Below are 56,681 nucleotides of genomic sequence, written 5' to 3'. Positions count from 1 at the left end.
CCAGCAGCACCTTCCACTCCTGGGCCGTGACCGCCCTGCCGCCCGGCACCGGGCACGCCACGGCTGCGGCGGCCCTGTCGGTCACCGCAGGTGTCGCAGCCACCTTCATCACCGCGAGGAAACTCCCGTGACCCTCTCCTTCACCGACTGCACCTATCGCTACAAGCGTCGCAACCGGCCCGTACTGGACCGCTTCACCTACCGTCTGCACGAAGGTGTGACGATCCTCCTCGGTCCCAACGGCGCGGGGAAGTCCACCACCCTCCAGCTCGCCGCCTCCGTCCTCACCCCCCAGGCCGGTCGTGTCACCTTCGACGACCTCGACTCCCGGCGGCGCGCTTATCGCCGGCATGTCTCCTGGATGCCGCAGCACATCACCGCGGCCCCCGGCCTCACCTGCCGCGAACAGGTCGCCTACACCGGCTGGCTGAAGGGCATGAACCGCACCGACGCCTGGACACAGGCCCAGGAGGCACTCGCCTCGGTGAACATGACCGAGCACGCCGGGCAGAAGGCCGCCAAGCTGTCCGGCGGACAGCTCCGCCGCCTCGGTGTCGCCGCGGCCCTCGTCCACGACTGCCGCGTCCTGCTCCTGGACGAACCCACCGCCGGCATGGACCCCACCCAGCGGCGCGTCTTCCGCGACGTCATCGCCGCTGCCGCCGGCACCCGGCGGATGCGGGTCCTGATGTCCACCCACGACGTCGCCGACCTCGCCGAGGACGCCGACCGCGTCACCGTGCTCGCCGACGGCCGGATCCAGTACGACGGCGACGCCGCCGGCTTCCTCGCCCGGGCACCGCACGGCACCCCTGCCGGGCGTCTCGCGGAAGCCGCGTACACCCACTTCGTCCACTCCGCCTGAAGCGGCGTACCGGGTAAACCTGAAGCCGCGCCCCGGTACGCCTGAAGCGGCGTCCGGGGACACGGCACCGGTCCCTCCGGGATTCCCCTCGGCGTCAGATGACGCCCTGGGCCAGCATCGCGTCGGCGACGCGCTCGAAGCCGGCGATGTTGGCACCGGTCACGTAGTCGCCGGGGGCGCCGTAGCGCTCGGCGGTCTCGTGGCAGGTGGTGTGGATGTCGTTCATGATGTGCGTCAGCTCGTCCTCGACGCGCTCCGCCGACCACGACGTACGGGCGTGGTTCTGGGCCATCTCCAGGGCGCTGACGGCGACGCCGCCCGCGTTCGCCGCCTTGCCGGGGCCGAAGGCGACGCCCGCGCGCTGGAGGAGGTGGACGGCCTCGGGGGTCGTCGGCATGTTGGCGCCCTCGGACACCGCCTTGACGCCGTTGCGGATCAGGGTGGCGGCGTCGTTCTCGTCCAGTTCGTTCTGGGTGGCCGACGGCAGCGCGATGTCGGCCGGGACCTCCCAGACCCGTCCGCCGGGCACGAAGCGCGCGGAGGCGCCCCGGCGCTCGGCGTACGTGTCGACGCGGCCGCGCTCGACCTCCTTGACCTGCTTGAGCAGCTCCAGGTCGATGCCCTTCTCGTCGATCACGTAGCCGGACGAATCCGAGCAGGTGATGGCGTTGGCGCCGAGGGCGGCCAGCTTCTCGATGGTGTAGATCGCGACGTTGCCGGAGCCGGAGACGACGGCCGTCTGGCCCTCCAGGTCCTCGCCGCGCTCACGGAGCATGGCCGCCGTGAAGAGGACGTTGCCGTAGCCGGTGGCCTCGGGGCGGATCAGCGAGCCGCCCCAGCCGGCGCCCTTGCCGGTGAGGACGCCGGCCTCCCAGCGGTTGGTGATCCGGCGGTACTGGCCGAAGAGGTAGCCGATCTCCCGGCCGCCGACGCCGATGTCACCCGCGGGGACGTCCGTGTGCTCGCCGATGTGCCGGTACAGCTCCGTCATGAACGACTGGCAGAACCGCATGACCTCCGCGTCGCTGCGCCCGTGCGGGTCGAAGTCGCTGCCGCCCTTGCCGCCGCCGATGCCGAGGCCGGTGAGGGCGTTCTTGAAGATCTGCTCGAAGCCCAGGAACTTGATGACGCCGAGGTTCACGGAGGAGTGGAAGCGCAGGCCGCCCTTGTAGGGGCCGAGGGCGCTGTTGAACTCGACGCGGAAGCCGCGGTTGACGTGGGTGCGTCCCTGGTCGTCCTGCCACGGCACCCGGAAGATGATCTGCCGCTCGGGCTCGACCAGACGCTCGATGAGGCCCGGCTCGGCGTACTCGGGGCGGGCGGCCACCACCGGTGCGAGCGTCTCCAGCACCTCGTGGACGGCCTGGTGGAACTCCGGCTGGGCCGGGTTGCGGTGCTCGATCTCGGTGAGCAGGTGGTCGAGCGTGGTCTTCGACTCGGATGGCGTCGTCACGGAAGCCCTTTCTGGCACGGCTGGCACCGGGAACCGGCAGGGGCGGGTGCGGCTCGCTCCGCTCCGCTCCGGTCCAGTTGCGAGCGCTCGGCGCCGTTGCCGCGCGCGGGACAGCGGCCGTTCTCACGTGGTGCGGGGACCCTCGGGCGAAAACGGCCGACTCTCCAGTGTTACTCCTGTGTAAACGGCAAGGCCAGACGCCGGGCCCATTTCGTCCACCATGTGAGACCTGCGTCGCTCGCCCGTGCGGAGTCACGGGGAGGCCGGTCACTCTCCGTCACCGGCGTCCGGCGGGGCGGGGCCGCGGTCGAAGGTTGTGATCGCGGTGCGCAAAGCGCGTAGCGATTCCGTGTGTGGCCGCGATGGACCAGGTGACTCCCAAAAGCCCAGGTGAGCGTTGTGCCAGGCTGAGGGAATGACGGATTTCGGGGGTGGCGCTGGGGCGCCGGTACGGCGCTCCCGGCTCGCCGACTACGCAGAGACGACCCGACGGCCCGGCCGACCGGAGACGGCTCCCCGGCTGCCCGGCCCCGGGGCCGCTGGGGGACCGCCGCGCACACCGGGCCGCCGGGACGGGGTGCGTCCGGGCTTCGATCCCTCCGCGGAGGAAGCGAGGGAAGCGGAGGAAGCGGCGGCGCGGCGCAGGGAGTTCGCCGCGCTGCTGGAGACCTTCCGGGACACCGCGGTACTGGTCCCGTTGCGGGACGACGGCTGGCTGACCGCCGACTTCGGCGGGGTGCGCTGGATCCTGGCCTTCTCCGACGAATCGGCGCTGGCCCGCTACGCGCTCGCCCGCGACGAGGCGCACCTGGAGTGGCCGTACCGGACGGTGCTCGGGGCGAAGCTGCTGGACGCGGCCGTGCCCCGGGCGGGTGTGCCGTGCGGGGTGGCGCTGGACGCGGCCGACGGCGCCGAGCACGCGGTGCTGCTGCCGCCGGTCGTGGGCGTGGTGCCGGACGCGTACGCCGTGGACCGGGCGGCGGCCGGGGGTGCCTCGTGGTGACCGGGGGCGGCGACGGCAAGGACCTGGCGGCGATCGGCCTCGACGACATCGCCAAGGGGCTGACGCTCGCCCTGGGCGAGCTGAAGGAACTCGGCATGGTCGGGGAGGCCGGCGCGGGCCGGGGCTTCGGCGACGTCGCCCTGTCCGGTCTCGACCTGGGCGCCGAGGGCCTCGCCGGCACCTTCGGCTCCTTCTGCGAGCGGTGGGAGTGGGGCGTGCGTTCGCTGATCTACGAGGGCAACGGCTTCGCGATCAGGACCGGGCTGGCCGCCGGGACGTACTACGAGACCGACCAGTACGTGGAAGGCGCCCTGAAGGTCGGCGTGAACTCCCTGATGGGCAATCCGCACGCCTCGGAGGAGGAGATCACCGGCAAGGACTGGGGCGAGGTCCTGTCGGACAACCCGTTCACCCAGGTCAGGGACGCCGACTACAGCAAGGAGTCCTTCGAGCGGGCGTGGGAGAACAGCGCCCAGGGCTGGCGGGACGCGGGCCGGGACGTGATGACCTCCGAGAGTCTCGGCCTGCCGGGCGTGGGCCCGCAGTCGGTGCGCGAATCGCTCGGGGTGACGGACGCCCAGTACGAGCAGATGCTCGACTCCGCCTTCGGCCCCTCGCCCGAGGAGCGCGCCCGTGCCCAGGGCGGGGGTGAGGGCTGATGGGCGTCCTCGACGACCTCGGCAACGGCCTCAGCAGCGGCTTCGGCAAGCTGAAGGACGGCGTCAACCACGGTCTGACGATCGTCGAGGACGGTGTCGACGCCGGCAAGAAGGTCCTCGGCGAGGGCATCGACTGGGGTACCGACCGGCTCGGCGACGGCCTCGACAAGGTCGGTCTGGAGGACGCCGCGGACGCGGTGGAGGACTGGGGCGACGAGGTCGCCTCCGACCTCGGCGCCACGCCCGGTGAGCAGCAGCTCGGCCAGACCGAGGAGGCGAACGAGCTCGTCCACGGCAACCCGGAGAAGATCCGGGCGAGCGCGAAGCACCTGCGGGACTTCTCGACCGCGTTCGACAAGGTCGGCTCGGGCATGAGGAAGGTGGACTCCGCCGGCTGGCGCGGCGAGGGCGGCGACACCTTCCGCGAGAAGTTCGGCGTCCACCCCGCGAAGTGGCTGCACGCCGCCGACGCCTGCGAGACGGCGGCGACGGCACTGGAGACCTACGCGGGCACTGTCACATGGGCGCAGCAGCAGGCGCGGGAAGCGATCGAGCTGTACCGGCGGGGCAAGGAGGCCTCCGAGAAGGCCGTCGGGGAGTACAACGAGCAGGTCGACGCGTACAACGCCAGGATCAGGGCGGACCAGGACCCGGGCCCGGTCCCCCCGCCCTTCCACGACCCCGGCAGGGAAACGATCCGGCAGGCCCGCGAGAAACTCGCCGAGGCGCGCAAGCAGCGCAACACCGCCGCCGCCGACGCCGAGGCCGGTATCAGGAAGGCCCTGGCGCACGCCCCCGCCGAGCCGCCGCCGCTGGAGCGCATCGGCAACAACGTCGTCGACGGCTTCGTCGCGACCGGCGTCGAGCTCAACCACTTCGCGGGCGGCGTGATCAAGGGCACGGCCGGTCTGGTCACTTTCGCCCGGGGCCTCAACCCGGTGGACCCGTACAACCTGACCCACCCGGCCGAGTACCTGCAGAACGTCTCGTTGACGCTGTCCGGTCTGGTCTCCACGGCGGCCCACCCCGAACGGGCCCTGAACGCCGCGGTCGAGGGCTTCAAGAAGGACCCCTCGGAGTTCCTCGGCCGCCTCGTCCCCGAACTGATCGGCACCAAGGGCGCGGGGCTGCTCCGCGGCGGGGTGCGGATGGCGGCGCGGGAGGGGCTGGAGACCGGTGCCGGGAGCGCTCTGAGGGAGGGCGCCGAGGTGGCGGGGCGCTCCCGTTCCCCCTTCGGCGAGAGCGCCCTGCACTCCGGCTCCATGGACGCCCGGTCCGCCCGGGAGTTCCTCGACGAGCAGTACGGCGGTCTGGGCCGGCCGGAATCACCGGGCAGCGGCTTCTCCTACCAGCCGCACGTCCCGGACGACGTGTGGAGCGGGCTGAGCACCGAGCAGCGTCATCAGGTGGCGGCCGCGGAGCTGGAAAGAGGCGCGCGCTCCTTCGCGGACCCCGACGCCGCCATCTCCTACGGCCGGGACAACTGGAACCGCTACGTGGAGGAACTGCCGCCGGAGTCGCGCCAGGCGCTCCGGGACTACACCGGCGAGCCGCCCTACAAGGGCGCCCCGGGTTATGCGACGTACCAGGAGATGAACGGCTTCCTCCGGGGTGAGGCGGAGCTGGGCACCCCCGAGGTGCTCGACAACATCCGCGAGGTCGACAGGGCACTGGCCGGGAACCCGATTCCCGAGGACGTCATGGTCGTGCGTGGCAGCGGCGTCGGCCACCTCGACTTCGAACTGCCGGAGGACCTGGTCGGGCGGACGATCACCGATCCCGGCTACACATCGTCCTCACTGGGCAACCACCCGGTTCCGAGCTTCGAGGGCAAAGACGCGATCCTGCGTCTGCGCGTCCCGGAGGGCACGCACGCCGCGTGGGTGGAGAAGGTCAGCGACTTCGGCGTCACGGAGCGGGAACTGCTGCTCGGACGTGGCACGAGCTACAAGGTGACGCGTGCCTTCACGGACGAGAACGGACAGATCCAGATCTACGGCGAGGTTCTGCCCCGTGATTGACTGCCCGCCGTACGACCGGCCCGAGTCGTCCGCACCGAGCAACCCGCCGCACCAGCCGATCAGGAAAGACACCAGCAGCATGAGCTCCGAACACTCCGACCGCCGGTCCAACCCGCGCTTCGCCGAGAGCGTCGGCGGTCACATCGTGCCGGGAGGGCCGCCGCGCTACACGGGGCACACCGGCCGTCCCGTGCAGCACGTGGCGTTCGCGAACGCCGAGGGGGAGGTGCTCGGCTACGTGTGGGCGAACGACGACGACGACGCCGCAGGCGTGAAGGTCCGCGGCGCGGCCGGTCATGTCGCGGCCGGCGCGGCCGGCGCCTGGGCGCTGCGTCTGCATGCGGCCAAGGAGCGGGGTCTCGCCCCGACCCGGGCCCTGGCCGAGATGCTGGCCCAGCCGTCCTCCGCCGGAGGGTCCCACATCGTGACGGACTCCCTCGCCCGTGCCGAGAGCCTCGCCGTGCTCGACGACCTCACCGGACGGACGTGGCGCAGGGACACCGTCAAGAGCGGAGCGACGGCGACGGTCTTCGGTCTCGCCATCGGTGACGCCCTGGGATATCCGGCCGAGTTCCTGGACATCGCCCAGCTCACCAGCCGGTACGGCTCCTGGCGGCGTCTCGAGCTGCCCGTCCGTGCCGGCGTCGCCCGCGTCTCGGACGACACGCAGATGACCCTGGCGGTGGCGGGGGCGCTGGCGGACGTCACGGCACGAGCCGACTCCACGCTGACGGCCGCGACGTTCGAGCCCGCCCTCCGTGCCCGTTTCGTGGCCTGGCTCCGGTCACCGGACAACGACCGCGCTCCCGGGCGGACCTGCCTGGACGCATGCGCGGCCCTGGAGAGCGGGGTTCCCTGGCCGGAGGCCACCGTGCCGGCGTCCAAGGGGTGCGGGGCGAACATGCGGGTGGCGCCGGTCGGCCTGGTGCCCGGGCTGACGGCGGAGCAGCGCGCCGGAGCGGCCCAACTGCAGGCCGCGCTGACCCACGGCCACCCCACCGCGCTCGCGGCCAGCGACCTCACCGCACACGCCGTGTGGCTGCTGACGCACAACTGTCATCCCTCCGAACTGCTTCCGCGGCTGCGTCACTACGCCCGGGCCGCACGGCGGACGTACCACGGCGACTGGCTCGGCGACCTGGCCCTCCGGGCGGGTGCAGCCGATCCCGCCGCCTTCATCGCGCACGGCTGGGACGAAACCCTCGCGTGTCTGGACACGGTCGCCCACGCCCTCGCCCACCCGGACCCGGAGCGCGATCCCTGCGAGGTGGCCGGTGCCGGCTGGGTGGCCGAAGAGGCTCTGGCCGTCGCCCTGTACTGCTTCCTGCTCTTCCCCGACGAGCCCGTGGCGGTCGTCCGGCGTGCCGCGTTCTCCTCCGGTGACTCGGACTCCGTGGCCGCGCTGGCCGGAGCCTTCGCAGGCGCGTGGAAGGGCGGCGCGGCCTGGCCCGGGGACTGGGTGCGCGTCCTCGAGTACCACGACCGGGTCCGCCCCCTCGTCGCGCCCTGGGACTCGGGCAGTCCTCGAAGCCACCGCGGTACGCCGGGACGCGGGGCGTGAGCCGCCCCGCGCAGCTGGCCGCCGACTGGCTGTGCCGGACCTACAACGGCCTCGTCGAGCTGGCGTCCCCCGATGTCGTGCACGAGACCTCCGCGGCCTGGCTCCTCGGCTGCCGGTCCGTGGCACAGCCCGGTTTCCCGCGCACCCCCATGCTCGCGGCGTCGGTCGTCGTACCGAAGTACGGCTGTCTGCCGTACCACCCGGCACCCCACGCGCCTCTGGCCGATCTGGAGCCCGCCCCGAATTGGCAGTACACCGACCGACTGGTGTCCCAGCCGCGCAGACTCAACGTCCGCGGCCGGGTCACCGCACTGCACCACCGCGTCGACCGGATCACCGTGTCCCCCCTGCCGTGGGCGCCCGGCCACGAAGCCCCGGGATGGTGGGGCAGGCTGGCCAGGCGCTACTTCCCGCGGTTCGAGGAGACGGCGGTCGGCGACTGGGACGACGTCATCGGCGCCATCGCCGGCACGGGGCCGGATTCCCGGGGACTGGTCTGGATCCGTCGTGAGATGAGCGGTCAGGAGATCACGGGGCATCTCGTCTACGTCCACAACAACGGCGGCCAGGTCGTCTTCCTCGACGCGATGACCGCGTCCCTGGCCAGGCTGGAGACCGAAGGCGTCCGCGAGCTCCGTCTGCTGCGCTCGCCGCCGGGAGCCCCGGAGCGACCGGACCCCGGCCTCCGGAGCCGGCCCGGCTTGTCCGGGGGCGGCTGAACCGGAGCGGCCGGTCCGCGGGGCGCTGTCGTACGGGTGGTCTAGGCTTCCCGGCCGTGACCACCACCTTGATGACATATGCCGGTCCGGTCGACGACCACGCGCCGGTGACACGCACCGGCGGGGTGCCGCTGGTGCCGGCCGGGTTCGACTGGCCGCGGTGCGCGGCGTGCTCGGGGCCGATGCAGTTCCTCGCGCAGCTGCCGGCGGGCGTCCCCGCCGCCGCGGGGGACGAGGCGGACGAGTACGTCCTGTCCGTCTTCATGTGCCAGAACGATCCAGGGCTGTGCGACGAGTGGGACCCGGCCGAGGGCGGCAACCGGGCGCTGCTGTTCCCCCGCGCCGGACTCGTGCCCGCCCCGGTGCCGGCGGAGGGCGAGACCCTGCTGCCGGAGACCTGCGGCATCGACCGCACGACGCTCGACGCGGTTCCCTACTCCGAGGCACGCGAGGACTGGGCACAGGCTCACGGCCGTCCCCTGCGGGACGTCCTCGGCCAGCTGGGCGGCGTTCCGTCGTGGCTGCAGCACGACGAGACGCCGGAATGCCCGTCGTGCGCGCGGCCGATGGCTTTCACGGCCCAGCTCGAGGAGGGACGCGACCATCGGACGGCGATGAACTTCGGTGGCGGTGGCTGCGGTTACGCCTTCGCCTGCGCGCCGTGCGGGGAAGGCGCGTTCCTGTGGCAGTGCTGACCGGCCGCCCGCCGGGACGCCGGTAGCGCTGAGGCGCCGGGTCCGCTGAGGCGCCGGGTCCGCTGAGGCGCCTCAGCGGACAATGGTCCGGACCACCCCCTTGCCCCCGCCTCCCTCTCGCCGCAAGCTCCCCTCATGGAGCTGGAGTTGCGGCATCTCAGGACGGTCCGGGCCATCGCCGACGCCGGCAGTCTCACCAGGGCGGCGACGGCGCTCGGGCTCGCGCAGCCCGCGTTGAGCGCGCAGCTCAAGCGGATCGAACGGGCCCTGGGCGGTGCGCTGTTCGAGCGGAGCAGGCACGGGGTGCGGGCCACGGCGCTGGGGGAACTGGTGCTGGAACGGAGCCGGATCGTGCTGCCCGCGGTGACCGAGCTGCAGCAGGAGGCGGCGCGGTTCGCGCGGGCCCCGCGCACCGCACGGCACCTGCGGCTGGGCGGGACGCACGGGCCCCTGCTGGGCGCCCTGGTGGACCGGCTGGCGGACGTGGCGCCGGACGCCCGGATGACGACCTGCACATCGTGGTCGGAACGGGAGCTGGCCGGGCAGCTGGCGGACGGGCGACTGGACTTCGCGCTCGCGGGGACCTGCGGTTCCGCCGCTCCGCCGGGGACGGCGGAACTGGTGTGGCGGGAGGTCGCCGTCGACCCGGTGTTCGTGATGGTGCCCGCGGGGCATCCGGCCGCCCGGCGGGCCGAGGTGGACCTGACCGAGCTGGCGGACGAGGAGTGGGCCTGCGTGCCCGGTGACGGCTGCTTCGGCGACTGCTTCACCGCGTCCTGCACCCGCGCCGGGTTCACCCCGCGCCGCATGTACGAGACGGACACCGCGTCCCTGGTGCACCTCGTGCAGGTGGGGCGGGCGGTGGGCCTGTGCCGGGCGACCTTCCCGACGACGCCCGGCATCGTCACCCGGCCGCTCACCGGCACGCCGCTGGCCTGGCGGCACCTGCTGGGATGGCACGCGGTGACGGGGCGGCCGGACATCGCCGCGACCGTGCTGGCGCAGGCCCGCATGGCGCACGCGGAGGTGGCGGCGGGCAGCGACAGCTACACGGAGTGGATGGCGTCCCACCGGGTGCCCTGACCCGCCCGCGCCCGTTCCATAACGCCGGGGAGAGGGCCGGCCGACGTCTTACGGCGGCCGGCCGGCCCTCCCTACGGTTTCGGCACCTCTCCACCGAGACCGAGGAGATCCCCCATGCCCCACCGTCACCGACACACCAGAGCCGTGGGCGCCGCCGTCGCCGCGACGGCCGCCCTGCTCGTGGCCGGGCTCAGCGGCTCCGCGAGCGCCGGCCCGGCACCCGGTGCGCCCTCCCCCACCGCCCCCACCGCCGCGCAGACCCTGCGCACCGACGCCGCCCCGCCCGCCCTGCTCGACGCCATGCAGCGCGACCTCGGCCTGGACCGGCGGCAGGCCGAACGCCGCCTCGCCAACGAGGCCGACGCGGGCGCCGTCGCGGGCCGGCTGCGGGCCGCGCTCGGCGGCGACTTCGCGGGCGCCTGGGTGCGGGGTGCCGAGTCCGGCACGCTGACCGTGGCGACGACCGACGCGGCCGACGTCGCGGCGATCGAGGCGCAGGGCGCCGCGGCGAAGGTCGTACGGCACTCGCTCGCCGAACTGGACGCGGCCAGGGCGCGCCTGGACCGGGCCGCCGCACAGCGGGGCAGGGACGCCGCCGACGCGCCGGTGCGGTACGTCGACGTACGGACGAACACGGTCACCGTGCAGGCCCTGCGGCCGTCCGCGGCCCGCGCCCTCCTCGAAGCCGCCGGTGTCGACGCCGGGCTCGTGCGCGTCGAGAGGACGGCCGAGAAGCCCCTCCCCCTGTACGACCTGCGGGGCGGCGAGGCGTACTACATCAACAACAGCGGGCGCTGCTCGATCGGTTTCCCCGTCACCAAGGGCGCCCAGCAGGGCTTCGCCACCGCCGGCCACTGCGGACGGACCGGGGCGAGCACCACCGGGTACAACCGCGTGGCGCAGGGCACCTTCCAGGGTTCGACCTTCCCGGGCCGTGACATGGCCTGGGTGGCCGTCAACTCCCAGTGGACCGCGACCCCGTACGTCAGCGGCGTCGGCGGGCAGAACGTCCAGGTCACCGGGTCCACCCAGGCGCCGGTCGGGGCTTCCGTGTGCCGTTCCGGCTCCACCACCGGCTGGCACTGCGGCACGATCCAGCAGCACAACACCAGCGTGACCTACCCCGAGGGCACCATCTCCGGCGTCACCCGCACCACGGTGTGCGCCGAGCCCGGCGACTCGGGCGGCTCGTACATCTCCGGCAGCCAGGCGCAGGGCGTCACCTCGGGCGGCTCCGGCGACTGCCGCAGCGGCGGCACGACGTTCTTCCAGCCGATCAACCCGCTGCTGCAGAACTACGGCCTCACCCTGAGGACGTCCGGTGACGGCGGCGGCCCCGAGGAGCCGCCGCCGGGCGGCACCTGGGCGGCCGGCACCGTCTACCAGCCGGGCGACACGGTGACGTACGGCGGCGCCACCTACCGCTGTCTCCAGGGCCACCAGGCCCACGCGGGCTGGGAGCCGCCGAACGTCCCGGCGCTGTGGCAGCGCGTGTGAACGGCTGAGCGACCCACGGGGGACGACGGGGGACGGGCCCGGGTGCGCGCGAGGGCGAGCACCCGGGCCCGGTCACGCCGCTGGCCCGGTCACGCCCGTGACCCGCTCACGCCCGCAGGAACGCCAGCACCGCCAGCACCCTGCGGTGCGTGTCGTCGGCCGGGGGCAGGTCGAGCTTGGTGAGGATGCTGCCGATGTGCTTGCCCACGGCCGCCTCGGAGACGACGAGCCGGCGGGCGATGGCGCCGTTCGACCTGCCCTCCGCCATCAGCGCCAGCACCTCCCGCTCGCGCGGGCTGAGCCGCTCCAGCGGGTCCCGGCGGCGGCGCAGCAACTGGCGTACCACCTCCGGGTCGACGACCGTGCCGCCGCCGGCCACCTCGGCCAGCGCGTCGACGAACTCCTCGACCTGGCCGACCCGGTCCTTGAGCAGGTAGCCGACGCCCGTGCCGTCACCGGAGTCCAGCAGGTCGGCGGCGTAGGACCGCTGGACGTACTGGCTGAGGACGAGGACGGGCAGGGTGGGGCTCTGCTCCCTCAGCCGCACCGCCGCGCGCAGCCCTTCGTCCTGGAAGCCGGGCGGCATGCGGACGTCGGTGACGACGATGTCCGGGGCGTGTTCCTCCACGGCCGCGACGAGCGCCTCCCCGTCCCCCACGGCCGCCACGACCTGATGGCCGAAGCGGCCGAGCAGCCCGGTCAGGCCGTCCCTCAGCAGGACGCTGTCCTCGGCCAGCACTACGCGAAACGTTCGCTCCACTCGCAAGGAATCTCCACGCGCAACAGGGTCCCTCCGCCCGGCGGGCTGGACAGGGAGAGTCTGCCATCCAGGACCGACACCCGGTCGGCGAGCCCGGTGAGCCCGCTGCCCGCCCCGGCCTCGGCGCCACCCCGGCCGTCGTCGCGGATCTCCAGGCGCAGCCGTCCGTCGCGGTGTCCGCCGGTCACCTCGGCGCGGCCGGCGCCGCTGTGCCTGGCGACGTTGGCGAGGGCCTCGCAGACCACGAAGTAGGCGGCGGCCTCGACCGCCTGGGGCAGCCGTCCGGGCAGTTCCAGGCGTACGTCCACGGGGACGGCGGAGCGGTCGGCGGCGTCCTCGACGGCCGCCGCCAGGCCGTGGTCGGCGAGCACCTTGGGGTGGACGCCGCGGATCAGCTCGCGCAGCTCCTCCAGTGCCCTGCCCGCCTCCTCGTGGGCCCTGGCCAGCTGGTCGGCGAGCGGCCCGGGCGGGGCGTCGAGGCGGGCCAGGCCGAGGGTCATCGTCAGGGCGACCAGGCGCTGTTGGGCGCCGTCGTGCAGGTCGCGTTCGATACGTCGGCGCTCGGCCTCGAAGGCGTCCACCAACCGGACGCGGGAACGGGTGAGTTCGACGACGCGGGCGTCCAGGTCGGCCTCGCGCGGGGAGCCGAGGAGGACGCGGGTGAGGGCGGCACGCGCGCCGGCCGCCAGGCCCAGCGCGTAGCCGCCCAGGGCGAGCAGGAGCAGTCCGAGCGCCGCCGCGCCGAACGCCCCCGGCCAGGTGGTGACCGTCCACTGCTTGAGGACCTTCGCCTCCTCGCCGCCGCCGACGGTGGCCATCAGCAGCGGTGTGGCGACGGTGGCGAGCGGCAGGGCCAGGGCGGTGGTGACGACCAGGGCGTCCACCGGCCACAGCACACAGGCGTGCAGCAGGGCGTGGCCGAGCTCCCGCCAGGTCGCCCGTTCCCGCAGCCGGGTGACCAGCCAGGGCCAGGGGCCGGTGGCGGGGGGCTGCCGCCGGTGCCGTACCGGCACGGGGTCGCGGTCGACCAGGCGCAGCCGGTGGCGTTCCGCCCGGGCCACGGGGATGCCCACGAGGGCGGTGAGCACCAGGAGCGGCAGCCCCACCACGACGACGGCGAGGACGCTGCCGAGAGCGACCGCGGCCACGAGGACCACCAGGGTCACGGCACCGGCGAGCGCGCCCGTCACCAGGTAGGCGACCGCGCGCCAGGGCCACGCCGACAGCAGGTAGCCGGGGCCGGACACGGCCTGCCACACATTCCGGGGATGCATGCGGTTCACCGTAGAACTCCCGTACGGGGCACGGCCATCGGCCCAGGACGACCGTCGGGGGTATGGCCTGCCCCACCCCACGTCTCGCCCCTGCCGCACTGCGCCGGGGTGCCCGTCGGCGGTTGGGTGGAGCCACCGACGAGAAGCCGCCCCGCCCCGGACGCGGGAGGCCCGACGAGGAGTGGGGACACATGGACGACGACGCGATCCGGTTGCGGTCCGTCAGCAGACGGTACGGCGCGGGCGGCAGCGCCGTGACGGCTCTCGACGAGGTCTCCCTCGCCTTCCGCCGGGGCACCTTCACCGCCGTGATGGGCCCCTCCGGCTCGGGCAAGTCGACGCTCCTGCAGTGCGCCGCCGGCCTGGACCGGCCCACGTCGGGTTCGGTCGCCGTCGGCGGCACCGAACTGACCGGGCTGAGCGAGAGGAAGCTGACCCTGCTGCGCCGTGAGCGCATCGGCTTCGTCTTCCAGGCGTTCAACCTGCTGCCGTCGCTGACCGCCGCGCAGAACGTGGCCCTCCCCCTGCGCCTGGCCGGCCGCCGCCCCTCCCGGACCCGGGTGCGCGAGGCGCTGGCCCGGGTCGGTCTCGCCGACCGCGCCGGGCACCGGCCCAGCGAGCTGTCGGGCGGCCAGCAGCAGCGCGTCGCCCTGGCCCGTGCCCTGATCACCCGCCCCGAGGTGCTGTTCGGCGACGAGCCGACCGGCGCCCTGGACTCCCGCACCGGCCGGGAGGTGCTGGCCCTGCTGCGCGGCATGGTCGACCGCGAGGGCCAGACCGTCGTCATGGTCACCCACGACCCGGTCGCCGCGTCCTGCGCCGACCGCGTGCTCTTCCTCGTCGACGGCCGGGTGGACGGCGAACTGACCGGCGCCGGCGCCGACGCCATCGCCACCCGCATGACCCGGCTGGAGGCCGCCCCGTGCTGACCGTCGCCCTCCACTCCCTGCGCACCCGCTGGACCACCTTCACCGGCAGTTTCGTCGCCCTGTCCCTGGGGGTCGCGCTGCTCACGGTGACGGGACTGGCGCTCGCCTCCTCGCTGGACGCGCCCGACCGCGCCCCGGAGCGGTTCGCCGCCGCGCCGGTCGTGGTCCGGGGCCAGGACACCCTGCGGGTGTCCACGCCGATCGGCGACCGTACGCAGCGGCTCGCCCGGCCCCGTGCCGTGCCCGTCGAGGCCGTCGCCGAGCTGCGGCGCCTCGGCCGGGTCGTCGAGGACCGGTCCTTCCCGGTGCGCGCCGAGGGTGCCCCCGCCGGCCTGGTGGGCCACCCGTGGTCCACCGCCGCCTTCGCCCCGTACGCCATCGACGCGGGCCGCGCGCCCCGGGCGGCCGGCGAGGTCGTCGTCACCGGCGGCTGGGCGGCGCCCGGTGAGCGGCTCCGCACGGACCGGGGCGTCGTCGAGGTCGTGGGCACCGTGCCCGGCCGCGGCTTCGAGAACGCCGTCTTCTACACCGACGCCCAGGCCGCCCGCCTCTCCCCCGTCAGCCTCCAGCTCGTCGTCGACGCCGATCCGTGGGCGGTGCGGGACGCGGTGCGCGACAGCGCGGGCGTGCGGGTGCTGACCGGCGACGACCGCCGCTACGCCGACGCCGATCCCGACCGGGACGACGAGGCGCTGACCGCGATGAACTCCCTGTTCGGCACGGCCGGCGGGGTCACCGCCTTCGTGTCGGTGTTCGTCGTGGCGTCCACCTTCGCCTTCGCGGTGGCGCAGCGGCGACGGGAGTTCGGGCTGCTGCGCTCCGCCGGGGCGACTCCCGGGCAGGTCCGCCGGCTGGTGCTGGCCGAGGCGCTCGCGGTGGGCGTGCTCGCCGCGGCGGCCGGCTGCGCGCTCGGCTCGTACGGCGCCCCGCACCTGGCCGAGTGGGTGGCCGGCGAGGATCTGGCACCGGCCTGGTTCCGGATCGGCGACCACACGTGGCCGTACCACCTGGCCTTCTGGACGGGGCTGCTCGTCGCCCTGGGCGGCGCGGCCGCGGCGTCCTGGCGGGCGGGGCGGACCGCTCCCGCGCAGGCGCTGCGCGAGGCGGCCGTGGACGCCGGGGCGATGACGCGGGGACGGTGGCTGTTCGGCGGGGGCCTGCTGCTGACCGCCGTGGTGACGCTCGTCCTCCTCCTCACCGGCGACCCCGGGGAGCTGCTGCACCGCAAGACGTACGTGGTCCGGCCGATGCTGCTGATCACCGCGGTCGCGCTGCTCGCCCCCGTCGTGGTGCGCCCGCTGACCCGGCTGCTGGCCTGGCTGCCGGCCCGTCTGCCGGGCGCGACGGGCATGCTGGTGCGGGAGAACGCCTCCGCCGGGGTGCGCCGCACGGCCGCGGTCGCGGCACCCGTACTGGTGACGGTCGCCCTCGCGGGCTCACTGCTCGGTGCCACCGCGACGCTGAACGCGGCCGGCGCCGCCGAGACACGCGACCGGACCACCGCCGGCTTCGTGGTCACGGCACCGGACGACGGCGGCTTCGACGCGGCGACCGTGGACCGGCTGCGCGCGGTGCCGGGGACGGCGGCCGTCTCCCCGGCCGCCTCGACCGCCGTCCACGTCCTGGAGGAGGGCGTGGCGCTGATCAGGTCCGACGCCCGTGCCGTCGCCGACGCAGCGGCCCTGGCGGCCACCACCCGGCTGCCGCTCGCGGCGGGGAGGGCCACCGACCTCGACGACGACTCGATCATCGTCAACGAGGAGTGGGAACGGCACACCGTCGGCGAGCGCGTGCGGGTGTGGCTCGGCGACGGCACCGAGCGGACGCTGCGCATCGCCGCCGTGATGACCACCGGCACCGGCGACAACGGCGCCTACGTCACCTCCGCCAACGCCCCCGGCGCCGCGGTCGACCGGGTGGACGTCACCGTCGCGGCCGACGCGGACGCCGGTGCGGTGGCGGACGGGCTGCGCGACGCGGTGGGGCCGTCCGGCGGTCAGGTGTCGAGCAGGGACGAGTGGGTCGCGGCCACCTACCCGCAGACCAACGGCACGACCCGGGCGGGCCTCCTCCTGGTCCTCGGCATCGCCCTGCTCTACACCGTGATCTCCCTGGTCAACACCATGGTGATGGCCACCTCCGACCGAGTGCGCGACCTGGCCGTACTGCGGCTGGCGGGGGCGACCAGGCGGCAGATGCTGAGGCTGGTGGGCGCGGAGTCGCTGACGGCGGTCCTGGTCGGCGCGGTCCTGGGGCTGGTCGTGGCCGGACTCAACCTCGCCGGGATGTGGGGGGCGCTGCGCCTGCTGTCGGTGCACAGCAGCCCCGACCTGCCTTGGACCGCCCTCGCCGGGGTCGTCGGGACTTGCGCGGTACTGGCCGTCACCGCATCGGTGATACCGGCGGGCCTGGCCCTGAGGCGCCGCGCGGTGGAATTTGCGGGAGTACCGGAGTGACCCCTGGCCCTGCGCAGGAGTTCAGGCTTCCTCGGGCTCGAACACCTCGGCCGCCGACGAGGCCGTGATCGCCCGCGTGAGCCAGACGTCCAACACGCCCATGTCACTGCACCCCGCGATGCGCGCCCGCTCCTCCTCGGAAACCTCGACACCACGACGGTCCAACAGCAGAAGCAGGGCACCAGCACGACCCTCCGCCCTGAGGCTCTGCGCAGTCTCCGACTGGAAGAAGGAAAGGTCGGCGGCCATGATCTGCCTCCAGAGGTCTGCGGCCGGCGTCTTGCCGAGGCCTTGTTCCGTGAGCTCGATGAAGATGCTTGCCGTGTTCTCGTCGTCGGCCGACAGGCCCTTCAGTGCCGATGCCAGCGCTTTCAGTATGGCATCGGCGTCCGGATCCCGGCGGTGCAGCGCCGCGGACAGGACGGTCAGCGGGATGTCGCGCGCCGCCTCGTCGGGGCTGTCGATCACGGGCAGCTGGTCCGGCCCGAGGACCAGTGGCCGCACGGTGAGCGAGGGCCACTGCGGTGGGCCGATGTCGACCTGCCGGGCCGCCCAGGCCGCGGTACGCCGGTCGGCGCAGACGACCAGCAGGACCGGCGGAAGCCGGTATTTGGCGTGCAGGTGCGACAAGTAGTACGCCCAGCTCGCGGGCTTGTCGCGGTCCTGCTTGCCCTGTGATTCGACGGCGAGCAGGAAGCTGCCGTTGTCGCCGGTCTCCATGCGCAGCAGCGTGTCCACGCGTCGCTCCACCGGGCGGTTCTCGGTGAGGTCGGTGGTGAGCGGTACCGCGGAGACCGGTTCGGCGAAGGAGACGCCGAGCACCTTGACGGCACGGGCGAAGAGCGCCGGGTCCTCCTGGAAGATCCGGTGCAACGCCTCGTGGGATGAACTGACCATGCGGCGAAGGTAGGAGAGCGACGGACCTTGCCAGGCACATATGCCGAGACTGCCCGCGATCGAGTGACACTTCCGGCCTTTCCTTGACGCATGAGCCGCAGCACCCCCCATCCCGCCCCACCCCCTGCAACGCGGAAGGGGCCCGTACGACCGAAGTCGTACGGGCCCCTTCTCAGGCATCAGCCCATGTCAGGTCTGGGACCGACAAGCAAGCGGAACTTACTTGTTGATCTTGGTGACCTGGCCGGCGCCGACCGTCCGGCCACCCTCGCGGATGGCGAACTTCAGGCCCTCTTCCATGGCGACGGGCTGGATGAGCTCCACCTTCATCTCGGTGTTGTCACCCGGCATGACCATCTCGGTGCCCTCGGGGAGGGTCACCACGCCGGTCACGTCCGTCGTGCGGAAGTAGAACTGCGGACGGTAGTTGTTGAAGAACGGCGTGTGGCGGCCACCCTCGTCCTTGGACAGGATGTAGGCCTGCGCCTCGAACTCGGTGTGCGGGGTGACCGAGCCCGGCTTGATGATGACCTGGCCGCGCTCGACGTCCTCGCGCTTGATGCCGCGGAGCAGCAGACCGACGTTCTCACCGGCCTGGCCCTCGTCGAGCAGCTTGCGGAACATCTCGATGCCGGTGACCGTGGTGGTGGTCTTCTCCGGCTTGATGCCGATGATGTCGACGGTCTCGTTGACCTTGAGGACACCACGCTCGATGCGGCCGGTGACGACCGTACCGCGACCGGTGATGGTGAAGACGTCCTCGATCGGCATCAGGAACGGCTTGTCGACGTCACGCTCGGGCTCCGGGATGGCCTCGTCCACGGCCTTCATCAGGTCGAGGACGGACTGGCCCCACTCCTTGTCGCCCTCGAGGGCCTTCAGAGCGGAGACCTTGACGACGGGGACGTCGTCGCCCGGGAACTCGTACTCGGAGAGGAGCTCACGCACCTCGAGCTCGACGAGCTCCAGGATCTCCTCGTCGTCCACCATGTCGGCCTTGTTCAGGGCGACGACGATGTACGGAACGCCGACCTGGCGGGCCAGGAGCACGTGCTCCTTGGTCTGCGGCATCGGGCCGTCGGTGGCGGCGACCACGAGGATGGCGCCGTCCATCTGCGCCGCACCCGTGATCATGTTCTTGATGTAGTCCGCGTGACCGGGGCAGTCGACGTGGGCGTAGTGACGGGTCTCCGTCTGGTACTCGACGTGCGCGATGGAGATGGTGATACCGCGCTGGCGCTCTTCGGGAGCCTTGTCGATCTGGTCGAAGGCCGAGGCCTCGTTCAGGTCCGGGTACGCGTCGTGCAGCACCTTGGTAATGGCGGCCGTGAGGGTCGTCTTACCGTGGTCGATGTGACCGATGGTGCCGATGTTGACGTGCGGCTTAGTCCGCTCGAACTTCGCCTTCGCCACTGGGGTCCTCCTGTGGAGTGGTTCTGGTACGCCTTACTTCATCGGCGCCAGGTGATCTTTGCTGGGAAACCCGGGCCAGGGGGCATTCCACCGAGGTTGGTGGCGGAATGCCCCTTGCAGGCTCCGGGGTCAAGCCTAAAGCGTGTTCGGGGGGTCCGTTAAACGGAGTCCCTTACTCGCCCTTGGCCTTCGCGATGATCTCCTCGGCGACGTTCCGGGGAACCTCGGCGTAGGAGTGGAACTGCATCGAGTAGCTTGCGCGACCCGACGTCTTGCTGCGGAGGTCGCCGACGTAGCCGAACATCTCCGACAGGGGCACGAGGCCCTTCACGACGCGAGCACCCGCCCGCTCCTCCATGGCCTGGATCTGGCCACGGCGGGAGTTGATGTCGCCGATGACCTCACCCATGTAGTCCTCGGGCGTGGTGACCTCGACGGCCATCATCGGCTCCAGGAGCACGGGCGAAGCCTTGCGCGCGGCCTCCTTGAAGGCCTGCGAACCGGCGATCTTGAACGCGAGTTCGGAGGAGTCGACCTCGTGGTAGCCACCGTCGATGAGCGTGACGCGGACGCCCGTCATCTCGTAGCCGGCCAGGATGCCGAACTGCATGGCCTCCTGCGCACCGGCGTCCACCGAAGGGATGTACTCCTTCGGGATGCGGCCACCGGTGACCTTGTTCACGAACTCGTACGAGGCGTCGCCGCCCTCGATCGGCTCGATCGCGATCTGCACCTTGGCGAACTGACCGGTACCACCGGTCTGCTTCTTGTGGGTGTAGTCCACGCGCTCGACAGCCTTGCGGATCGTCTCACGGTACGCGACCTGAGGCTTGCCGACGTTGGCCTCGACCTTGAACTCGCGCTTCATGCGGTCGACCAGCACCTCGAGGTGAAGCTCGCCCATGCCGCCGATGACGGTCTGGCCGGTCTCCTCGTTGGTGTGCACCTGGAAGGAGGGGTCCTCCTCCGCGAGACGCTGGATGGCGACACCCAGCTTCTCCTGGTCGCCCTTGGACTTGGGCTCGATCGCGACCTCGATGACCGGCGCCGGGAAGTCCATGGACTCCAGGATCACCGGGCTCTTCTCGTCGGACAGCGTCTCACCGGTGGTGGTCTGCTTCAGGCCCATGACGGCGACGATGTCGCCGGCGCCCACCGACTCGATCTCCTCACGCTTGTTGGCGTGCATGCGGTAGATCTTGCCGATGCGCTCCTTCTTGCCCTTGACGGAGTTCAGCACCGAGGTGCCGGACTCCAGGCGGCCCGAGTAGACCCGGACGAAGGTGAGCTTGCCCAGGTGCGGGTCGCTCATGATCTTGAACGCGAGCGCGGCGAGGGGCTCGTCCTCCGACGGCTTGCGCTTGATGACGACCTCGGGGTCCTTGACGTCCTGGCCCTCGATGGCCTCGACGTCGAGCGGGGTCGGCAGGTAGCGCACGACCGCGTCGAGCAGGGGCTGGACGCCCTTGTTCTTGAACGCGGTGCCGCAGAACACCGGGGTGACGGTGGTCGTGTCGGCCTTGCCGGAGGCGATGGTGATACGACGGATCGCGGCGTACAGCTGCTCCTCGGACGGCTCCTGGCCGTCGAGGTAGAGCTCCATGATCTCTTCGTCGTTCTCCGCGACGGCCTCGATCAGCTTGCCGCGGTACTCCTCGGCCTGGGCCTGGAGCTCGGCCGGGACGTCGACGACGTCGTACATCTCGCCCTTGGCGGCCTCGGCGGAGTAGACCAGCGCCTTCATGCGGACGAGGTCCACGACGCCCTGGAAGTCGGCCTCGGCACCGATCGGGAGCTGCATGACCAGCGGCTGGGCGCCCAGGCGGTCCGAGATCATCCCCACGCAGCGGAGGAAGTCGGCGCCGGTACGGTCCAGCTTGTTCACGAAGCAGATGCGCGGGACGCCGTAACGGTCGGCCTGACGCCACACCGTCTCGGACTGCGGCTCGACACCGGCGACACCGTCGAACACGGTCACGGCACCGTCGAGCACGCGCAGGGAACGCTCCACCTCTACGGTGAAGTCGACGTGCCCCGGGGTGTCGATGATGTTGATCGTGTAGTCGTTGTCCTCGAGCGGCCAGTGGCAGGTGGTGGCAGCGGACGTGATCGTGATGCCACGCTCCTGCTCCTGCTCCATCCAGTCCATCGTGGCGGCGCCGTCGTGGACCTCACCGATCTTGTACGACACACCCGTGTAGAACAGGATCCGCTCGGTGGTCGTCGTCTTGCCCGCGTCGATGTGGGCCATGATCCCGATGTTGCGGACCTTGGCCAGGTCAAGTGAAGTGGTAGCCATAAGGCTTCAGTCTTCTCTCGGTCTCGATGTGGGTAGCGACTACCAGCGGTAGTGCGCGAAGGCCTTGTTGGACTCGGCCATCTTGTGCGTGTCCTCGCGCTTCTTCACAGCGGCACCGAGGCCGTTGGAGGCGTCGAGGAGCTCGTTGAGCAGACGCTCGGTCATGGTCTTCTCGCGACGGGCGCGGGAGTAACCGACGAGCCAGCGCAGCGCGAGGGTGTTGGCGCGACCGGGCTTGACCTCGATCGGCACCTGGTACGTCGCACCGCCGACGCGGCGGGACTTGACCTCGAGGGTCGGCTTGATGTTCTCGAGAGCGCGCTTGAGCGTGATGACCGGGTCGTTGCCGGTCTTCTCGCGCAGACCCTCCATGGCGCCGTAGACGATGCGCTCGGCGGTGGAGCGCTTGCCGTTCAGCAGCACCTTGTTGATCAGGGAGGTCACCAGAGGAGAACCGTAGACCGGGTCGATGATGACCGGGCGCTTCGGGGCGGGGCCCTTACGAGGCATTCTTACTTCTCCTTCTTGGCGCCGTAGCGGCTGCGGGCCTGCTTGCGGTTCTTGACACCCTGGGTGTCGAGGGAGCCGCGGATGATCTTGTAGCGAACACCCGGCAGGTCCTTCACACGGCCGCCGCGCACGAGCACGATGGAGTGCTCCTGCAGGTTGTGCCCCTCACCCGGAATGTAAGCGGTGACCTCGATCCCGCTGGTCAGACGCACACGCGCGACCTTACGCAGGGCCGAGTTCGGCTTCTTCGGGGTGGTCGTGAACACACGCGTGCAGACGCCGCGACGCTGGGGCGAACCCTCGAGTGCGGGCGTCTTGTTCTTCTCGACCTTGTCCTGCCGGCCCTTGCGGACCAGCTGCTGGATCGTAGGCACTACTTCTCCGGTTTCTGTGTGCCGAATGGTGAAGCTAACCTGGAACATCGCCGACCCACGCGGTCGGGCGTGTCGAAACCACGGACTCCGGCCGCGAGGCGGAAAGAGGCGCGGATTGCGGCGGCCGTTCACGACCTCCGACGCGGTGGAAGGCACGCTCGAAGGCCAGGGCACACCCCAGGCACAAGGTCTGAGCGTACCTATCGCATTCGCTGCGGTCAAAACAAATGGGCGGGACCGGCAGGGGCACCCGGTTCGCCCCGGTGCGTCCCGATCGGCTCGCCCGGCCGTGTCCCCCTCGGCCGGGGCGTCTCAGCGCCTCGGCAGGGGCACGCGGGACTCGCCCGGTCCGGCGCCGGACGGGGCGGCGTGGGACGGGGTGGCGTCGGACGGGACGGCATCGGGCGTGGCGGTGGCGGTGGCGGCCGTGTCGTGGCGGACGAAGTACGTCGGACGGTTCTGGACGGCCGTGTAGATGCGCCCGACGTACTCGCCGAGCAGGCCGACGCAGATCAGCTGCACGCCCCCGATGAACACCACCCCGGTGAACAGCGACGTCCAGCCGGGCACCGTGTGGCCGAGGGCGTAGGCGGCCAGCGTGTAGACGAGCAGCCCCAGACAGACCAGGAAGGAGCCGGCGCCCAGCCAGGTGGCGATGCGCAGCGGCGCCGCCGAGAAGCCGGTGACGCTGTCGACCGCGAGGCGGACCATCCGGCCCAGCGGGTACTTCGTCCGGCCCGCGGCGCGCGCGGCACGCTCGTACGTCACCTCGCCGCTCGGAAAGCCCAGCCAGGGCACGAGCAGGCGGTACACCCGCTGCTGGTCGGGGAGGGCCTTCAGCGCGTCCACGGCGGCCCGGCTCAGCAGCCGGAAGTCGCCCGCCTGCGCGGGGACCGAGGGGCCCGCCAGACGCCGCATGAGGCGGTAGTAGACGCCGGCCGTCCACCGCTTGAAGCCGGTGTCGCTGCTGCGGTCGGCGCGGACGCCGTAGACGATGTCGAGGCGCTCCGTGCGGGCCAGCGCCAGCATCTCGGGGATCTTCTCCGGCGGGTCCTGCAGGTCGGCGTCCAGGCTCACCACGTAGGCGCCGGCCGCCCGGTCCAGGCCGGCGGTGAGGGCGGCCTGGTGGCCGGAGTTGCGGCGCAGCGCGATCACCCGCAGCTCGGGCCAGCCGAGCCGGAAGGCGTCGAGGAGCTCCGCCGTGCGGTCGGTGCTGCCGTCGTCCACCGCGACGACCTCGTGGGCGACGCCCAGCTCCGCCAGGACCGGCCGGACCCTGCTGACCAGCGCGGGCAGGGCCTCTTCCTCGTTGTACATGGGGATGACGAGCGACAGCACGATCGGCTCGTCCCGTTCCTCGGACACCGGCCCTCCCCTCACCCCTGACGCCGTGCACAGATGTGCGACTCTTGTGCGATCTTATGGCAGCTAGTGCCCGCTGAGGGCGGACCGAGGGGATGACAGCCATGGAGACGGCTGCCCACGACACGGCGACCGGAGCGCCGGCCGGCATACAGGCCGGGCACCCCGCCCGGCCCCGGCCCGCCTGGACCCGGCGCCTCTCCCCGCCGCCCGGCGCGCGGCCGTATCTGCCGCCGCTCGCCCTGTACGGCGTCACCAAGCTCGTCGGCCTCACGGTCTTCGCCGTCCTGCTCCAGTACGCGGGCGATCACCGGGACAAGAACCCGCGCTTCGGCGGCGGCGCCCACTGGTGGGACGTCCTGGCCACCTGGGACGGCTGGTGGTACCTCCAGGTCGCCGAGCACGGCTACCACCCCGCGCTGGTCCCCCTCGACTCGGACGGCCTGTTCACGGTCCAGCAGAACTCGGTCGCGTTCTTCCCGCTCTACCCGGCCCTGATCCGCATGGTCTCGGAGACCACGGGCCTCGGCCTGTACGGCTCCGGGATCCTCGTCTCCGTCGTCTTCTCCTTCGTCGCGGCGGCCGGCATCTTCGCCGTGATCCGTCTGGTCGCCGGTGCCCGCGCGGGCACCCTCGCCGCCGGCCTGTGGGCCGTGGCGCCCGGCGCCGGCGTCGAGTGGGCGGTGTACTCCGAGTCCCTCTTCGTCGCCATCGCCGCCTGGGCCTGCTACGCCGTGATGACCGGGCGCTGGGTGGCGGCCGGTCTGCTCGCCTTCACCGCGGGCCTGAACCGTCCCACCTCCGCGGTCCTCATAGGCGCCGTGGGCCTCGCCGCGCTGGTCACCCTCGCCCGCCCCGCCACCCGGCGCGAACACGGCGTACGCGGCCCCGTGTACGCCATGCTCGTCGCCCCCCTGGGCCTGCTCGCCTACATCGCCTGGGTCGGTCACAGCACCGGCGAGCCCAGGGCGTACTTCATCCTCCAGCGCGAGGGCTGGGCGCACTTCTTCGACTACGGCGCCCACACCTGGGACGTCCTGCGCAACCTCGCGGTGGGCCGCGGCGACTACCCCTTCGCCTTCTCCACCCCCGACCTGCTCTCCCTCCAGCTGGTCCTGGCGCTGCCCTTCCTCGTCGCCCTGATGCTGCGCAAGAAGCCCCCGCTGGTCCTCGTCGCCTACACCCTGGCCACGATCGTCACGGTCCTCGGCACCCAGCAGATGTTCGGCAACACCATGCGCTACCTGCTCCCCGCCTTCCCCCTCCTCATCGCCCCGGCCGCGGCCCTCGCCCGCCTGAGACTCCCGAGCCTCGCCGTCTTCTTCACCACCGCCGCCCTCGCCTCGGGCTGGTACGCCCATTACGTCCTCTTCGAACTGGGCGTGCCGTAGCCGGCCCCCGCACGGCAACGCCGAAGGGCGGCCACCCTCGTGGGGTGACCGCCCTTCAGGCGTTCAGGTGGCTGCCCGCCTACTGGTTGTACGGACCGTAGTCGTAGTCCTCCAGCGGAACGGCCTGGCCGGAGCCCGTGCCGAACGGCGAGTAGTCGATGTCGTCGTAGCCGACGGCCGAGTACATCGCGGCCTTGGCCTCCTCGGTCGGCTCGACCCGGATGTTGCGGTAGCGGGACAGGCCCGTACCGGCCGGGATGAGCTTACCGATGATGACGTTCTCCTTGAGGCCGATGAGGCTGTCGGACTTGGCGTTGATCGCCGCGTCCGTCAGGACTCGGGTCGTCTCCTGGAAGGAGGCGGCCGACAGCCAGGATTCCGTCGCCAGCGAGGCCTTGGTGATACCCATCAGCTGCGGACGACCGGAGGCCGGGTGACCGCCCTCCTGGACCACACGACGGTTCTCGGTCTCGAACTTCGACCGCTCGACCAGCTCGCCGGGCAGCAGCTCGGCGTCGCCGGACTCGATGATCGTCACGCGGCGCAGCATCTGCCGGATGATGATCTCGATGTGCTTGTCGTGGATCGACACGCCCTGCGAGTTGTAGACCTTCTGGACCTCGCCGACCAGGTGGACCTGGACGGCGCGCTGACCCAGGATGCGCAGCACGTCGTGCGGGTTGGTGGCACCCACGGTGAGCTTCTGGCCCACCTCGACGTGCTCGCCCTCGGAGACCAGCAGACGGGCGCGCTTCGAGATCGGGTAGGCCGTCTCGTCGCTGCCGTCGTCCGGGGTGACGACGATCTTCTTGGTCTTCTCGGTCTCCTCGATCCGCACGCGGCCGGAGGCCTCGGAGATCGGGGCGACACCCTTCGGGGTACGGGCCTCGAAGAGCTCGACGACACGCGGCAGACCCTGGGTGATGTCGTCACCGGCCACACCACCGGTGTGGAAGGTACGCATCGTCAGCTGGGTACCGGGCTCACCGATGGACTGGGCGGCGATGATGCCGACCGCCTCACCGATGTCGACCAGCTTGCCGGTGGCCAGCGAGCGGCCGTAGCACATGGCGCAGGTGCCGACCTGGGACTCGCAGGTCAGGATCGAACGGGTCTTGACCTCCTCGACACCGTGGCGCACCAGCTGGTCGATGAGCACGTCGCCGAGGTCGACGTTGGCCGGCGCGATCACCTTGCCGTCGATGACGACGTCCTCGGCGAGCATGCGGGCGTACACGCTGGTCTCGACGTCGTCCGCCTTGCGCAGGACACCGTCCTCGCCGCGCTCGGCGATCCGCAGCTTCAGACCGCGCTCGGTGCCGCAGTCCTCCTCGCGGATGATGACGTCCTGGGAGACGTCGACCAGACGACGGGTGAGGTAACCCGAGTCGGCGGTACGCAGAGCGGTGTCCGCCAGACCCTTACGGGCACCGTGCGTGGAGATGAAGTACTCCAGCACGGACAGGCCCTCGCGGAACGACGCCTTGATCGGACGCGGGATCGTCTCGTTCTTCGCGTTCGACACCAGACCACGCATACCGGCGATCTGACGCATCTGCATCATGTTGCCTCGTGCACCCGAGTTCACCATCATGAAGATCGGGTTGGTCTTCGGGAAGTTGTCGTTCATCGCCTCGGCGACCTCGTTGGTCGCCTTGGTCCAGATCGCGATGAGCTCCTGCGTGCGCTCGTCCTTGGTGATCAGACCTCGCTCGTACTGCTTCTGGACCTTCTCGTCCTGCGCCTCGTAGCCCTTGACGATCTCCTTCTTCGCCTCGGGGACGACGACGTCGGAGATGGCCACGGTGACGCCGGAACGGGTCGCCCAGTAGAAGCCGGCCGCCTTCAGGTTGTCGAGCGTCGCCGCCACGATGACCTTCGGGTAGCGCTCGGCGAGGTCGTTGACGATCTCGGAGAGCTGCTTCTTGCCGACCTCGTAGTCGACGAAGGGGTAGTCCTCGGGCAGCAGCTCGTTGAAGAGCGCGCGGCCCAGCGTGGTGCGCAGCGTGAAGGTGTCACCCTGCTGCCACTCCGGCTCGCCCTCCTCGCGCGCCGGGGGCTCCCAGCCGCGGGGCGGGATGGTGCCCACCGGGAAGCGGATGTCGACCTTCGACTGGAGCGACAGCTCGCCCGCGTCGAACGCCATGATCGCCTCGGCGGCGGAGGCGAAGGCACGGCCCTCGCCCTTGAGCTCGCGGCCCTCGCCGTCGGTGGTGAGGAAGAACAGACCGAGGACCATGTCCTGGGTCGGCATCGTCACCGGACGGCCGTCGGCCGGCTTGAGGATGTTGTTCGAGGAGAGCATCAGGATGCGCGCCTCGGCCTGCGCCTCCGCGGAGAGCGGCAGGTGGACGGCCATCTGGTCACCGTCGAAGTCCGCGTTGAACGCGGTGCAGACGAGCGGGTGGATCTGGATGGCCTTGCCCTCGACCAGCTGCGGCTCGAAGGCCTGGATGCCGAGGCGGTGCAGCGTGGGCGCGCGGTTCAGCAGAACCGGGTGCTCCGCGATGACCTCTTCCAGCACGTCGTACACGACCGTGCGGCCGCGCTCGACCATGCGCTTGGCGCTCTTGATGTTCTGCGCGTGGTTCAGGTCGACCAGGCGCTTCATCACGAACGGCTTGAACAGCTCCAGCGCCATCGCCTTCGGCAGACCGCACTGGTGCAGCTTGAGCTGCGGGCCGACGACGATCACGGAACGCGCCGAGTAGTCGACTCGCTTGCCGAGCAGGTTCTGGCGGAAACGACCCTGCTTGCCCTTGAGCATGTCGCTCAGGGACTTCAGCGGGCGGTTGCCGGGACCGGTGACCGGGCGACCGCGACGACCGTTGTCGAAGAGGGCGTCCACGGCCTCCTGGAGCATGCGCTTCTCGTTGTTCACGATGATCTCGGGCGCGCCGAGGTCGAGAAGCCGCTTCAGGCGGTTGTTGCGGTTGATGACACGGCGGTACAGGTCGTTCAGGTCGGAGGTCGCGAAGCGGCCACCGTCCAGCTGCACCATCGGACGCAGGTCCGGCGGGATGACCGGCACGCAGTCCAGCACCATGCCCTTGGGGCTGTTGCTGGTCTGCAGGAACGCGGAGACGACCTTCAGGCGCTTGAGCGCACGGGTCTTCTTCTGGCCCTTGCCGGTGCGGATGATCTCGCGGAGGCGCTCGGCCTCCTCCTCGAGGTCGAAGGACTCCAGGCGCTTCTGCAGCGCGGCGGCGCCCATCGAGCCGTCGAAGTAGGTGCCGAAGCGGTCGCGCAGCTCGCGGTAGAGCAGCTCGTCGCCCTCGAGGTCCTGGACCTTGAGGTTCTTGAACCGGTTCCACACCTCGTCGAGGCGGTCGATCTCGCGCTGCGCGCGGTCGCGCAGCTGCTTCATCTCACGCTCGGCACCCTCGCGCACCTTGCGGCGCACGTCGGCCTTGGCGCCCTCGGCCTCCAGCTCGGCGAGGTCCGTCTCGAGCTTCTTGGCGCGGGCCTCGAGGTCGGCGTCGCGGCGCTGCTCGATCTGCTGACGCTCGACGGAGACGTGGGCCTCCAGCGAGGGCAGGTCGCGGGTGCGGCGCTCCTCGTCGACGTACGTGATCATGTACGCGGCGAAGTAGATGACCTTCTCGAGGTCCTTCGGCGCCAGGTCCAGCAGGTAGCCCAGGCGCGACGGGACGCCCTTGAAGTACCAGATGTGGGTGACGGGGGCGGCGAGCTCGATGTGGCCCATCCGCTCACGGCGCACCTTGGCGCGCGTGACCTCCACGCCACAGCGCTCACAGATGATGCCCTTGAAGCGGACGCGCTTGTACTTGCCGCAGTAGCACTCCCAGTCCCGGGTCGGACCGAAGATCTTCTCGCAGAAGAGTCCGTCCTTCTCGGGCTTGAGCGTGCGGTAGTTGATCGTCTCGGGCTTCTTGACCTCGCCGTGGCTCCACTGACGGATGTCGTCAGCGGTGGCCAGACCGATCCGGAGCTCGTCGAAGAAGTTGACGTCGAGCACTATGCGTCAATCCCTCTCAGGGTTGTAAGTCTTGGGGTCTGAAACGGGGGTCCTGGGGCCGGCGGGCCTTGATCGCTCAAGGCCCGCCGGAACTCCCGTCAGACCTCTTCGACGCTGCTCGGCTCTCGCCGGGACAGGTCGATGCCGAGCTCCTCCGCTGCGCGGAAGACGTCCTCGTCGGTGTCGCGCATCTCGATGGACATGCCGTCCGAGGACAGCACCTCCACGTTGAGGCACAGGGACTGCATCTCCTTGATGAGCACCTTGAAGGACTCGGGGATGCCGGGCTCAGGGATGTTCTCGCCCTTGACGATGGCCTCGTAGACCTTCACGCGGCCGGTGACGTCGTCGGACTTGATGGTCAGCAGCTCCTGGAGGGCGTACGCGGCGCCGTAAGCCTCCAGCGCCCACACCTCCATCTCACCGAAGCGCTGGCCACCGAACTGGGCCTTACCACCCAGCGGCTGCTGGGTGATCATCGAGTACGGGCCGGTCGAGCGGGCGTGCAGCTTGTCGTCGACCAGGTGGTGCAGCTTGAGGATGTACATGTAGCCGACCGAGATCGGGTCCGGGAACGGCTCACCGCTGCGGCCGTCGAACAGCCGCGCCTTGCCGGAGGGGAGCACCATGCGCTCGCCGTCGCGGTTCGGGATGGTGTGCTGCAGCAGACCCGCGAGCTCGTCCTCGCGCGCACCGTCGAAGACCGGGGTGGCGACGTTGGTGCCGGGCTCGACCTTGTCGGCGCCGATGGCCTGGAGGCGCTGCGCCCACTCGTCGGCGAGACCGGAGACGTCCCAACCGCGGCTGGCGAGCCAGCCGAGGTGGATCTCCAGGACCTGTCCCGGGTTCATTCGGGACGGGACACCCAGCGGGTTGAGGATGATGTCGACCGGGGTGCCGTCCTCCAGGAACGGCATGTCCTCGATCGGCAGGATCTTGGAGATGACGCCCTTGTTGCCGTGACGGCCGGCGAGCTTGTCACCGTCGGTGATCTTGCGCTTCTGCGCGACGTAGACGCGCACCAGCTGGTTGACACCGGGGGGAAGCTCGTCGCCCTCCTCGCGGTCGAAGACGCGGACGCCGATGACCTTGCCGATCTCGCCGTGCGGGACCTTCAGCGAGGTGTCACGGACCTCACGGGCCTTCTCACCGAAGATCGCGCGCAGCAGACGCTCCTCCGGGGTCAGCTCGGTCTCGCCCTTGGGCGTGACCTTGCCGACGAGGATGTCGCCGGCGACGACGTCGGCGCCGATGCGGATGATGCCGCGCTCGTCGAGGTCGGCGAGGACCTCCTCGGAGACGTTCGGGATGTCCCGGGTGATCTCCTCGGGGCCGAGCTTGGTGTCACGGGCGTCGACCTCGTGCTCCTCGATGTGGATCGAGGAGAGGACGTCGTCCTGCACGAGGCGCTGCGACAGGATGATCGCGTCCTCGTAGTTGTGACCCTCCCACGGCATGAAGGCGACCAGCAGGTTCTTGCCGAGCGCCATCTCGCCGTTCTCGGTGGCCGGGCCGTCGGCGAGGACCTGGCCCTCGACGACCCGGTCGCCCTCGGAGACGATGACCTTCTGGTTGACCGAGGTTCCCTGGTTGGACCGGGAGAACTTGGCCAGGCGGTACGTGATGTACGTGCCGTCGTCGTTGGTGGTGGTGATGTAGTCCGCGGAGACCTCCTGGACCACACCCGACTTCTCGGCCTTGACCACGTCGCCGGCGTCGACCGCGGAGCGGTACTCCATGCCGGTGCCGACGAGCGGCGCCTCGCTCTTGATGAGCGGGACGGCCTGACGCATCATGTTCGCGCCCATGAGGGCACGGTTGGCGTCGTCGTGCTCGAGGAACGGGATCATGGCGGTCGCGACCGACACCATCTGGCGCGGCGAGACGTCCATGTAGTCGACGTCGTCACCGGGGACGTAGTCGACCTCGCCGCCACGGCGGCGGACCAGGACGCGGTTCTCGGCGAAGCGGAGCTCGTCGGTCAGCGGCGCGTTGGCCTGCGCGATGACGAAGCGGTCCTCCTCGTCGGCGGTCAGGTAGTCGACGTCGTCGGTGACCCGGCCGTCGACGACCTTGCGGTACGGCGTCTCGATGAAGCCGAAGGGGTTGATCCGGCCGTACGAGGCGAGCGAGCCGATCAGACCGATGTTCGGGCCTTCCGGCGTCTCGATCGGGCACATGCGGCCGTAGTGCGAGGGGTGGACGTCACGGACCTCGAAGCCGGCCCGCTCACGGGAGAGACCACCCGGGCCGAGGGCGTTCAGACGACGCTTGTGCGTCAGCCCCGACAGCGGGTTGTTCTGGTCCATGAACTGGGACAGCTGGCTGGTGCCGAAGAACTCCTTGATGGAGGCGACGACCGGCCGGATGTTGATCAGGGTCTGCGGCGTGATCGCCTCGACGTCCTGGGTGGTCATGCGCTCGCGCACGACGCGCTCCATACGGGCGAGACCCGTACGGACCTGGTTCTGGATCAGCTCGCCGACGTTGCGGATGCGGCGGTTGCCGAAGTGGTCGATGTCGTCGGTCTCGACGATGATCGACCGGCCCGACTCGCCGATCGTCTCGGTCTCACCGGCGTGCAGCTTCACCAGGTACTTGATGGTGGCGATGATGTCGTCGGTGGTGAGCACGCCGGCGTCCAGCGGCTCGTCCGCGCCGAGCTTCTTGTTCACCTTGTAGCGGCCGACCTTGGCGAGGTCGTAGCGCTTCGGGTTGAAGTAGAGGTTCTCGAGCAGCGTCTGCGCGGCCTCGCGGGTCGGGGGCTCACCCGGACGCAGCTTGCGGTAGATGTCGAGCAGCGCGTCGTCCTGGCCCTGGGTGTGGTCCTTCTCCAGGGTGGCGCGCATGGACTCGTACTCGCCGAACTCCTCGAGGATCTGCTCGGTGGTCCAGCCGAGGGCCTTGAGGAGGACGGTCACGGACTGCTTGCGCTTGCGGTCGATGCGGACACCGACCATGTCGCGCTTGTCGATCTCCATCTCCAGCCAGGCACCCCGGGACGGGATGATCTTGGCGGAGAAGATGTCCTTGTCGGACGTCTTGTCGATGGAGGAGTCGAAGTAGACGCCCGGCGAGCGGACCAGCTGCGACACGACGACACGCTCGGTGCCGTTGATGACGAAGGTGCCCTTGTTGGTCATGAGCGGGAAGTCGCCCATGAAGACCGTCTGGGACTTGATCTCGCCGGTCTCGTTGTTGGTGAACTCGGCGGTGACGAAGAGCGGGGCCGCGTACGTGAAGTCGCGCTCCTTGCACTCGTCGATGCTGTTCTTCGGAGGCTCGAAACGGTGGTCGCGGAACGTCAGCGACATCGACCCGGAGAAGTCCTCGATCGGCGAGATCTCCTCGAAGATCTCTTCCAGACCGGACTTGGTGGGGACGTCGTGACCGGACTCCAGAGCCGACTCGACGCGAGCCTTCCACGCGTCGTTGCCGAGCAGCCAGTCGAAGCTCTCGGTCTGCAGCGCGAGAAGGTTCGGAACCTCGAGGGGCTCCTTGATCTTTGCAAAGGAGATGCGCAGCGGGGCGGTGCTGGCAGCGTTGTTCGTATTCGCGGTCGAGGCATTGCGCGAGGCGGCCAAGAGGGGGTCCTTCCGAGGGCTCGGACTCACTACGCGCGTACCGGCCCCTCTTCCTCACACGGAGACAGGGGGTGTCTGATGTGGCCGAAATGCCAGGTCAGACATGCTCTGGTCGTCAGTGCTCGGGCGAGGGTAGACCCCTGGTGACGGGCAGGGGGCAGCTAACAGGCAGCGCAAAGGGTCAGTGTAGCCACTTGGCACACTGATGTCCAGTGCGGGTTTCCCGAACCGTGTCCGCTCCTCGTTGTACTCACCACCTGCGGCAAGGCCTCGCCCTCAACGCACCGTGATACTGCCCTCTTCGCCGTGGATCCATGCCTCGGTTCTCGGATCCTTGTGGCGACGCGTCCTGAGAATTGCGCGCTGCGTGCGGTTCGTCAAGGCCCCCCTTGCCCGAACCGGCTGCCGTCCAGGGGCTCTCAGGGCCCCGGAGACGGCACGACGAAGATCACCTTACTCTTCGCCGTCACCCGTGCAAGGCGGCCGCCGCCCGTCCTCCGGAACGCCGAAGAGCGACCACCCGGATGGATGATCGCTCTTCGGCGCTTGCGCGTTACAGGTCTTGTCGGACCTGTGAGGTCTTACTTGACCTCGACCGAGGCGCCGGCGCCCTTGAGGGCCTCGGCGGCCTTGTCGGCCTGCTCCTTGTTGACCTTCTCCAGGACCGGCTTCGGGGTGCCGTCGACGAGGTCCTTGGCCTCCTTCAGACCCAGGGAGGTCAGCTCACGCACGACCTTGATGACCTGGATCTTCTTGTCGCCGGCGCCGGTGAGGATGACGTCGAACTCGTCCTTCTCCTCGGCCTGCTCGGCGGCGGCGCCACCAGCGGCACCACCGGCGACGACGACCGGCGCGGCGGCGGCGGCGGTGACGTCGAACTTCTCCTCGAAGGCCTTCACGAACTCGGAGAGCTCGATGAGGGTCATCTCCTCGAACTGGGCGAGCAGGTCTTCCTGGCTGAGCTTCGCCATGATGGCGGTCCTTCCACTAATTCGGCAGGTGCCGGATGTACGGGGTGAGGCGGGCGTACGTCGGGCCCGCATCGGCCCTCGCCTCAGGCGGCGAGAGCCGGGTAGCGAGCCGAGTTACTCGGCACCGCCCTGCTCGTCCTGCTTGGCGCGGAGCGCGTCCACGGTGCGGACGAGCTTCGACGGCAGCGCCTGGAAGACAGAGGCAGCCTGGGACTGCTTGCCCTTCATGGCACCGGCCAGCTTGGAGAGCAGAACCTCGCGGGACTCGAGGTCCGCAAGCTTCTTGATCTCGTCGGCGGACAGCGCCTTGCCGTCAAGGACACCGCCCTTGATGACGAGGTTCGGGTTTTCCTTGGCGAAGTCGCGCAGACCCTTCGCCGACTCCACCGGGTCACCGGTGACGAAGGCGACGGCCGTCGGACCAGCGAAGAGCTGGTCGTCGAGCGTGATCCCGGCCTCGTTGGCCGCAATCTTGGTCAGCGTGTTCTTCACCACGGCGTACTGGGCGTTCTCACCGAGCGACCGGCGCAGCGTCTTGAGCTGCGCCACGGTGAGACCGCGGTACTCGGTCAGCACAGCGGCGTTGGAGCTGCGGAACTTGTCCGTCAGCTCGGCAACCGCGGCAGCCTTTTCGGGCGTCGCCATAGAGCCTCGGCCTCCTTCCGGGTGATTCGGACCGCGCGGACCCGAAGGAGGACTGGGGAAAACGAAACGCCCCGGCGCAGGCGCACGGGGCGTGACTCGACCGGTCATACGCGCTCGGGGCGCGGACTCCGGGAGTTCATCCACTGTCACCTACGCGGGTCGTCCGCAGTTCAGCGGATCCTTCGGCCACCGTGACTCTTGCGAGCACACGGCAACGACCAGCGGTCTTTGGCTTCAGCAGGAGCGTACGTGAACGGGGCAGCGACAGGCAAATCCGCCCGTACGGCGGCACGCGACGGCGGTCAGGGACGGCTGCCCGGTGTCTCCAGCAGTTCCCTGAAGTCCGCCGTGTCGGCGGCCGGGGGGCGTTCGGCGACGACGGGGAGGCCGTAGTCGCTGTAGTGGGCGGTCTGGGACAGCTCCCCCGTCTTCGTCCGGCCCCGCTCGGCCTTCTTCACCAGCAGGTCCCGGTCGTCCACCCAGATGTCGACGGTCCGCGCGGTGTCGCCGCCCACGGTGGCAGACCAGTGCGTGGTGCGCCGGCCGTGCGTCGTCTCCTCGCCCACCTCGCGCACCTCGCCGGAGGCGAGCAGCTGCCTCACCGTCTCGTCCGGGGTGGTGGCGCGCATCTGCTCCGCGAAGCCGGCGCCCGCACCGTCGCCGGATTCCTCCAGGTCGGCGTAGACGTACTCGATCCAGTGCCGCCCGCCCGCCCGGGCGGCGAAGGCGTCGCCCATCCTCGCGTAGTAGGCGTCGGGCAGGTAGCGGGCCTCCAGGGAGGTGGTGCCGAGCCGGCGCATGGTGTCGGCCGCCGTCCCGCCGGTGTACGTGATCGTGAGGGTGCCGGTGAGGCCGTCGCCCCAGCCGAGTGCGCCGGTGGCCTTCAGGGACAGCTCGCCGCCCACGACGGTGGTGGTCTCGACCCGCGCCGAGCCCGCCCGGGCGGTGGCGCGCTGCACGGCACGCAGCGCCTCCGGCGACGGGCTCCCGGCGTCGCCGGCGGGGGTGCAGGCGGGCAGGGACGCCAGCGCGGCCGCCACCACGACCGAGCGGGCGGTACGGCGTCCCGTCGTGCGCGTGCCCGTCATGCCGCTCCCCCCTGCGCGTACCGTCTGCCCGCACGCTAGCCCAGGCTCCCGGCCCGCGTGGGGAACGCGGGAAAGGGGACGGGCCCCGCACCTGGTGAGGTGCGGGGCCCGTGAACCGGTGGGGCGAGCCGTCGGCTCAGACCGCGGCCGGGTCCTCCTCGACGAGGAGGTTGCGGGTGCGGTTGGAGTCGACCGGGATGCCGGGGCCCATCGTGGTGCTGATGGCGGCCTTCTTGATGTACCGGCCCTTGGCGGCGGACGGCTTCAGACGGAGGATCTCCTCCAGGGCCGCGCCGTAGTTCTCCACCAGCTGGGTGTCGTCGAACGACGTCTTGCCGATGATGAAGTGCAGGTTCGAGTGCTTGTCGACGCGGAACTCGATCTTGCCGCCCTTGATGTCGTTGACAGCCTTGGCGACGTCCGGGGTCACGGTGCCGGTCTTCGGGTTCGGCATCAGACCACGGGGACCGAGCACGCGGCCGAGGCGGCCGACCTTGCCCATGAGGTCCGGGGTGGCGACGACGGCGTCGAAGTCCAGACGGCCCTTCGACACCTCGTCGATCAGCTCGTCGGCGCCGACGATGTCGGCGCCCGCGGCACGCGCGGCCTCGGCACGGTCACCGGTCGCGAAGACCAGGACCCGGGCGGTCTTACCGGTGCCGTGCGGGAGGTTCACGGTGCCACGGACCATCTGGTCGGCCTTGCGCGGGTCGACACCCAGGCGGAAGGCGACCTCGACGGTGCCGTCGAACTTGGTCGTGGAGGTCTCCTTGGCGAGACGGACGGCCTCGAGCGGGGCGTAGAGCCTGTCCCGGTCGATCTTGGCGTCCGCAGCGCGGAGAGACTTGCTGCGCTTGCTCACTACTGCTCCTGTGGCTTCTTAGGAGTCGTGGTCCGGGCCGAGCAGGCCCTTCCACACTTCTGCGTTGGCTTGACGGGGGGTGGAGGTCAGCCCTCGACCGTGACGCCCATGGAACGGGCGGTGCCGGCGATGATCTTCTCGGCGGCGTCCAGGTCGTTGGCGTTGAGGTCGGGCATCTTGGTGGTGGCGATCTCGCGGACCTGGTCACGCGTGATCTTCGCGACCTTGGTCTTGTGCGGCTCGCCGGAGCCCTTCTCCACGCCCGCGGCCTTGAGGATCATCTTCGCGGCCGGCGGCGTCTTGGTGATGAAGGTGAAGGAGCGGTCCTCGTAGACCGTGATCTCCACCGGGATGACCCAGCCACGCTGCGACTCGGTCGCGGCGTTGTAGGCCTTGCAGAACTCCATGATGTTGACGCCGTGCTGACCCAGCGCGGGGCCGACCGGCGGGGCCGGGTTCGCGGCACCGGCCTGGATCTGGAGCTTGATGAGCCCCGTGACCTTCTTCTTCTTGGGAGGCATAGCTCTCCGGGTCCTTTCGATTCGGGTCCTGCCCGCATCCGGAGCGACCCGGAGACAGGCATACCGCACAACGATAACGGGTATGGATGCGCGGCCAAAAACCGAGCAGGTCAGACGACGCGTGAGCGTTCGCCTGACCTGTCCGGAAGCGGTGTGTCCAGAGGGGTACCGGGTGAGAGGTACTAGTTCTTCTGGATCTGGTCGAAGCTCAGCTCGACCGGGGTCTCGCGGCCGAAGATCTCGACGAGGCCCTTGACCTTCTTCGAGTCGGCGTTGATCTCGTTGATCGTGGCCTGCAGCGTGGCGAACGGGCCGTCGGTGACGGTGACCGAGTCGCCGACCTCGAAGTCCAGGACCTGGACCTCGACCTTGCGCTGCGGGGCCGGCTTGCCCTCGGCCTCGGCGGCCTCGCGGGCGGCCTTCTCCTCGGCCTCGGGGGCGAGCATCTTGACGATCTCGTCCAGCGTCAGCGGGTACGGGTCGTAGGCGTTGCCCACGAAGCCGGTGACGCCGGGGGTGTTGCGGACGACGCCCCAGGACTCGTTGGTCAGGTCCATGCGGACCAGGACGTAGCCCGGCAGCTTGTTCTGCTTGATCGTCTTGCGGTCGCCGTTCTTGATCTGGACGACCTCTTCCTGCGGCACCTCGGCCTGGAAGATGTACTCCTCGACGTTGAGCGAGACGGCGCGCTGCTCGAGGTTGGTCTTCACGCGGTTCTCGTAACCGGCGTAGGTGTGGATGACGTACCACTCGCCGGGCAGGGCGCGCAGCTCCTGGCGGAGCTTCTCGACCGGGTCGAGCTGCGGCTCGGGCTCGGCGGCCTCCGCCTCCTCGGCTTCCTCGGTCTCCGCTTCGTCGAGAACCTCTGCGGTCTTGGCCTCCGCGGCCTCGGCGGCCTCGTCCTCGGCGTGGATCTCCGCGGCCTCGTCCTCGTCGGCGACGACGGCGGTATCGGCAGCCTCGACCTCGGCGGAGGTCTCGGTGTCCTCGTTGTCCGCGCCCTCGACAATGCCGAGCTCGTCCTCGACGGACTCGACAGCCTCCCCGCGAGGCTCAACGGCGTCGTTCACGTTCGGGTCAGACACGGTGGCTGCTTCTTCCTGGATACATAGGGGTGGAACACGCGAAAGGGGCGCCGGGTACCTCGGCGCCCTTCGCTCTCGGCTCAGCCGAAGACGTACTTGGCCGCGTTGGAGAAGCCATAGTCAATCAGAGTCACCAGGCCGATCATGATGACCACGAAGATGATCACCACGGCGGTGTACGTCGACAACTGGCTGCGGCTCGGCCAGACGACCTTGCGCAGCTCCGCGACGATCTGGCGGTAGAAGAGCGCGAGACGCTTCAGCGGGCCCTTCTTGGCGCGCTTGCCGCCCTTGCGGGGCTTCTTGCTGGAGTCCGCGGCCTCGTCCTGGGCATCAGGCATGTCGATGGAGCCCACGGCGTCCGTCACTCGTCCTCACCTGATTCCGGGTCGTGGCCGTGCCGCGCCCGGTCTGAGCCGCACGGCGTTGCATTGCTGTACGTACATGCGCACACATCCTGGCGAAGGTGTGTGTAGCAGGGCCGGAGGGACTTGAACCCCCAACCGCTGGTTTTGGAGACCAGTGCTCTACCAATTGAGCTACGACCCTTTGTGTGTCCCCAACGTACCGCATCCGCCCGGATGCCCGTGGGCATCGAGTGAGCGCGGGCCGCTGAAGGCCAACGAGGTGAGAGTGTACGTGCTCGCGGGCCGGGCGTCGAACAGAAAGCGTCCGCGGGGTGTGCGGCGGGCGGTGGCCGGCCGAAGATCACCCAGGCCGCACGGGGGATGCGGACTGGTGTTCAGGCCCGCGCCCGGTCCTGTTCAGTCCGTGAAACCCGTGTGCCGGTGAGGTTTCCGGTCTGGAACGATGGGCCCCATGAGCGCTGCAACCCCTCCCACCGAGCGCCGGGTCTCCGCCCGAGTCGGCGCGATCTCCGAGTCCGCCACCCTCGCCGTGGACGCCAAGGCGAAGGCCCTCAAGGCCGCCGGGCGGCCGGTGATCGGCTTCGGCGCCGGTGAGCCCGACTTCCCGACTCCGGACTACATCGTCGAGGCCGCGATCGAGGCCTGCAAGAACCCGAAGTTCCACCGCTACACGCCGGCCGGCGGTCTGCCCGAGCTGAAGGCCGCGATCGCCGCGAAGACGCTGCGCGACTCCGGCTACGAGGTCGACGCGTCGCAGATCCTGGTCACCAACGGCGGCAAGCAGGCCATCTACGAGGCGTTCGCCGCGATCCTCGACCCGGGCGACGAGGTCATCGTCCCGGCCCCGTACTGGACGACGTACCCGGAGTCGATCCGGCTGGCCGGCGGTGTCCCCGTCGAGGTGGTCGCCGACGAGACGACCGGCTACCGGGTGAGCGTGGAGCAGCTGGAGGCCGCGCGCACCGAGCGGACCAAGGTCGTCCTGTTCGTGTCGCCGTCCAACCCGACGGGCGCCGTGTACAGCGAGGCCGAGACCGAGGCGATCGGCAGGTGGGCCGTCGAGCACGGGCTGTGGGTGCTCACCGACGAGATCTACGAGCACCTCGTCTACGGCGACGCCGCCTCGGTGTCCATGCCGGCGATCCTGCCCGAGCTGCGCGACAAGTGCATCGTGGTCAACGGCGTCGCCAAGACGTACGCGATGACCGGCTGGCGCGTCGGGTGGGTCATCGGCCCGAAGGACGTGGTCAAGGCCGCGACGAACCTCCAGTCGCACGCCACGTCCAACGTGTCCAACGTGGCCCAGGCGGCGGCGCTGGCAGCAGTCTCCGGCGACCTGGACGCCGTGGCGAGGATGCGGGAGGCGTTCGACCGGCGCCGCAGGACGATCGTGCGGATGCTCAACGAGATCGACGGCGTGCTGTGCCCGGAGCCGGAGGGCGCCTTCTACGCCTATCCGTCGGTGAAGGGGCTGCTCGGCAGGGAGATCCGCGGCAGGCGTCCGCAGGACACGGTGGAGCTGGCCGCGCTGATCCTGGAGGAGGCCGAGGTCGCGGTGGTGCCGGGTGAGGCGTTCGGCACGCCCGGGTACCTGCGGCTGTCGTACGCGCTCGGGGACGAGGACCTCGTCGAGGGCGTGAGCCGGATCCAGAAGCTGCTGGCGGAGGCCAAGGCCTGATCCCCTCCCCCGCTCTCCGCAGGGCGCCCCGTGAGGTCACGGGGCGCCCTGTTCGTTTGTGCGGGCAAGCTCCCGTACGGGGAAAGCGCTGTCGGGCCGGGTGTGTCGTGCGGCAGGATCGACTGATGGAGCGTGTACGTGATCTCTCTGCCCTGCCGAAGGCCCATCTGCATCTGCACTTCACCGGGTCGATGCGGCCCGCCACCTTGCTGGAACTGGCCGACAAGCACGGCGTGCGGCTGCCCGAGTCCCTCACCGAGGCGCTGAGCACCGGTGGGTCGCCGCAGCTGCGGGCGACGGACGAGCGGGGCTGGTTCCGCTTCCAGCGGCTGTACGACGCGGCGCGGTCGTGTCTGCAGGAGCCGGAGGACATCCAGCGGCTGGTCCGGGAGGCCGCGGAGGAGGACCTGCGGGACGGGTCCGGGTGGCTGGAGATCCAGGTCGATCCGACGTCGTACGCACCGCGGCTGGGCGGGCTGATCCCGGCGCTGGAGATCATCCTGGACGCGGTGGAGACGACCGTGCGGGACACCGGGATCGGCATGCGGGTGCTGGTTGCCGCGAACCGGATGAAGCATCCGCTGGACGCGCGGACGCTGGCCCGGCTGGCGGTGCGGTACGCGGACCGGGGCGTGGTCGGCTTCGGGCTGTCCAACGACGAGCGGCGGGGCATGGCGCGGGACTTCGACCGGGCGTTCGCGATCGCGCGGGAGGGCGGACTGCTGTCGGCGCCGCACGGGGGCGAGCTGGCCGGGCCGGCGTCGGTGCGGGACTGCCTGGACGACCTGGAGGCCGACCGGATCGGGCACGGCGTGCGGGCGGCGGAGGATCCGCGGCTGCTGAAGCGGCTCGCCGACCGGCAGGTGACGTGCGAGGTGTGCCCGGCGTCGAACGTGGCGCTGGGGGTGTACGAGAAGCCGGAGGACGTGCCGCTGCGGAGGCTGTTCGAGGCGGGGGTGCCGATGGCGCTGGGGGCGGACGATCCGCTGCTGTTCGGGTCGCGGCTGGCGGCGCAGTACGAGTTCGCGCGCGAGCACCACGGCTTCACGGACGCGGAACTGGCGGAGCTGGCCCGGCAGTCGGTACGGGGATCGGCCGCGCCGGAGGGGGTGAAGGCGGGGCTGCTGGCGGGGGTGGACTCGTGGCTGCACGGGGGGTGAGCGGATGCCCGCGGCGCTCGGGCGGGGGGAGACGCCGGACCCGGCGCCACCGGGTCGCTACAGGCTGACGCCGACCGTCACCGGTTCGTTGACCAGTGTGATGCCGAAGGCCTCGTGGACGCCGGCGACGACCTCGCGGGCCAGGGCGAGCAGGTCCTCCGTGGTCGCCTCGCCGCGGTTGGTGAGGGCGAGGGTGTGCTTGGTGGAGATGCGGGCGGGGCCCGTGCCGTACCCCTTGGTGAAGCCGGCCTTGTCGATCAGCCAGGCGGCGGAGGTCTTGACGCGGCCCTCGCCCGCGGGGAAGGCGGGCGGTTCCGCGGCGTCGCCCAGACGCTCGGCCACGCGGGCGCGGAAGGCGGCGAACTCCTCGTCGGTGAGGACCGGGTTGGTGAAGAACGACCCGGCCGACCAGGTGTCGTGGTCCTCGGGGTCCAGGACCATGCCCTTGCCGGCGCGCAGCTTCAGCACTGTCTCGCGGGCGGTGGCCAGCGGTACCCGGTCGCCGGGTTCCACGCCCAGGGCGCGGGCCGTCTCGGCGTAGCGCAGCGGCGCGGAGAGGCCGTCGGCGTCCTCCAGGGCGAAGCGGACGCGGAGGACGGCGTACCGCTCGGGTTCGGCCTTGAAGCGGCTGTGGCGGTAGGAGAAGGCGCAGTCGGCGTTGGTGAGGGTGACCGTCTCGCGGTTCCTGCGGTCGTAGGCGATCACCTCGGTGATCGTGGAGGAGACCTCCTGGCCGTACGCGCCGACGTTCTGGATGGGCGTGGCGCCCGCCGAGCCGGGGATGCCGGCCAGGCACTCGACGCCGGCGAGTCCGGCCTCGACGGTGCGGGCGACGGCGTCGGTCCAGATCTCGCCGGCGGCGAGCTCGAGCGTCGTGCCGTCTAGGGAGAGGCCGCGGGTGGCGATGTGCAGGGCGGTGCCGTCGAAGCCCTTGTCGCCGATGACCAGGTTGGAGCCGCCGCCGATGAGCAGCAGGGGTGTGCCGGTGTCGTCGGCCTCGCGGACGGCGGCGATCACCTCGGCGTCGGTGGTGGCCGTGATCAGGCGGGTCGCGGGGCCGCCCAGCCGGAAGGTGGTCAGCGGGGCGAGGGGGGCGTCGTGGAGTTCCTGCACGGGCCCAAGACTACGAGACGGCGCTGCCGGAACGCCCCGGCCGGTCGGCCGGGGCGTCCTCCGGTCAGGACAGGCGTTCTCGTGCTTCGGCCCAGTCCACCGGCAGGTCGTCGCTCGACACCTGCCAGGAGGCGAACGCCGAGTCCCGCATGTGGGCGGAGAGTCCGCGGGAGGCGGGCGCGTGGGTTCCGGAGCGGGCGAAGGTCTTGAGGGCCGCCGGGGACTCCCAGGCGGACAGGGTCCAGAAGGTCCGCTTGAGAGGTTCGGCCTTGAGGGAGGCGCCGTACGCGCCGGGCGCGGTCCTCAGCTGCCGCCACACGCCCGGCGTGCTGGCCAGGAACCTCAGCGCTCCCCACAGGGTGCGCGTCTCGAAGCGGGAGGCGAAGACGTGTACCTCCGTTCCCGGCGGCGGGTTCGGCACGGTCCAGGGCAGGGTGGGCAGGCCCGCCTCGGTGGGCGTGTAGCCGGGTACGTTCTGCAGGTACTGGGCGAGCAGGAGGATCGAGCCGAGCATGCCCATCGAGATCGTGCAGCTCACCTCCGGGGTCCTCGCGGATCGAGGGCAGGGCGGTGGTGACGAGGGGCTCAGGCCGTCCCCCCGCTGCGTGGACTCGACTGCGTCAAGCGTCGGCGGACCGGGGAGACGCACGAGGGGCGCGCCTCCCCGGAGGAACGCCCCTTGCGCCGCGGGCCGTCAGGCCAGCCGCACGACCGCCCGGGACATGCCCAGCACCTTCTGTCCGGCACTGGTGACCGTCAGGTCGACGCGGACGGTGTTGTCGTCGAGCTTGGCCGCGACCTTGCCGCTGACCTCGATCAGGGCACCCTTGTCGTCGTCGGGGACGACGACGGGCCGGGTGAAGCGGACGCCGTACTCGACGACCGAACCCGGGTCGCCGGTCCAGTCGGTGACCACACGGATCGCCTCGGCCATGGTGAACATGCCGTGCGCGATGACGTCCGGCAGGCCGACCTCCTTGGCGAACCTCTCGTTCCAGTGGATCGGGTTGAAGTCGCCGGAGGCGCCCGCGTAGCGCACCAGTGCGGCGCGGTCCACGGGGAAGGACTGCGCGGGCAGCTCGGTGCCCACCTCCACGTCGCTGTACGCGATCTTCGCCGTCGGGGAATGCGTCATGGGGTGCTCACGCCTCCTCGGCCGCGCGGGCCACGAGCTTGGTCCAGGCGGTGACGACGTGCTCGCCGGCCTCGTCGTGGACCTCACCGCGGACGTCCAGGATGTCGTTGCCGGCCATCGACCTGATCGCCTCGATGGTCGAGGTGACGGTGAGCCGGTCGCCGGCGCGGACGGGACGGACGTAGGCGAACTTCTGGTCGCCGTGCACCACCCGGCTGTAGTCCAGACCGAGCTGCGGGTCGGCGATCACCTGGCTCGCCGCCTTGAACGTGATGGAGAACACGAAGGTGGGCGGTGCGATCACGTCGGGGTGCCCGAGCGCCTTTGCGGCTTCCGTGTCCGTGTACGCCGGGTTGGCGTCCCCCACGGCCTCCGCGAACTCGCGGATCTTCTCCCGGCCCACCTCGTAGGGCGCGGTGGGCGGATAGGTCCGCCCCACGAACGACTGGTCGAGCGCCATGGGCTCGCAACCTCCTGCTGATGTCTGTGGCCACTGCTCGGCCGGGACCCGGCCGAGGCCCGGCCGGGGCTGCCACTGTCCGCGGACGCCCCGCGGACACAACGACGCGAGGCCGTCCCCAAGCTACGGGGACGGCCTCGCGTACGAGCCTGTTTTATCGCGTTTCGCGGTGCGCGGTGTGCGCGTTGCAACGCGGGCAGTGCTTCTTCATCTCCAGTCGGTCCGGGTTGTTACGCCGGTTCTTCTTGGTGATGTAGTTCCGCTCCTTGCACTCCACGCAGGCCAGCGTGATCTTCGGGCGGACGTCGGTGGCAGCCACGTGAGTGCTCCTTGACGAACGGATTGATGCTATTACGCAGGAAAGAGTAGCCGATTGAAGGACCGACCCCGCAATCGGCTACTGAGAGTAGCGGTGACCGGACTTGAACCGGTGACACAGCGATTATGAGCCGCTTGCTCTACCGACTGAGCTACACCGCTGTGATGCGATCGGGCCCCGCCTTGCGGCGGGAACCTCTCACACCAGAGCCCCAAAACGGAATCGAACCGTTGACCTTCTCCTTACCATGGAGACGCTCTGCCGACTGAGCTATTGGGGCGAGCGAGGAAGACATTACACGGTCGCCCGCCGTTCGCCCAAATCCGTTTCGCCCATCCCTGCGCCGGCCCGTCCCGCGGCCCCGCACACGGCCCGCCTCGCCGGTACGGCCACGGCGCACCGCACCGGTACGACTATTGCCCTCCTGCGCGTCGTGGCCGGAACACCGTCCTAGGCTCGTCTCACTCTGCGTGATCATGCGTCCCCACTGCGCAGTCCCGAGCCCAGAGGAGCGCGATGCCCGACAGCCAGCCACAGCCGCACCGCTCGGCCTCCTCCGCGGGGCCGGCCGGCCCTCCGCCCCTGCTGCTGTCCGGAGCGCGTCTCACCGACGGCCGGACCGTGGACGTACGGCTGCACGGCGGGCGCATCGAGGCGGTCGGCACGGCGGGCAGTCTGACGCCGGCCCGCGCGTCCGGTCCCGGCACTCGGGTGGACCTCTCCGGCTACCTGCTGCTCCCCGCCCCCGCCGAACCCCACGCGCACATCGACACGGCGCTGACCGCGGACGTCCCCGGGCCCGTCTCCGACGATCCGCAGGACGTCCGGCGCCGGGTCACCGAGGCCGCCCTGCTGCAACTGGCCCACGGGGCGACCGCGTTGCGGGCCCACGTGCGGGTGGGGGACGTGCCGGGGCTGGACGCCCTGACCGCCGTGCTGCGCGCCCGGCGCTCGCTGCGCGGGCTGGCCGAACTGACGGCGGTGGCGATGCCGAGGGTGCTGACCGGGGCGGCCGGGGCGGACGGGCTGGCGATGCTGCGGGACGCGGTCAAGATGGGCGCGGACGTGGTCGGCGGGTGCCCGGACCTGGACCCCGATCCGGCGGGGTACGTGGAGGCGGTCCTGGAGGTCGCCGCCGAGCACGGCTGCCCCGTCGACCTGCACACGGACGCCGCCGATCCGGCGCGGCTGGCCCGGCTGGCGGCGATGGCGGGCGGACTGCGTCCCGGCGTGGCCGTGGGGCCCTGCGACGCCCTGGGCCGGTTGCCCGCGGACGTGGTCGCCCGTACCGCGGACCGGCTCGCGGCCGCCGGAGTGTCGGTGGTGTGCCTGCCGCAGGGTGCCTGCGGCGCGGTGGACCGCCGCGGGCCGGTCCGCGGCACCGCCCCGGTACGGCTGCTGCGCGCGGCCGGGGTGCGGCTCGCCGCGGGGAGCGGCGCGCTGCGGGACGTGTGCACCCCGGTCGGGCGCGGCGATCCCCTGGAGGCGGCGTACCTGCTGGCCGCCCATCACGGGCTGGGTGCCGGGGAGGCGTACGACGCGGTGAGCACGGCGGCGCGGGCGGCCCTCGGCCTGCCCGAGGTGCGGGTGGAGGCGGGCTTCCCGGCCGAGCTCCTCGCGGTGCGCGGGGACGGGCTGGCGGGGGCCCTGTCCCTGGCGTACAGCCGGATCGTGATCCACCGGGGGCGCGTGGTGGCGCGCACCAGCGCGGTACGGGAGTACGGCGATCCGGCGGCGACGGTGACGGCGACGGATCCGGGGCTGCCGCGGCAGGGGCGCGGGGGGCCGGAGGGGGCGGGGTAGGGCGGGTGGGCTGGTGGGGGTGAGTGCTGTCCTTGCGCGGCGGATGTCAGGGGCGGGCTGCGCGGGTGGGGCGCAGGGCGTGACCGGCGGGGGCGAGGGTGTGGGTGCGGGGCGGGGCCGAAGTCGTGCGGCGGGGGCGGCCGTCGGGGCGTACGGTCGAAGGCATGCGCATTGTCATCGCTGGTGGTCATGGACAGATCGCGCTGCGGCTGGAGCGTCTGCTCGCCGCGCGCGGTGACGAGGTGGCGGGCATCATCCGCAAGGCCGAGCAGGCCGGCGATCTGCGGGCGGCCGGCGCCGAACCGGTCGTGCTCGACCTGGAGTCGGCGTCGGTCGAGGAGGTCGCCGAGCGGCTGCGGGGCGCGGACGCGGCGGTCTTCGCGGCCGGCGCGGGACCGGGCAGCGGTGCGGCCCGCAAGGACACGGTGGACAAGGCGGCGGCGGTGCTCTTCGCCGACGCGGCCGTCCGCGCGGGCGTACGGCGCTTCCTGATCGTGTCCTCCATGGGCGCCGACCCGGCGCACGCGGGCGACGAGATCTTCGACGTCTACCTGCGTGCCAAGGGCGAGGCCGACGCGTACGTGCGCTCGCTGGGCGACGCGCTGGACTGGACGATCCTGCGGCCCGGGCAGCTGACGGACGACGCCGGCACCGGCCGGGTGCGCCTGGAGGCCCGTACCGGACGCGGCCCGGTCCCCCGCGACGACGTGGCCGCCGTACTGGCGGAGCTCGTCGACACGCCGGCGACGGCCGGCCTGACGCTGGAGCTGATCAGCGGTTCGGCACCGGTGTCGGTCGCGGTGAAGTCGGTGGCCGGGAACTGAGGGCGCGCGGTCTCAGCTCCGGCGAGGCGGCGGTCCGGCGAGGCCCGGGGCCGCGTGCCCCGGGCCGTCGGTACAGGCGAGCCGGCGGTGCGTCAGTTCCCGTGCCCGGAGCGGTGCGTCAGTTCCCGCGCCCGGACTGGCCGCGGGCCTCGTCCACCGTGTCCTGACCGGCCTCCCGCAGGCCCTGGACGGTGTCCTGTCCGGCGGACTGCGCCTGGCCCTTGGTGGTCTGCGCGGCCTCCCTCGCGGTGGACCTGACCGACTCCACCGCGCCGGTGGCGGGTTCGCGCAGTTCCTCCTTGACCTGCTGCGCGGCCTGCTTGGCCTGACGCTGCACCGGTTCCAGCAACTCCTCCGAGTGGTCCCGCAGTTGCTGTCCCGCCCGCTCCTCCACCTCCGTGGCGGGCAGCAGCGCGGCGGCCAGCATGCCCGCGCCGAAGGCGATGAGGCCGGCCGCCAGCGGGCTGCCCTGCGTCTGACGCCTGACCTGCTCCGGCGTCTGCTGCAGGGCCTCACCGACCTGTCCGGCGGTCTCCCTGGCGGCGCCGGCGGCCTGCCCGGCCGCGTGGCCGGTGGTGTCCGCCAGGCCGTGTGCCGCCTGGCCGGTGCTCTCCGTCACGCCGCGCGCCGTGTCCGACACGCTTCCGGCGGCGTTCTGCGCTGTGCCCATCACGCTCTCCTTGATGCCGGTCAGCCGGTTGCGGGCGGCTCCGGCCTTGCGCCTGGCCACCTTCCGGGGCGCCACCCTCTCGGCCAGGAGGTCGACGTTGTGGGACAGGTGAGCGCGCCGGCGTTCGACGTCGGTCCTCAGCTCCTCGGGTGTCGTGCCCATCGGGCGTCCTCCTTGAGGGTCTCCATGGTCTGTTCGGGCTTGACGTTGACCGCCTTCAGCCGCTTGCGGCCGATGACGTAGAGCACCGCGCCGACCACGGCCCACAGTGCCGTCACGATGAGCGCCGCCCAGGCGGGGTCCATCACGTTGGCGAGCGCGAAGACGACGGTGAGACTGCCGAAGAGCACGACGACGTGCCCGGCGTAACCGGCGCCGCCGAGCATGCCGGCGGCCTTGCCCGCCTTGGCGCTCTCCTGCTTGATCTCTGCCTTGGCCAGCTCGATCTCGTCACGGACGAGGTGGGAGAAGTCGGAACTGATCTCCCCGATCAGGTCCCCGACCGAGGCCGTCTCCCGCATGCCGTGCGTGGAGGCGTCGTACGTGGGGGGCGGTGGTGCGGGTGGCGGGGGCGGGAACGGAGCCGCTTCGCCCGTGCTGGGTCCTCGGTACGCTGTGGCCACGCTCAGCTCCTCAGGTCGTCCGGCGCGGATCGGTCCGCGCCGCCGGTGCCGTGGCGCCCCGGCCGCCGCCGGGGGTGTAGTGCGACGGCTGTGACTGCCCGTAGGTGTCCAGCGGGTCCTCGCCGTACGCGGTGGGGGCTGCGGGAGCTGCGGGAGCGCCGCCACCGAGCGCGTCCGGCCCGGCGGGCGCGGTGGTCGCGCCGTCCCGTGCCGACCCGGCGGCGCCCGGTCCCGAGCCGGCCGCGCTCACTCCCTTGCCGGCCCGCGCGACGGCGAACCCGGCCAGCGCCGCCCCGGCCAGGAAGACGCCCGGGCGGCGCCGCGCGAAGTCCCGGAGGTCGTCGACCAGACCGTCCGGCCCGCGCTCCTCCAGCCGGGACGCCGCCTTGTGACCGCCGTCCGCGAGGTACTGCACCACGCCGGCGGCGCTGGAGCCCGGCTTGCCGTGCCGGCCCATGTCCTGCAGCTCCCCGGCGAGCCGGCGTACGTTCTCCGCCAGACGGCGCGTCTGGGTCTGCGCCTGCTCCTGGAGCTGGGTGCGCACCTCCTGTGCGAGATCACGCGCCTGGGCGACGGCCTCGTCCGCGGTGTGCGACGCCTGCTCCTTCGCGGTACCCACCACCTCGGTGGCCTTGTCGCCCACGAGTCCGGCGCTCTCGCCCGCCTTCTGCTGGGCCGTCCCTGCCACTGCCGCCGCCCTGCTGTCCCCCGGGCGGTCTGTGCGCTGGAAGTCGCTCAAGGCTCCTCCTGCTGAAATCAAAGAGACGCATAAGCCGCAAACGCCCCATATGTGCACTTCCGACGCGCATCGGGTCCCCCTGCCCGGACATGAAAAACGCGCCACCGGGACATGCACCGCCGGACACGGCCCCGGCGCCGTCGGCGGTCGACGGAAGAGAGGCGTACGGGGCCGCCGACGGCAGGCACGACAAAGGGCCCGTGACCTGTTGTTCAACAGGTCACGGGCCCTTTGTTCCCGTGTGGCGGCGCCAGGATTCGAACCTGGGAAGGCTGAGCCGGCAGATTTACAGTCCGCCCGTGGAGGCCCTGTGACCTCTGTCTTTCTTCGGGCCAACGAAGCCACCCCACGCACACCCCATGGCGGTGCCCGTCCACTGGGCAGGCCATCTGCCGTCGATCCCACTCGGCTCCGCGTTGGTTGCACGGACGACTGCTCGACGCCGCCGCTACGCTCGGCGCATGAGCCAGCGCAGCTACTTTCGCGACGATCCAGACCCCAACAACGACGCACTGGAGCGCCGACAGTTCGCAGAGCGGACTGTGCGCGCTTTGTCAGAGGTTAGGCGACAAAGTAAAAGTAGCGTAGCGGGGTTGATTGCCCCCTGGGGAGCTGGAAAATCTACAACCCTGGCAATGATTGTGGAAGGGCTGAAGGAGCATGAGGCTACGCCCTGGACAGTTGTAGACCTTAATCCGTGGCTCTACAGTGATGTCGAAGCACTCCAGTTGGGTTTCTTCGTCGCACTAAGGGAAGCACTCCCATCCGACGCCAAATGGAATCGCACGAGAGAGCGCTTCGGTAACTTTTTCACTGCCATCTCCCCAGCGGGTAAGGTAAATGGCCTGGCGGGCGTCGATGCCAGTTCAGCCCTTGAGGCTTTTGGCCAATGGATCGCCGGCGACGTCAGCGCTAATGCGCTCAAAGAGAAAGCTGAGGAAAAACTTGACGAGCTAGAAAAACCCATCCTTTTCGTGATGGACGACCTCGACAGACTGACACCAGATGAACTACTCATGGTATTCAAGCTCGTGCGGCTAGTGGGGCGTCTACCGAATGTCTACTACTTGCTTTCCTACGACGAGAGGACACTACTTGACGTAATTCAGCAAACCGATATCGCATCTGGGAGCAGAGAGCGGGCCCGGGAGTACATGGAGAAGATCATTCAGGTCCGCTTCGATGTGCCAGCTATGCGACCACAGCAACAAGCAGACCTAGTAAACAAAGCCATGTCCGAGGTAATGAGCCGATACAACATCGACTCCAACGAGGAGGACAATGAACTCTTCGCGCGCGTGTTCAGGGAGCACATGAAGAACATCCTGACAACTCCGCGCTCGATCAACCGGTACTTTGCCCAGGTGGACGCGCTTTACGAAACCCTTCACGAGGAGGTTAATTTCATTGACTTCACCCTAATCACTTTCATTAGAACTTTCGAGCCAGACGTCTACAAACACCTAGTAGGTTCTTGGCGAAGTGAACTACTAGGCGAACCCGGAGCGTACTCGATCACAAGAAGAGAAAAAGCTGAAGATAAACAGCGGCGCTGGCATGAGATGCTAATGGGAGCGCACGTCCAACAATCTGACATACCGGGCCTGTATGAACTATTGAAAAACCTCTTTCCGAACATACGGTCATCCGACGGATCTATTGGCCCACACCGAGATCATTCTCTGCGTCGCGGCGTAGGAAGTCGTGATTACTTCGATCGATATTTTAACTTCGGAGTACCAGGTGACGATGTTTCCGACACCGCACTCCGAGAGCTAGTGATTGCTCTCAACGACAGGCATGACCCTGAAACATTGGACGTCATCCGCTCAGCACTTCTCAGCAGTACATCACGTGTCTGCCGCAAGCTAAAGCACATTCTCCCTGGCTATGGTGACGCCTGCGCTGAGCTTTTGCCAATGTTCGCGGAAATATACGCCGACACAGACCATGCCATCTTTTCACTCGACGGCAGCCCTTTGCTGAACCTGGAAAGCGCTGCCGAAGTCGCAGCATCCAAGATGACACCATCAAGGATCGAGGAAGTGGTTGGCGAGATGGACTCCCACTCTCACGGTGCCATACTTGCATCTAACGTAGTGCAACGTCTGCAGGATGACAGTACAAGTAATTTTCAAATACTGCACACCAGCACCTCGCGTATCTTGGAACAGCGAGTAACCGCACTGATGGAGCGTGACCTCGCTTCCGTATCAACCCACGACTTCAGGCACGTCTACCATTGGCGGGTTACAGCAGGAAAAGAGATCGTTGATCCAAGACTGAAACATGCTCTCATGGATGGCTCTTGGAATCCTCTAGATTTTGCCGCCAGGAACATCTCTGTCGCCATAAGCGGCGATACTGCCTCACTCTCTGACCTAGATTTCGACACGCTCGATGAGGTAGTAGGTATGGAGTATTTTTACAGCACCTTGAGGAGCGAAATAGAAGCTGCTGATACAGCGATCCGTCGACACTACTACACCGACACAATGGAAAACCGCAGGGCGCTGGCGTTGGCTTTCTTGAGAGCGCGACACGAACAGCAAAGCGTCTCAAGCGAGAGCTAAGCAGACGAGCCAGAAAACTGAGCTAGACCTGGATGGAGAGGGCTCTACGGTGGGACCGAAGACAACTAAAGTCTACGAGTTGCTTCGCTCGCGGCTTGCCTCCGGCGAATACGCTCCGGGCGAAAAGCTTCCTTCAGAACGCACGTTGGTTGAGGAACTCGGCATCGGCCGGACAGCTCTTCGACAGGTGCTTGCTCGCCTTGTTGCCGAAGGAGCTCTAGAAGTTCGCGGCCGGAGTTCATACCGGGCGCCAGGGGCAGTTAGCATTAGGCCGCCAGAAGGGGTAGAACCGTGGCGCATCCATGGCGAGCGTGACCTTTACAATAATCGCTGGGTGAAACTTCAACTATGGAATGTAGAGCCGCCCGGCATGCAGTCATTCGAGCATCACGTAGTAAAGCTGCATCATGTAGCCATCACTGCGGTTTTGGACGACCAAGACCGCGTTCTCATGATGTGGCGGTACCGGTTTGTACCCCAACAGTTCGGCTGGGAGCTCCCGGGCGGAATCGTTGACCCCGGCGAGGAACCGGCGGACACGGCGTTGCGGGAAGTGGTCGAAGAGACCGGATGGCGCCCGAAGACGCTGGAGCACGTCGTGAGCTATCAGCCCATGGTCGGCATGGTCGACTCACCCCACGAAATCTTCGTCGGCCACGGGGCGGAGAGAGTCGGTGAACCGACCGACTTGGAGGAAGCCGGCCACATCGAGTGGGTCCCTCTCGCGGACATCCCCGGGCTCATGGCCCGCGGTGAGCTGATGGGGTCCGGCACCCTCGTTGCCCTGCTGCACATCCTGGCCAATCGGCGCGCGCCAGGGGTCACAGCCGCGCGCTGAGCATGTCGACGCGGCGGCGCTGCCGGACCGAACCGGTCCGGCTCGCCAACAGGCGAGCCTGCCGCAGGTGCGTGCCGGCGTCGTCGTACTCAGCTCGGATGAGATGCGCCTGGGCCAGGTCGGCGTGCAGTCCGGCCCGGGCGCGCACGAAGGTCGGGTCCATGACCTCAAGCGCGCCGTAGAGGCTGGTGACCGCCGACTCCTCCCCGAGTAAGGCGAGCACGTTGCCCTGCCACCGGGTGAGGTGGGCACCGTTCAGGAAGATGCTCAGCATGTCCGGGTCCCGGTCCTCGGGGCCCGGCGGAATCACGGCAAAGGCGGCGTCCAGCGCCCGTCGGCAGTCGTCCGGCATTCCGGCGTGCGCGCACATCTCCGCTTCCGCGGCGTGCAGCCATGCCCGAAGCCGAGCGGAACCGGACTGCCCGACGATGCGCCGCGCGTCGCGCACGAGGTCGACGGCGAGCGCCGGCCGTCCCGCCTCGCAGAGCACGTACGCCTGCTCTCCCATGGCGTGAGCCAGGTACATGGGTGCCTCAGCGTCGCGCGCCGCGCGCTTCGCGAGTTCGTAGTGCCGCCACGCTCGCTCGATCGCCCCCGAGTCGATCGCCTGCCACGCGGCCAGGGTCGACGCACCGGCGAGCGCGAGCGCCACGGGCCGACGCGTGGCAGGCAGCACGGCAAAGTTGAGCGCGTCTTCCAGGGCGGCAAGGTGGCCGGTCATCTGGTCGACCAGTGCCGCAGCACCCCTCTGACGGTCCATGGTGCGCAGTAGCTCGGTCTGGTCGTTGAACGTCTTCACCATGGACTCGCTGACGCTGCTGGCCGAGTCGATCCGGCTCAGAAGGTCGTCGTAGCCGTCTGCGGTCGGTGCCGTCGGCGCCGGATCGCTGTCCCGCAGTTCCCCGTCCGTGACGCCGAGGAGCTGCCGCAGGACACGCGCGTACCGGTCGGAGATGGTGCGCTTGCCGTTCTCCCACTCGGACACGTACACCCGCAGACTCGCGGTCGACGCAACGTCCGTGAGATTCCGTCGGGCGAACTGTTCGATCTCGCGAACCAGCCGTTCTTGCGACCACCCGCGTGCCGTTCGCGCGCGTCGAAGTCCCGTACTCACGGACCACCTCCCGGCGTTGGTTTCCTCGCGCCACCTTGCCAGCATGTCGCACATTGCCGCAGGTCAACAGGGCTTAACAGGACGGAAGTTAAGCCCTGTTGGCTACCGGCACCCATGCCTCCAGAGGTCTTCTGGAGATGCACCACAGCGGTCAAGCCGCCACCCGATTCAGCGAACCACCTTGACACTGGTGCGCACCAGATGCACTCTACTGGTGCGCACCAGATTACGGGCTGGTCCTGGAATCAGGTGCATGGCAACGCCCGGAGGGCTCCGTGAAACGGGCTCGAAGGAAGCGACAGCTCTTTGAGAACTGCATAGGTGGGCCCCGTCTCCCCGAGTCGAAAAGACGGACCGCGCGGCAGGTCGCCGCGCTCCCTTGATGTCCCTGCGAACGCGGGAGGTCGGTGTGTACCGACGACATATCAGGCGCCGCCCGTTCGGACCGGCCGGCGGCGCCTTCGGTAGTTCGGTCCGTTCTGGTTCGCGGCGCTGACGCTGCGGCCGGTTGCCTCTCCCGCCCGTCCGTTCCGCGCGCTGCGTGAGGACGTACGGGCGGGAGCGCGGGGAGCCGGATGTCCCGACTTCAACGGCGCGCGCCCCCGGAGCGGCTACTCCGAGGGCGCTGTTCGGGCCGTTCCCGTCTGTGAGAGGAACACGACCCAATGAACGTCATCGTCACTGTTCAGGACGCTGTTACGGCGTTCGCGGACTTCATGGAGCCGACGGCTGCGGAGCTGGACGCGATCGAGCGGGAGATGCCCGTCATCCTGGCGGACGTCGACCTGCTGGACGCGCACATCGTCACCCTCGACCGCACGCCGACCGAGCTGGACGCCCGCCGCATCCGCCGAGCCCGCCGCCGCGCGCTCGCCGCCCGCGTCGCCCTGCTCAACGCCGCGGCCGGTGCGAGCCTTCCCGGGGGTGCCGCGTGAGTGCCACCGACCGGAACCTGACCGCCGCGCACGCCGAGGTGAAGGCGGAGATCGCGCGGACGGACACCAAGACGGCGCTGCTGCTGGCGTTCGTCGGCGCGGTGCTCGCCGGAACGTGGTCAGTCGCCCGCGACCTGCCCCTGACCGCCCCCGCCTACGTCGCGGGCGGTACCGGGCTGGCTCTGCTGGTCGGTGCGGCCGGTCTGCTGCTGCGCTCGGTGCGCCCGAACCTGGGCGGTCGGCACGGCTTCCCCCTGTGGGCCACCCTCACTGCCGAGCAGATCGGCGCGGCCGTCACCGCGGACCTGGCCGCCGACATCGCCGGACTGTCCCGGCTCGCGGTCAAGAAGTTCACCTGCCTGCGCCGCGCGGTCGACCTGACCATGACCGGCGGCGCCCTGCTCATCCTCGCTGCCCTGCTCACCGTCGGGGGTGCGGCATGAGCCTTCACCGCAAGGGCCGTGCCGCCCTCGTGCTCGCGCTGGTCGCCGTGGTCGCCATGGCGTTCCGGGTCTCCTGGAACGCGCTGCGGGACATCGCCGGCGCGGTCGGCGCGGACGCCACGGCGGCGATGCTGTACCCGTTCGTGGTCGACGGCCTGATGGCGCTCGCGCTGGTCGCCACCCTCGTGCTCACCGACGACGCCCGCCGCTTCGCGCTGCGGGTGCTGGGTGCCTACACGGTCGCCTCGCTCGTGCTGAACTACGTGCACGGGCTCGTGCCCGAGCTGCACGGCCGCACGGTCGACTGGTCACGACTGGCCGACTGGGACCCGGCGAACTGGGCGCTCGTGCTGCTGGCCACCTCGCTGCCGGTCGGGTCGATCTACTTCGGTTCCGACCTGGTCGCCAAGGTCCTCCACCACCGACCCGCTCCGATCCCGACACCGGTCGCGAATACGGAGGAATCGACCGAGACCGATACGAAACGGTCTACGGCTGACCTCGCGGTATCGACCCCCGAGCCGATCACACCGAACGTCACGGCACTGCCGCGTCCGGTGGCCGTCGGCTTCCTGAAGTCGGCTCTCCCCACCAAGCCTGTGCCCTCGATCGCCTCGCCCGCCGCGGCGCCGGTCAAGCCGATCGGACGGCGCGCGGTGGCAGCCGAATCGAGTAGGCCGCGCCGCGCCACCGGGCGTGTTCCGGAGGTGGCGAAGTCGCCCCGCCCCAAGCGCACCCCGGAACAGTTGCTCGCGGAGGCGCGCAGGGTGACGGCCGGCTGGCCGGACGCGAAGGTGACCGCCGAGGGCATCCGCCGCGAGGTGCGCACCTCGCCGGCGAACGCGCGGACGCTGCGGGACACGATCCTCGCCGAACGCGCCGCCCTGGCTGAGGCCGCGTGATGGGGGCGCTGCCGGTGTTCCGGTGGCGCCTGGCCCCGGACGGCTACGCCACCCGCCGACAGTTGCGTGCCCGCGGGCTGCGGCCCGGCGGTCAGGACGTGGCCGCACAACTCGAACGCCCGCGCCGTCGGCGCCCGCCGCTGGTCGCCTACCTCTACCGCGTCGACCTGGCCAAGCCGGTCCGGCCGATGACCGAGGCGAGGTGGGCGGCGCTCGCCGCCGCGAACCGGGCCCGCCGCACCTGCCCCGAGTGCCGCCGCGATGCGGGATACGTCATCCCCGCCTCGCTCGGCATGTGCGTGACCTGCGCCTTCCCCGAACCTTCCGACTCCCGAAGGAGTGTCTGACATGGGCAAGCCCGACACCCGCCGCCTGGACCGCGCCATCCAGCTTGCGCACCGCAAGCTCGCGGCCGTGCAGAACCGCGAGATGTGGCCGCTGGACGGCCGCGAGCGGCGCGCGGTGATCGCCGGTCTGGCCGGTGGCGGCTACAAGGTCGTGCGCGGCAAGAGCCCGGCCCGCGCGGAACGCAAGCTGGAGACCGCCTGGAACGCGGCGGAGACCCGGCTGGTCGCGGAGATCGCCGCGCTCACGGCGGAGCGGCAGCGGGTCGTGAGCGAGGCCGCGAAGGCGAAGGCGGCCAAGAAGTCGTCCGGGTGGTGGTGACCATGGGGCCGACCGCCCGGCGGTGTCCCGCCGCGCACCCGGACGACCCGACCCGGTGCACCGGCCCTGTCGCCGTGACCGTGCTCGACAGCCACGGCGCCGGCGCCGACGGGTGCGAGCACCACGGGGTCCGGCTGCTGGCCTCCCTGGAAGGGGGCCGCGTCCACCCGCTGCCCCACGCCCCGGGCGGGGCTGCGGTCCGGGTCTTCCAGGCCGCCGACGGCATCCGCCCGTTCTGCTGGGCCGACGGCCCGCGCACCGAGCCGTCCCAGCTCAGCCGCGCCGAGAACCGCGCCCGCACCACTCCCTGACCCATCCGCCGAACCCCGCCCGTGCCGCTGCCGGGCGGGGCCCGGCGCCCT

52 protein-coding genes and 4 tRNA genes (1 of these 56 running past the window's edge) are annotated in these 56,681 nt (G+C 70.4%); 25 read left to right on the top strand and 31 right to left on the bottom strand.

The features are described 5' to 3' along the window. Nucleotides 1-131, top strand: partial view of a hypothetical protein gene (locus ACFYOJ_RS20680; RefSeq protein WP_388597459.1) — the 3' end only. 502 nt of this gene lie to the left of the window's left edge; the window shows 131 of its 633 coding nt (coding positions 503-633); its start codon lies off the left edge, out of view; it ends in the stop codon at nt 129-131. Beyond that, nucleotides 128-865, top strand: coding sequence for an ATP-binding cassette domain-containing protein (locus ACFYOJ_RS20675; protein WP_356552717.1), 738 nt, complete (start codon nt 128-130; stop codon nt 863-865). The genes ACFYOJ_RS20680 and ACFYOJ_RS20675 overlap by 4 nt, the downstream gene beginning before the upstream one ends. A gap of 94 nt (nt 866-959) precedes the next feature. Here the strand turns inward: ACFYOJ_RS20675 and gdhA are convergent, their stop codons facing one another. Further along, a complete protein-coding gene (gene gdhA, locus ACFYOJ_RS20670) occupies nt 960-2,318 on the bottom strand; it encodes an NADP-specific glutamate dehydrogenase (RefSeq protein WP_356552719.1) in 1,359 nt (452 codons plus the stop codon). Nucleotides 2,319-2,733: 415 nt separating this feature from the next. Between gdhA and ACFYOJ_RS20665 the strand changes: the two genes are divergently transcribed. From ACFYOJ_RS20665 to ACFYOJ_RS20630, 8 genes are all read left to right on the top strand, one after another. After that, nucleotides 2,734-3,321 carry a hypothetical protein gene (locus tag ACFYOJ_RS20665; RefSeq protein WP_356552720.1) on the top strand — a complete coding sequence of 196 codons (588 nt, stop codon included), beginning with the start codon at nt 2,734-2,736 and terminating at the stop codon, nt 3,319-3,321. Beyond that, the gene (locus tag ACFYOJ_RS20660; protein WP_356552721.1) at nt 3,318-3,980 is read left to right on the top strand and encodes a hypothetical protein; all 663 of its coding nucleotides are present in this window, start codon (nt 3,318-3,320) and stop codon (nt 3,978-3,980) included. Before ACFYOJ_RS20665 ends, ACFYOJ_RS20660 begins: the two co-directional genes overlap by 4 nt. Next, the gene (locus tag ACFYOJ_RS20655; protein ID WP_356552723.1) at nt 3,980-6,001 is read left to right on the top strand and encodes a putative T7SS-secreted protein; all 2,022 of its coding nucleotides are present in this window, start codon (nt 3,980-3,982) and stop codon (nt 5,999-6,001) included. The genes ACFYOJ_RS20660 and ACFYOJ_RS20655 overlap by 1 nt, the downstream gene beginning before the upstream one ends. A 460-nt stretch (nt 6,002-6,461) precedes the next feature. Next, nucleotides 6,462-7,562, top strand: coding sequence for an ADP-ribosylglycohydrolase family protein (locus ACFYOJ_RS20650; RefSeq protein ID WP_356552870.1), 1,101 nt, complete (start codon nt 6,462-6,464; stop codon nt 7,560-7,562). Next, complete coding sequence (locus ACFYOJ_RS20645; protein ID WP_356552725.1) at nt 7,559-8,281, top strand: toxin glutamine deamidase domain-containing protein; 723 nt, start codon at nt 7,559-7,561, stop codon at nt 8,279-8,281. The genes ACFYOJ_RS20650 and ACFYOJ_RS20645 overlap by 4 nt, the downstream gene beginning before the upstream one ends. Nucleotides 8,282-8,337: 56 nt before the next feature. Further along, complete coding sequence (locus ACFYOJ_RS20640) at nt 8,338-8,976, top strand: DUF1963 domain-containing protein (protein ID WP_356552727.1); 639 nt, start codon at nt 8,338-8,340, stop codon at nt 8,974-8,976. A 135-nt stretch (nt 8,977-9,111) separates the two neighbouring features. Further along, a complete protein-coding gene (locus ACFYOJ_RS20635; protein WP_356552729.1) occupies nt 9,112-10,059 on the top strand; it encodes a LysR family transcriptional regulator in 948 nt (315 codons plus the stop codon). A gap of 114 nt (nt 10,060-10,173) precedes the next feature. Beyond that, nucleotides 10,174-11,556, top strand: a complete 1,383-nt coding sequence (locus ACFYOJ_RS20630) for a carbohydrate-binding protein (RefSeq protein WP_356552730.1) — start codon at nt 10,174-10,176, stop codon at nt 11,554-11,556. Nucleotides 11,557-11,662: 106 nt separating this feature from the next. Here ACFYOJ_RS20630 and ACFYOJ_RS20625 read toward each other — a convergent pair whose 3' ends face one another. Both ACFYOJ_RS20625 and ACFYOJ_RS20620 read right to left on the bottom strand, forming a co-directional pair. Beyond that, nucleotides 11,663-12,295 (bottom strand): response regulator transcription factor, encoded by a 633-nt coding sequence (locus ACFYOJ_RS20625; RefSeq protein WP_356552872.1) that lies wholly within the window; start codon nt 12,293-12,295, stop codon nt 11,663-11,665. Then, on the bottom strand, nt 12,295-13,590 hold the full coding sequence (locus tag ACFYOJ_RS20620) for a sensor domain-containing protein (RefSeq protein WP_356552732.1): 1,296 nt from the start codon (nt 13,588-13,590) through the stop codon (nt 12,295-12,297). Before ACFYOJ_RS20620 ends, ACFYOJ_RS20625 begins: the two co-directional genes overlap by 1 nt. A 191-nt stretch (nt 13,591-13,781) precedes the next feature. Here ACFYOJ_RS20620 and ACFYOJ_RS20615 point away from each other — a divergent pair, with 191 nt between their 5' ends. Both ACFYOJ_RS20615 and ACFYOJ_RS20610 read left to right on the top strand, forming a co-directional pair. Next, nucleotides 13,782-14,519, top strand: coding sequence for an ABC transporter ATP-binding protein (locus ACFYOJ_RS20615; protein ID WP_356552733.1), 738 nt, complete (start codon nt 13,782-13,784; stop codon nt 14,517-14,519). After that, entirely contained in the window at nt 14,513-16,975 is a 2,463-nt protein-coding gene (locus ACFYOJ_RS20610; RefSeq protein ID WP_356552735.1) for an ABC transporter permease, read from the top strand. The genes ACFYOJ_RS20615 and ACFYOJ_RS20610 overlap by 7 nt, the downstream gene beginning before the upstream one ends. A 21-nt stretch (nt 16,976-16,996) precedes the next feature. Here ACFYOJ_RS20610 and ACFYOJ_RS20605 read toward each other — a convergent pair whose 3' ends face one another. The 6 genes from ACFYOJ_RS20605 to ACFYOJ_RS20580 all read right to left on the bottom strand — a co-directional run bounded on the left by ACFYOJ_RS20605 (nt 16,997) and on the right by ACFYOJ_RS20580 (nt 23,833). Beyond that, complete coding sequence (locus ACFYOJ_RS20605) at nt 16,997-17,872, bottom strand: hypothetical protein (protein WP_356552737.1); 876 nt, start codon at nt 17,870-17,872, stop codon at nt 16,997-16,999. 219 nt (nt 17,873-18,091) lie between these two features. Next, a complete protein-coding gene (gene tuf, locus ACFYOJ_RS20600; RefSeq protein WP_356552738.1) occupies nt 18,092-19,285 on the bottom strand; it encodes an elongation factor Tu in 1,194 nt (397 codons plus the stop codon). Nucleotides 19,286-19,457: 172 nt separating this feature from the next. Next, on the bottom strand, nt 19,458-21,584 hold the full coding sequence (gene fusA / locus ACFYOJ_RS20595; RefSeq protein WP_356552740.1) for an elongation factor G: 2,127 nt from the start codon (nt 21,582-21,584) through the stop codon (nt 19,458-19,460). Nucleotides 21,585-21,623: 39 nt separating this feature from the next. Continuing rightward, nucleotides 21,624-22,094 (bottom strand): 30S ribosomal protein S7, encoded by a 471-nt coding sequence (rpsG, locus tag ACFYOJ_RS20590; RefSeq protein ID WP_003974303.1) that lies wholly within the window; start codon nt 22,092-22,094, stop codon nt 21,624-21,626. Between the two features lie 2 nt (nt 22,095-22,096). After that, the gene (rpsL, locus tag ACFYOJ_RS20585) at nt 22,097-22,468 is read right to left on the bottom strand and encodes a 30S ribosomal protein S12 (protein WP_003948652.1); all 372 of its coding nucleotides are present in this window, start codon (nt 22,466-22,468) and stop codon (nt 22,097-22,099) included. A gap of 312 nt (nt 22,469-22,780) precedes the next feature. Then, nucleotides 22,781-23,833 (bottom strand): glycosyltransferase family 2 protein, encoded by a 1,053-nt coding sequence (locus tag ACFYOJ_RS20580; protein ID WP_356552742.1) that lies wholly within the window; start codon nt 23,831-23,833, stop codon nt 22,781-22,783. A 101-nt stretch (nt 23,834-23,934) separates the two neighbouring features. On the opposite strand from ACFYOJ_RS20580, the gene ACFYOJ_RS20575 reads away from it, so the two are divergent. Then, nucleotides 23,935-25,221 carry a mannosyltransferase family protein gene (locus tag ACFYOJ_RS20575; protein ID WP_356552744.1) on the top strand — a complete coding sequence of 429 codons (1,287 nt, stop codon included), beginning with the start codon at nt 23,935-23,937 and terminating at the stop codon, nt 25,219-25,221. Nucleotides 25,222-25,300: 79 nt separating this feature from the next. Here the strand turns inward: ACFYOJ_RS20575 and ACFYOJ_RS20570 are convergent, their stop codons facing one another. The 10 genes from ACFYOJ_RS20570 to ACFYOJ_RS20525 all read right to left on the bottom strand — a co-directional run bounded on the left by ACFYOJ_RS20570 (nt 25,301) and on the right by ACFYOJ_RS20525 (nt 38,505). Further along, nucleotides 25,301-29,200, bottom strand: coding sequence for a DNA-directed RNA polymerase subunit beta' (locus ACFYOJ_RS20570; RefSeq protein ID WP_356552746.1), 3,900 nt, complete (start codon nt 29,198-29,200; stop codon nt 25,301-25,303). Nucleotides 29,201-29,298: 98 nt separating this feature from the next. Next, the gene (gene rpoB / locus ACFYOJ_RS20565) at nt 29,299-32,784 is read right to left on the bottom strand and encodes a DNA-directed RNA polymerase subunit beta (protein WP_356552747.1); all 3,486 of its coding nucleotides are present in this window, start codon (nt 32,782-32,784) and stop codon (nt 29,299-29,301) included. A 581-nt stretch (nt 32,785-33,365) separates the two neighbouring features. Beyond that, a complete protein-coding gene (gene rplL / locus ACFYOJ_RS20560; protein ID WP_356552749.1) occupies nt 33,366-33,755 on the bottom strand; it encodes a 50S ribosomal protein L7/L12 in 390 nt (129 codons plus the stop codon). 114 nt (nt 33,756-33,869) lie between these two features. Beyond that, complete coding sequence (rplJ, locus tag ACFYOJ_RS20555) at nt 33,870-34,400, bottom strand: 50S ribosomal protein L10 (protein WP_019329679.1); 531 nt, start codon at nt 34,398-34,400, stop codon at nt 33,870-33,872. Between the two features lie 302 nt (nt 34,401-34,702). After that, nucleotides 34,703-35,488, bottom strand: a complete 786-nt coding sequence (locus ACFYOJ_RS20550; RefSeq protein ID WP_356552751.1) for a hypothetical protein — start codon at nt 35,486-35,488, stop codon at nt 34,703-34,705. 136 nt (nt 35,489-35,624) lie between these two features. Continuing rightward, entirely contained in the window at nt 35,625-36,350 is a 726-nt protein-coding gene (gene rplA, locus ACFYOJ_RS20545; protein WP_356552753.1) for a 50S ribosomal protein L1, read from the bottom strand. Nucleotides 36,351-36,436: 86 nt separating this feature from the next. Then, the gene (gene rplK / locus ACFYOJ_RS20540) at nt 36,437-36,871 is read right to left on the bottom strand and encodes a 50S ribosomal protein L11 (protein WP_006130605.1); all 435 of its coding nucleotides are present in this window, start codon (nt 36,869-36,871) and stop codon (nt 36,437-36,439) included. 182 nt (nt 36,872-37,053) lie between these two features. Further along, complete coding sequence (gene nusG, locus ACFYOJ_RS20535) at nt 37,054-37,956, bottom strand: transcription termination/antitermination protein NusG (protein ID WP_356552755.1); 903 nt, start codon at nt 37,954-37,956, stop codon at nt 37,054-37,056. An 80-nt stretch (nt 37,957-38,036) separates the two neighbouring features. Further along, nucleotides 38,037-38,324, bottom strand: a complete 288-nt coding sequence (gene secE, locus ACFYOJ_RS20530; RefSeq protein WP_356552756.1) for a preprotein translocase subunit SecE — start codon at nt 38,322-38,324, stop codon at nt 38,037-38,039. A gap of 108 nt (nt 38,325-38,432) precedes the next feature. Next, nucleotides 38,433-38,505 (bottom strand) — tRNA-Trp (locus ACFYOJ_RS20525). A gap of 270 nt (nt 38,506-38,775) precedes the next feature. Between ACFYOJ_RS20525 and ACFYOJ_RS20520 the strand changes: the two genes are divergently transcribed. Continuing rightward, the gene (locus ACFYOJ_RS20520) at nt 38,776-40,002 is read left to right on the top strand and encodes a pyridoxal phosphate-dependent aminotransferase (protein WP_356552758.1); all 1,227 of its coding nucleotides are present in this window, start codon (nt 38,776-38,778) and stop codon (nt 40,000-40,002) included. Between the two features lie 125 nt (nt 40,003-40,127). After that, on the top strand, nt 40,128-41,162 hold the full coding sequence (locus tag ACFYOJ_RS20515) for an adenosine deaminase (protein WP_356552760.1): 1,035 nt from the start codon (nt 40,128-40,130) through the stop codon (nt 41,160-41,162). Nucleotides 41,163-41,219: 57 nt separating this feature from the next. Here the strand turns inward: ACFYOJ_RS20515 and ACFYOJ_RS20510 are convergent, their stop codons facing one another. The 7 genes from ACFYOJ_RS20510 to ACFYOJ_RS20480 all read right to left on the bottom strand — a co-directional run bounded on the left by ACFYOJ_RS20510 (nt 41,220) and on the right by ACFYOJ_RS20480 (nt 44,469). After that, nucleotides 41,220-42,275, bottom strand: a complete 1,056-nt coding sequence (locus ACFYOJ_RS20510; RefSeq protein WP_356552762.1) for a UDP-N-acetylmuramate dehydrogenase — start codon at nt 42,273-42,275, stop codon at nt 41,220-41,222. Between the two features lie 64 nt (nt 42,276-42,339). After that, nucleotides 42,340-42,717, bottom strand: coding sequence for a DUF3291 domain-containing protein (locus tag ACFYOJ_RS20505; RefSeq protein WP_356552873.1), 378 nt, complete (start codon nt 42,715-42,717; stop codon nt 42,340-42,342). Nucleotides 42,718-42,969: 252 nt separating this feature from the next. Further along, nucleotides 42,970-43,410 carry a MaoC family dehydratase gene (locus tag ACFYOJ_RS20500; protein WP_356552763.1) on the bottom strand — a complete coding sequence of 147 codons (441 nt, stop codon included), beginning with the start codon at nt 43,408-43,410 and terminating at the stop codon, nt 42,970-42,972. A gap of 7 nt (nt 43,411-43,417) precedes the next feature. Beyond that, a complete protein-coding gene (locus ACFYOJ_RS20495) occupies nt 43,418-43,870 on the bottom strand; it encodes a MaoC family dehydratase N-terminal domain-containing protein (protein ID WP_356552765.1) in 453 nt (150 codons plus the stop codon). Between the two features lie 154 nt (nt 43,871-44,024). Then, nucleotides 44,025-44,189: a 50S ribosomal protein L33 gene (gene rpmG / locus ACFYOJ_RS20490; protein WP_003948671.1), complete on the bottom strand. Its 165-nt coding sequence runs from the start codon at nt 44,187-44,189 to the stop codon at nt 44,025-44,027. 88 nt (nt 44,190-44,277) lie between these two features. After that, a tRNA-Met gene (locus ACFYOJ_RS20485) sits at nt 44,278-44,350 on the bottom strand. 46 nt (nt 44,351-44,396) lie between these two features. Next, a tRNA-Thr gene (locus ACFYOJ_RS20480) sits at nt 44,397-44,469 on the bottom strand. A gap of 236 nt (nt 44,470-44,705) precedes the next feature. Here ACFYOJ_RS20480 and ACFYOJ_RS20475 point away from each other — a divergent pair. Together ACFYOJ_RS20475 and ACFYOJ_RS20470 are read left to right on the top strand one after the other, a co-directional pair. Then, nucleotides 44,706-45,992, top strand: a complete 1,287-nt coding sequence (locus ACFYOJ_RS20475) for a hydrolase (protein WP_356552767.1) — start codon at nt 44,706-44,708, stop codon at nt 45,990-45,992. A gap of 164 nt (nt 45,993-46,156) precedes the next feature. Further along, on the top strand, nt 46,157-46,816 hold the full coding sequence (locus ACFYOJ_RS20470; RefSeq protein ID WP_356552768.1) for an NAD(P)H-binding protein: 660 nt from the start codon (nt 46,157-46,159) through the stop codon (nt 46,814-46,816). A gap of 118 nt (nt 46,817-46,934) precedes the next feature. On the opposite strand, the gene ACFYOJ_RS20465 is transcribed toward ACFYOJ_RS20470, so the two are convergent. The 4 genes from ACFYOJ_RS20465 to ACFYOJ_RS20450 all read right to left on the bottom strand — a co-directional run bounded on the left by ACFYOJ_RS20465 (nt 46,935) and on the right by ACFYOJ_RS20450 (nt 49,194). Then, entirely contained in the window at nt 46,935-47,648 is a 714-nt protein-coding gene (locus ACFYOJ_RS20465; protein WP_356552770.1) for a DUF3618 domain-containing protein, read from the bottom strand. After that, nucleotides 47,624-48,109, bottom strand: a complete 486-nt coding sequence (locus tag ACFYOJ_RS20460; RefSeq protein WP_356552772.1) for a phage holin family protein — start codon at nt 48,107-48,109, stop codon at nt 47,624-47,626. Before ACFYOJ_RS20460 ends, ACFYOJ_RS20465 begins: the two co-directional genes overlap by 25 nt. A 10-nt stretch (nt 48,110-48,119) precedes the next feature. Further along, complete coding sequence (locus ACFYOJ_RS20455) at nt 48,120-48,848, bottom strand: hypothetical protein (protein WP_356552773.1); 729 nt, start codon at nt 48,846-48,848, stop codon at nt 48,120-48,122. A 242-nt stretch (nt 48,849-49,090) separates the two neighbouring features. Beyond that, nucleotides 49,091-49,194, bottom strand: a tRNA-OTHER gene (locus ACFYOJ_RS20450). 115 nt (nt 49,195-49,309) lie between these two features. On the opposite strand from ACFYOJ_RS20450, the gene ACFYOJ_RS20445 reads away from it, so the two are divergent. Further along, the gene (locus ACFYOJ_RS20445; protein ID WP_356552774.1) at nt 49,310-51,421 is read left to right on the top strand and encodes a P-loop NTPase fold protein; all 2,112 of its coding nucleotides are present in this window, start codon (nt 49,310-49,312) and stop codon (nt 51,419-51,421) included. A gap of 49 nt (nt 51,422-51,470) precedes the next feature. Next, nucleotides 51,471-52,259, top strand: a complete 789-nt coding sequence (locus ACFYOJ_RS20440; protein ID WP_356552776.1) for an NUDIX domain-containing protein — start codon at nt 51,471-51,473, stop codon at nt 52,257-52,259. On the opposite strand, the gene ACFYOJ_RS20435 is transcribed toward ACFYOJ_RS20440, so the two are convergent. Further along, nucleotides 52,243-53,250 (bottom strand): XRE family transcriptional regulator, encoded by a 1,008-nt coding sequence (locus ACFYOJ_RS20435; protein ID WP_356552874.1) that lies wholly within the window; start codon nt 53,248-53,250, stop codon nt 52,243-52,245. The genes ACFYOJ_RS20440 and ACFYOJ_RS20435 overlap by 17 nt on opposite strands. Before the next feature lie 788 nt (nt 53,251-54,038). Here ACFYOJ_RS20435 and ACFYOJ_RS20430 point away from each other — a divergent pair. From ACFYOJ_RS20430 to ACFYOJ_RS20405, 6 genes are all read left to right on the top strand, one after another. Then, nucleotides 54,039-54,308, top strand: coding sequence for a DUF6284 family protein (locus ACFYOJ_RS20430; RefSeq protein WP_356552778.1), 270 nt, complete (start codon nt 54,039-54,041; stop codon nt 54,306-54,308). Further along, entirely contained in the window at nt 54,305-54,751 is a 447-nt protein-coding gene (locus ACFYOJ_RS20425) for a Pycsar system effector family protein (RefSeq protein WP_356552779.1), read from the top strand. The genes ACFYOJ_RS20430 and ACFYOJ_RS20425 overlap by 4 nt, the downstream gene beginning before the upstream one ends. Further along, nucleotides 54,748-55,653: a DUF2637 domain-containing protein gene (locus ACFYOJ_RS20420; RefSeq protein WP_356552781.1), complete on the top strand. Its 906-nt coding sequence runs from the start codon at nt 54,748-54,750 to the stop codon at nt 55,651-55,653. Before ACFYOJ_RS20425 ends, ACFYOJ_RS20420 begins: the two co-directional genes overlap by 4 nt. Further along, entirely contained in the window at nt 55,653-56,000 is a 348-nt protein-coding gene (locus ACFYOJ_RS20415; RefSeq protein WP_356552782.1) for an RRQRL motif-containing zinc-binding protein, read from the top strand. Before ACFYOJ_RS20420 ends, ACFYOJ_RS20415 begins: the two co-directional genes overlap by 1 nt. A 1-nt stretch (nt 56,001) precedes the next feature. After that, a complete protein-coding gene (locus ACFYOJ_RS20410) occupies nt 56,002-56,319 on the top strand; it encodes a hypothetical protein (RefSeq protein ID WP_356552784.1) in 318 nt (105 codons plus the stop codon). Nucleotides 56,320-56,393: 74 nt separating this feature from the next. Beyond that, a complete protein-coding gene (locus tag ACFYOJ_RS20405; RefSeq protein ID WP_356552786.1) occupies nt 56,394-56,630 on the top strand; it encodes a hypothetical protein in 237 nt (78 codons plus the stop codon). Nucleotides 56,631-56,681 lie beyond the last annotated feature (51 nt).

The sequence above is a fragment of the Streptomyces sp. NPDC006384 genome (assembly GCF_042870695.1).
GTDB lineage: Bacteria > Actinomycetota > Actinomycetes > Streptomycetales > Streptomycetaceae > Streptomyces.
The sequence above is the reverse complement of the archived record's forward strand: the minus strand, read 5'-3'. Positions and strand labels throughout refer to the sequence as shown.

Coding starts and splice junctions, on each gene's coding strand:
- rplJ (WP_019329679.1), bottom strand. CDS start 34,400: ATGGCGACGCCCGAAAAGGCTGCCGCGGTTGCCGAGCTGACGGACAAG.
- ACFYOJ_RS20615 (WP_356552733.1), top strand. CDS start 13,782: ATGGACGACGACGCGATCCGGTTGCGGTCCGTCAGCAGACGGTACGGC.
- ACFYOJ_RS20470 (WP_356552768.1), top strand. CDS start 46,157: ATGCGCATTGTCATCGCTGGTGGTCATGGACAGATCGCGCTGCGGCTG.
- ACFYOJ_RS20550 (WP_356552751.1), bottom strand. CDS start 35,488: ATGACGGGCACGCGCACGACGGGACGCCGTACCGCCCGCTCGGTCGTG.
- ACFYOJ_RS20605 (WP_356552737.1), bottom strand. CDS start 17,872: ATGGTCAGTTCATCCCACGAGGCGTTGCACCGGATCTTCCAGGAGGAC.
- ACFYOJ_RS20465 (WP_356552770.1), bottom strand. CDS start 47,648: ATGGGCACGACACCCGAGGAGCTGAGGACCGACGTCGAACGCCGGCGC.
- rplK (WP_006130605.1), bottom strand. CDS start 36,871: ATGCCTCCCAAGAAGAAGAAGGTCACGGGGCTCATCAAGCTCCAGATC.
- fusA (WP_356552740.1), bottom strand. CDS start 21,584: ATGGCTACCACTTCACTTGACCTGGCCAAGGTCCGCAACATCGGGATC.
- ACFYOJ_RS20515 (WP_356552760.1), top strand. CDS start 40,128: ATGGAGCGTGTACGTGATCTCTCTGCCCTGCCGAAGGCCCATCTGCAT.
- ACFYOJ_RS20430 (WP_356552778.1), top strand. CDS start 54,039: ATGAACGTCATCGTCACTGTTCAGGACGCTGTTACGGCGTTCGCGGAC.
- ACFYOJ_RS20655 (WP_356552723.1), top strand. CDS start 3,980: ATGGGCGTCCTCGACGACCTCGGCAACGGCCTCAGCAGCGGCTTCGGC.
- ACFYOJ_RS20635 (WP_356552729.1), top strand. CDS start 9,112: ATGGAGCTGGAGTTGCGGCATCTCAGGACGGTCCGGGCCATCGCCGAC.
- ACFYOJ_RS20495 (WP_356552765.1), bottom strand. CDS start 43,870: ATGGCGCTCGACCAGTCGTTCGTGGGGCGGACCTATCCGCCCACCGCG.
- ACFYOJ_RS20665 (WP_356552720.1), top strand. CDS start 2,734: ATGACGGATTTCGGGGGTGGCGCTGGGGCGCCGGTACGGCGCTCCCGG.
- ACFYOJ_RS20520 (WP_356552758.1), top strand. CDS start 38,776: ATGAGCGCTGCAACCCCTCCCACCGAGCGCCGGGTCTCCGCCCGAGTC.
- ACFYOJ_RS20575 (WP_356552744.1), top strand. CDS start 23,935: ATGGAGACGGCTGCCCACGACACGGCGACCGGAGCGCCGGCCGGCATA.
- ACFYOJ_RS20445 (WP_356552774.1), top strand. CDS start 49,310: ATGAGCCAGCGCAGCTACTTTCGCGACGATCCAGACCCCAACAACGAC.
- ACFYOJ_RS20620 (WP_356552732.1), bottom strand. CDS start 13,590: ATGCATCCCCGGAATGTGTGGCAGGCCGTGTCCGGCCCCGGCTACCTG.
- ACFYOJ_RS20415 (WP_356552782.1), top strand. CDS start 55,653: ATGGGGGCGCTGCCGGTGTTCCGGTGGCGCCTGGCCCCGGACGGCTAC.
- rpsG (WP_003974303.1), bottom strand. CDS start 22,094: ATGCCTCGTAAGGGCCCCGCCCCGAAGCGCCCGGTCATCATCGACCCG.
- rplL (WP_356552749.1), bottom strand. CDS start 33,755: ATGGCGAAGCTCAGCCAGGAAGACCTGCTCGCCCAGTTCGAGGAGATG.
- ACFYOJ_RS20475 (WP_356552767.1), top strand. CDS start 44,706: ATGCCCGACAGCCAGCCACAGCCGCACCGCTCGGCCTCCTCCGCGGGG.
- ACFYOJ_RS20500 (WP_356552763.1), bottom strand. CDS start 43,410: ATGACGCATTCCCCGACGGCGAAGATCGCGTACAGCGACGTGGAGGTG.
- ACFYOJ_RS20630 (WP_356552730.1), top strand. CDS start 10,174: ATGCCCCACCGTCACCGACACACCAGAGCCGTGGGCGCCGCCGTCGCC.
- ACFYOJ_RS20410 (WP_356552784.1), top strand. CDS start 56,002: ATGGGCAAGCCCGACACCCGCCGCCTGGACCGCGCCATCCAGCTTGCG.
- ACFYOJ_RS20420 (WP_356552781.1), top strand. CDS start 54,748: ATGAGCCTTCACCGCAAGGGCCGTGCCGCCCTCGTGCTCGCGCTGGTC.